This window comes from Rhodococcus sp. A14 (assembly GCF_011603105.1).
Lineage (GTDB): Bacteria > Actinomycetota > Actinomycetes > Mycobacteriales > Mycobacteriaceae > Rhodococcus_F > Rhodococcus_F opacus.
This window is the reverse complement of the sequence record NZ_JAAOQS010000082.1, coordinates 1-42589: the sequence shown is the minus strand read 5'-3', so window position 1 is coordinate 42589 and position 42589 is coordinate 1. Positions and strand designations below refer to the sequence as shown.

Here is a 42589-nt window from a genome sequence, read left to right as displayed (position 1 = left end):
CTTCGACGACACCGCCCAGACCCATGACCGACCGGAATGAGCACCGCACCCGCCTGCACTACCGGCCGCGGGCCGCGACCGAGCTCGACACCCAGCCGGACGCACCGCTGTGGCGGGCGGCGCAGGCGTTCCGCCTCGTCACGCTGGTGTACGCGATCAGCTACCAGATCGTGTCGGTGCAGTACTACACCCATCAGCGGCTGAGCTGGTTCCTCGTCGCCCTGATGGCGGTGTGGTCGGGACTCTCGGCCGTCCTGCTGTCCCACGGGAAGGTCCCGCGCTACCAGGTGGTGATCGCCGACCAGCTGATCGTCATCGCGCTGATGGCGTCGACTCGCCTTGTCGCCGATCATGATTGGTACAACCACCATCAGACGCTGCCGACGACGCTGTGGGTCACCAACGCGGTGATCTCCGCCGCCGTCTTCGGCGGGCCGTGGCTCGGGATGGCGTCCGGTGTGCTGATGGCGACGGTGAGCGCGGTGGTGCGCGACCAGGTCAACCTCGACCTGTGGCGGGACGCGACGGCGCCGGTGCTGGTGTCGGTGGGGCTGGCGCTCGGGCTCGCCACCACCACCGCGAGGCGTGCGCAGGCCCAACTGGAGCAGGCGGTGCGGTTGGCCGCCGCCACCGAGGAACGGGAACGACTCGCCCGTGAGGTGCACGACGGCGTCCTGCAGGTGCTCGCGCTCGTCCGCCGCCGCGGCAACGAGATCGGGGGACCCGCAGCCGAACTCGCGGATCTCGCCGGCGAGCAGGAGGTGGCGCTGCGCATGCTCATCTCCGAGCAGGGCGCGGGTGTGGCGTCGGATCTGGGTGGAAGCTTGATCGATCTGCGACTGTTGCTGGGCACGCGGGCGAGCACCACGGTGTCCGTGTCGACCCCGGCGGATCCGGTGACGATCGAGCGCGACCGGGCGACGGAACTCGTCGCGATCGTCGACACGGCACTGTCCAACGTCGCACTGCACGCGGGGACCGGCGCCCGGGCGTACGTGCTGCTGGAGGATCTGGGCGACGAGGTGATCGTCAGCGTCCGCGACGACGGCAGCGGAATCGCCCCGGGACGGCTGGCCGAAGCGGAGGCGGAAGGCCGCATGGGAGTATCGAAATCCATTCTGGGCCGCGTCGGCGCGCTCGGCGGCACCGCCGAACTCGACACCGAACCCGGTCACGGCACCGAATGGGAGATCCGCGTGCCGAAGGGAGACGAAACGCATGGGTGAGACGGAGACCGGCGAGCAGATCACCGTGATGGTCGTCGACGACCACCCGATGTGGCGGGACGCGGTGGCCCGCGACCTCGAAGGCGCCGGGTTCACCGTGGTCGCCACGGCCGACGGCGTCGCCGCGGCGGGACGTCGGGCCGCCGCGACCCGTCCCGGCGTCGTGCTCATGGACATGCAACTGCCCGACGGAAACGGCGCCGCGGCCACCGCCGCCGTCCTCCAGGTGTCGCCGGACAGCCGGGTGCTGGTGCTGTCGGCCTCGTCCGAGCGTGACGACGTCCTCGACGCCGTCAAGGCCGGTGCGTCCGGGTACCTCGTGAAGAGCGCGTCCGTGGAGGAGCTGCTGGACGCGGTGCGGGCCACCGCGGCCGGACAGGCGGTGTTCACACCGGGGCTTGCCGGACTCGTGCTGGGGGAGTACCGCCGGATGTCGAGTGCGCCCGCCGACGAGCAGGGTCCTGCCATCCCCCAACTCACGGAACGGGAGACCGAGGTTCTGCGGTTCGTCGCGAAAGGGCTCAGCGCCAAGCAGATCGCGACCAAGCTGTCGCTGAGTCACCGCACCGTCGAGAACCACGTCCAGGCCACGCTCCGCAAGCTGCAGCTGGCCAACCGCGTCGAGCTGACCAGGTACGCCATCGAGCAGGGCCTCGAGTAGCCGTGAGTACTTGTTAACCGCGGGCGGTTAACAAGTACTCACGGGCGCTAGCCTGGTCGGTATGGAGGCACGGGACCTACGCGTATCGGATGCGGAGCGCGAACACGTCGGCGAATTGTTGCAGCGGGCGGTGGGCCAGGGGATGCTCTCGCTCGGTGAGTTCACCGAACGGATGGACACGGCACTCGCCGCGAAGACGCGGGCAGAGCTGAACGTCGTGCTTGTGGATCTGCCGGGAATCCAGCTGATCTCCGACTTCACGCCGCCGCCGTACCCCGACCAGCCGTATGTGTCTCGACCGGCGCCGCCGGTTCCGCCGGTCGCGCACCGGTCGCCCGCGCCACCGCCGGGCGAGGTCATCCGGGGCCGGATGTCGTCGGTCAGCCGCACCGGCTCGTGGAACGTTCCCCCCGCCCTCGAGGTGAACACCCGGCTGTCGACGGTGACGCTCGACTTCACGCGGGCCGTCATGACCACGCAGGTGGTGCACGTGACGATCGACGACTATGCGAGCACGATCTCGCTGATCGTGCCGGAAGAGGCGACGGTCGACCTCAACGGCGTGGAAACGGTCGGTGGTTCCGCGACCAACAAGGTGCGGACCGGCCCGCCCATCGGCCCGCTGCACGTCGTCGTGCGAGGCAAGGTGAGGTTCGGGAACGTGACGGCCAAACACCCTTTCGGCACCTCGATTCGCCGAATGTTCGGGTAGCACGACGCAGGTCTCTCGAGTAGGCCTACTCATGTGTGGGTGCCGTCGCCGCAGGACGATTGACCCATGTCCACACCTGGTACTCCTTCGATCGACCCCCGGCTGGTCGCGCAGCTCTCCGGTGACTTCTCGGCGCTCGGGCAGCAGATGCGTCACGTGGGTGAGAACCTCGCCGTCCTGCAGGCGCAGCTCGCGAGCGTCCCGCGGCCCCAGCCGCAACCCCAACCCCAGCCGCAACCCCAGCCGGCGTCGCAGCCGATGTACCGACCCCCGGTCGCCCAGCCGCCCCCGCCGCTCGCACCGGCCGTCCCGTACCGTCCCGCTCCGCCGCCACCTCCCCGGGTGGCTCGCGAACCCTGGTGGCAGCGCGACGGGGTGATCAGCCGCGTGCTGGCCGTCGCCGGCGTCGCCGTCACCCTGATCGGTGTCGTGATGCTGCTCGTGCTGGCGGCGCAGGCCGGCTTCTTCGGTCCGGAACTGCGCGTCGTGGCGGGCGGGTTGTTCTCGGCCGGTCTCGTTTACACCGGTACCCGCGTCTTCGGACGGCCCGGCGGCCGGGTCGGCGGGATCGCGCTCGCGGCGACGGGTATTGCCGGCGCCTACCTCGACGTCGTGGCCGTGGCGGTCGTCTATCACTGGTTGCTGCCGGTGCTCGCCATGGTCGTGGCACTCGGGATTGCGGGAGCCGGTGTCGCACTGGCGGTCAGGTGGGGTTCGCAACCCCTCGCGCTGCTCGTGGTGACCGGCGCCGCCGTGCTCGCACCCGTCCTCACCGACGGCATCACGCTCACCCTCATCGGATTCCTGTTCGTCATCCAGGTCGCCAGCTTCCCCTCGCAACTCGGTCGCGACTGGCTGTACCTGGCGATCGCACGGACGTGCCCGGTGGTGATCGCGCTGCTGATCGCGATCGCGAGTTCCGGACTGTCCGACCGACCGGAGAGGTTCTGGCTGCTCGCGTCCGCCGCCCTGGTCGCCCTGTTCGGGCTCGTCTCGTCGATCATCCTGTTGCGCAGCAACTCCCGTGACGTCACTGCGACCGCGATGATCGTCACGACGGCCGTCCCGACGCTGGTGATCGGCCACCTCTTCGACCGGCTCGGGTCCACGCTGATCGCGCTGGCATTGGCCGCCGCGATGTTCGCCGCGTTCGCGTCGGCGCGGTCGTTGCCGGGACACGCACGGATCGCGCTCGCGGGCGTGGGTACCCTCGCTCTGCTCGAGGCCTGCCTCATCGGTTCGAGCGAAGACCTCGCGCCGCTCGTCCTGCTCGGGGTGGCGGCACTGTTCCTCACCATCGGCGGGCAGGCGGAGTCGCGGATCGCGTATGCCGTCGGCGCAGTGTTCACCGTCGTCGGCGGGTTCGCCTTCGTGATCACCGCGCCGCCGTTCGTCCTCGTCGACGAGTACAGCGCGCTCGACTCGCTCGGGGTGACCACGGTGCTGTCCTCGCTGGTGCTGGCGGGAACCGTGTTCCTGTTCGTCTGGTACGCGCACACGCTGAAGCTGCTGAGCGACAACACCGCCCAGCCGTGGTGGGTGCTCGCCGGGCTGGTGATCCTGTACGCCGTCACCACCGCGACGGTGTCCGCGGGAACGGCGCTCACCGGGACGTCCGCAGGATTCATCGCCGGACACTGCGCTGCGACCATCGCGTGGATGGCGGCGGCGACGGCGGCGCTGGTGTTCGGACTCGCCCGCCGCGACTACGCGCACACCGCGCTCGGCGTCGGGCTCGGACTGACCGCCGCAGCGCTGGCCAAACTGTTCCTGTTCGACCTGGCCACCCTCGACGGCCTGTTCCGCGTCCTCGCGTTCCTCGTGGTCGGTCTGCTGTTACTCCTCGCCGGCACCCGCTACGCGCGTGAGTTCGCGGAGCGGGAGGCCGGACGGGGAACGCCGAACGGCTCCGTCAGCGCCGGTTCTGCCGAGCGATGAGCTCGCTGACGCTGACGGCGTTGCCGTCGTCCGCGCGGTGCCTGCCGCTCGAGGCGTCGTCCGGATCGACGGGCGGTTCCTCGACGCTGCGGCGACGCGAGCCGTTGGTCGGGGCGCCGTTGGGTGGGGTTCCGTTCGCGGGCGAGCCGTTGCTGCGCCTGCTGCCGTTCACGGGTTCCGAAGGCTCGGCGGCACGGCGCCTCGACGGAATCGGCGGCACCGGGCGGGCAGGAGACGACTGGGGGGTCTCCTGCTCGTACGGTGCGGGCACCGAGCGCGGCGAGCGGGTCGGCAGTGACGGCGCCGACGCACTGGGTCGCGGTTCGGCGGGTGAGGAGATCGGCCGCGGTTCGGCGGCCGACGTGGACCGGAGGTCCGCGAGCCAACTCTCGATCGGACGCGACTCGGTGGCCGGACCCGGGGCGGGGGCCGCCGGACGGGGCCGCGGAGCAGGACGCGACTGCGGTGCGGGCCGCGACTGCGGTGTGGGACGCGACTGCGTCGGGGCCGGACGCGGCGGAGCAGGCTGCGGCAGCACAGTGGTCTGCGGTTCCGCGGTCGGCGTGTCCTCGATCTCCTCCGGTGCCCGAGCGGGACGGCCGGTCGCCGACCGGCGAGCCTCGTTCTGCGCCCGGCGCGCCTTCGCGTCGTCCTCGGACATCTTCGCGGCCAGCGCCCGTGCGGTGACCAACGGGATCGGCTCGGTGAGCGGTTCCGGTTTCCGGGGTGCGGGCGGCGCCGCGAGCTTGCGCTGCGGCGGGACGGCACCGATCGGGGTGAGCTCCGGGACGTCGGTGGGCATCAGCTCGTTGTCGAGGATGGGCTCACCGAGACCCGTCTTCTCCTGGATCCGCTTCATCCACGCCGGCGCCCACCAGCAGTCGTCGCCGAGGAGCTTCATCGTGGCCGGCACGAGGAACATACGGATGAGGGTCGCGTCGATGATCAGCGCGGCGATCATGCCGTAGGAGATGTACTTCATCATCACCAGTTCCGAGAACCCGAACGCGCCCGTGACGACGATGAGGATGAGCGCGGCCGCGGTGATGATGCGGCCCGTGTGCGCCGTGCCGATGCGGATCGACTCCGTCGTACTTGCCCCCTGCGCCCGCGCCTCGACCATGCGCGAGAGCAGGAACACTTCGTAGTCGGTGGACAGGCCGTAGACGATCGCGATGATCAGCACCAGCACCGGCGACATGATCGGGCCGGGGGTGAAGTTCAACCACTCCGAGCCGTGACCGTCGATGAAGATCCACGTCAGGATGCCGAGCGTGGACCCGAGGCCCAGCGCGCTCATCAACGCCGCCTTGATCGGCAGCACCAGCGAGCCGAACGTCAGGAACATCAGCAGCGTCGTCAGGACGAGGACGGAGATCACCATCGTGGGCAGGTGGTCGAGCAGCGCGGCGATACTGTCCTGCTCGATCGCCGGGGTGCCGCCCACCAGTACCTGCACGCCGTCCGGACTGTCCATGGCGCGCAGATAGTCGATGGTCGGCTTCGACTCGTTGCGGTCGACGAGGCCTGCCTTGAGGACGACCACACCGTCCTTGGCCGCGCCCTCCGGGGTGAATCGCTCGATCAGCCCCGGCGCGCCACTGGCTTCCTTGATGATCTGGCCGAGCGCCTTGTTGTCGGCGTCGGACACGACGAGCTTGACCGGTTCGGTGCGCAGATTCGGGAAGATCTCGTCGAACTGTTCCTGCGCGGCGCGGGTCGAGCTGTCCGGGGGAAGGTAGGTCTCGTTGATGCCACCGAACTTGATGCCCGTCAGCGGCACGATCAGTAGGAGCAGACCGACGACGATCGGGATGGTGACCTTGAGCGGGTTACGCATCACCCAGCGGGTGAGCCGGCCCCAGATGCTCGCCTCGATCTCCTCGGTGTTCTTGGTCTGACGGAAACGGTCGAGGCTGAGGGCGTCGATGCGCTTGCCGAGGATGCCGAGGATCGCGGGCAGGATCGTGATCGACGTCAGCGCCGCCAGGCCGACAGTCGCGATGGCGCCGTAGGCGACGGACTTCAGGAAGCCCTGCGGGAACAGCAGCAGACCGCCGAGGCTGGCGACGATCATCGTCGCCGAGAAGACCACGGTGCGGCCCGAGGTCATCACCGTGCGGCGGACGGCGGAGGGGGTGTCGTACCCCTCCGCCATCTCTTCTCGGAACCGGCTGACGATGAACAACCCGTAGTCGATGGCCAGACCCAACCCCACGAGGGAGACCACGGGCGCGACGAACGAGTTGACCTCGGTGAAGTTGGTGATCAACCGGACGACGCCGTTGGCCCCGACCACGGTCAGGCCGCCGATGATCAGCGGCAGCGCCGCCGCGACGACACCACCGAACACGAAGAACAGCAGAATGCCGACGGCCGGGATCGCGAGGATCTCCATTCGCCTGATGTCTTTGGCCATCGTGTCGTTGAGCGCACCCGACACGGGCTGGAGTCCGGCGAGTTGCACGTCGACGCCGTCGATGTAGAACTCGTCCTTGACGTCGCGGAAATTGGCCGTGACCTCGGTGTCGTTGTCGCCGACGATCGCGATGCTCTCGATCGCGTGCTGCTTGTCGGCGTCCGCGGCGGACGCCAGCTGCGGTGCGCTGCCGACCTTGAAGTAACCGCCGTTGATCTTGAGGATCTTGTCCGGGTGTTCCGCGGCCAGCCGTTCGAGGTTTTCGACGACCTTCGCCTGGAACTCGGGGTCTTCGATCGTCTTGCCCTCGGGCGCCGTATAGAGCGCCACGACGTCGCTGTTGGTGTCGCGACCGAAGGTGCCGTCAGCCAGCTTGGCCGCGGCGACCGACTCCGAGCCCGGATCGTCCCAGCCGCTCTGGCTGAGATGCTGCTCGAGGCCCAGGCCGTACGCGGCCGAACCGAGCAACAAGGCAACCATGATGCCGATGACGGTGAATCGGGCCCGGTAGACGACGCTTCCCCAGCTCGCGAACACTGATCAACTCCTACTCGGCAGCACTCTTCCGCCCGACGAGCAGGGCGGAAAGCGGTCGGAACGGCTGCAACCAGGCACCCTCGTCGGGCAGTGTGTCGAGGCTGACCCGAGGGAGTGGCTCCCGGAACACGCCGGGGATGTCCTCGAGATCGACGAAGTCCAGAAGGTCGGACGCGACCGCCCAGCTGGCGTGCTCGCGGAACCCGAGTATCTGGACCGGAATGCCGGTCGCGGCGATGTCCTCCAACGGTTCGCGAAACGCTTGACCGTCGGCGGAGGCGACCATGACACCGGCCAGCCCCTCGCCGTGACGAAGCGCGATGTGGTCGAGCATGTCGGAATCGACGTCGCTGTCCTCATCGATCTTCGGCTTGGCGAACACCGCGAAGCCCACATTACGCAAGGCTTCGACCCACGGTCTCACGACATCGGCGCTGCCAGCCGCGATGTTGGTGAAGACCGTCGCCTCGGGTTCGAGTGTGTCGGTGCCGGACGCGGACAGTTCCGCGGTCCGGGAGAGCAGCCAGCGGCCGAGCGCGTCGAATCGTGGCCGGTAGGCAGCCGTGGGCCGGCCGCCGAGGATGGCGCCGAGGCCCATGTCGAGGTTCGGGGCGTCCCAGACGAGGAGGACCCGCTTCTGGTGGCGTCCGTCACGTGCACCTGCCACGGGAGATCCTGACGACACGGCGGTGCCTGCCGGGACCGCGCCGGCTATGTCGGAGTACTGCTCGCTGACGCTCATGACCTGATCTTCCCCCAAATCAACTCGGTGATCGCACTGCCGACCTGGTGGGCCTTGTCCTCGAACTTCGTCACCGGACGCTCGTGCGTCATCGGCGATTCCCAGTCGAGGGAGGTCAGGAGGGGTTCCGCGTTGCCTGCCTCGGCGATGGCCTCGGCGTACTCGGCGTGATCTGTTGCGACATGCAACACACCGCCGGCCTTCAGCCGGCTCGCGATCAGGGCGAAAGTGGGGGACTGCAGCAGGCGCCGCTTGTGATGGCGGGCCTTCGGCCACGGGTCCGGGAAGAAGACACGGACTCCGGTGAGCGATTCCGGCTCGATCATGTTCTCCAGGACATCCATGGCGTCGCCGCGCAGGACCCGGATGTTCGGGATCTCGTCCCGTTCGATCTGTTGAAGCAACTGTGCGAGGCCGGGCCGGTAGACCTCGACGGCGATGAGGTTCACGTGGGGTTCGGCCTTCGCCATCGCCGCGGTGGCGGTACCGGTGCCCGAGCCGATCTCGAGGATCAGAGGGGCGTCGCGGCCGAACCACGACGGCGCATCCAGGCGATTGTCCGAGACGTCCGCGCCGATCTCGGGCCATTGCCGGTCCCATGACTCCTGCTGCGCAGCGGTCAGAGCGCCCCTGCGCGAGCGGAAACTGGTCACCCTCGGGTGGAGACGAGACCCCTTCGAGTCCTTCGTCTGCCCCTCCTCGGGGACGGCGGGTGCATCCTGATCAGCGTGGTTCACCGGACCATTGTCACGCATGAGGGGCGTTTCCGGCATACGGGTCTGAAGTTCACCTTGAGACTTTTTCGATAATCCGGTGCCCAGCCTGCACGGTTGCCCACGCCGATTCGGGGCGAGTCTGACAGAATCGGCGCGGGACGAAGGGGGGTGACTGCGTCATGGGCACTGCAGATGCCGGGGGCGGGGAACTGGCGGATCTCGCCGAACGAGTGGCGGCACTGGACGGGGTTGCCGGCGACCGTGTGCGCGGCGCCGTGGCCGCGTTTCGGGCGCCGATCCGGGTCCAGACCGCGGGTCGAGCGGGTGTGGGCAGGTCGACCGTGGCCTCGGCGCTGACCGCGAACGGGATCGCCGACGCCGTCGTGGAGGAAGCGGACGCCGTCGACGTGCCCGGCGCGCCCGACCCCACGCTGGATGGCGACGTCGTGGTCTACGTCCTCGTCGAGTCGGTGCGCGACGCCGACCGGGACGCCGCGCGGACGCTGGATCCGGCGCAGGCTCTGTTCGTCCTCAACAAGTCGGACACGTTGGGCGCGTCGCGCGCGGCAGCCGACGCCTGGGCGACGGCGACCGCGCGTGCCGCCGAGTGCTCGGAGGAAGGCGGCCTCCCGGCTCTGCCCCTCATCGGAACGCTCGCGATCGAAGGGCCGGCACCGGAGTCCGGGATCGACGCGGTGTCGGCCGCCGTCGCCGATCGGGTCACACGATCCCGGGCACGCCGCGCCGAGACCCTGCTGAACACACTGCGGTCGCAGGCGGCGCGCAGCCCGGCATCCCGCGACGTGCTGGAGCGGTATCTCGCCGGCGACCATGCTGTCGCGCTCGCGGCCGCCGCGGCCAGGCTTCATCTCGCCGATTGCGTCGCGGAGGCGCCAGGGTCGCCGTCCAGCGCCGCGGACGCCGCCCGGTGCGCGGACTGGTGGCGGGCGCAACTCGCCCGGCAACCGACGGCCCGCCGGCGCCGGGCGGTCGTCGACGTCCGGCGTCACTACGTTCGGGTCTGGCAGCAGCTGAGCGGCAGCCCCGGAACGTGACGACGCAACAGCTGTCGGATCTGCCCGCCGAGACCGTCGACGTGGTGACGCGATGGAACCCCGACGGCGTCGCCCGCTTGAAGTCCGGTGAAGCCTCGCAGCGCGGTGTGTTCGTGGCGGGGCCGCGGCGCTCCGGGAAGACCACGCTCGTGGGCGGGCTCCGCGCTCTCGACGCGTCCGCGCTCACATTCGTGGAGGACCCGATCGACGCCCGCGTGGTCCTGATGGTGCTCGACGCCGCGGCACCACTCGGACGGGAGGAGCTGTCCGTTCTGGACGTCGTCGCGCGACCGGCCTGTCCGGTGGTCTTCGCGCTCTCCAAGACCGATGTCCACCGGAACTGGGCAGGGGTGAGCGAACGCAACCGGGCCCTCCTCGCCCGGCATGCGGCGCGGTTCGCCGACGCAGAGATCCACCCGGTGGCGGCGGGGGGCTCCGGGGCCGAGGCGCTGCTCGCGGCACTCCTGCGTGCCGTCCGCGCCCAGGCCCCCGACCCGCGTTCCGTCACCGAGGCCGTGCTCGAGCAGACCCGGCGCATGATCGCGGCCACTGCCCGGTCCGTGCGGGAGACCGAGCCCGGCGCGGAACTGCGCGCCGAGCGGGTTCGCGCGATGACGCTGCGGGACGGCAGGCGCACCGAACGGGTCGCGCAGCTCCGCGGTCAGGTCCAGCTCGCGAAGGTCGAGTTGATGCACGAGGTGGCCGCACAGTTTCGCGCGGCCGGAACGACCGCGCGCGCCGAGATCGACCGTGCCGGCCGCGGGACGCTCGAGGGCTACCCCGACCGGCTGGCCGAAATGGTGCGCGAGCGAAGTGGTGCGGTCGATGCCGCGGTCGCCGCGCGCCTCGACGACCTGCGGTCGCGGGTCGGCGTCACCGTGTCCGCGGCCGACACCGCCGTTCCGCTGCCGGAGCCGGTTGCGCCGGACGGGCCCGAGCCGCGACACCGCGGACTCGAAGACCGGATGACGATCCTGATCGGTGCGTCCGCCGGGCTCGGTCTGGGCAGGCTGGTGGTCTCGCCGCTGTCGATGGTGCCCGCGCTGGACATCGCGACCATCCCGCTCACCCTCGCGCTGGGAGCCGTCGCGGCGTGGTGGCTGACCCGGGCGCGCGGGCACGTCGCCGAGCGTGCCCACGTGCGGCAGTGGGCCACCGAGGCGCTGGTGCACGTGCGGTCCCAGTGGGAGCAGTTCGTCCTCGCTCGGTTGCTCGCGGCCGAGGCTCAGGCGAGTGAGGCGATCATCGCCGACAGCCGGGTCTGCGCCCGGGACGTCGACGAGCGGGTCGCGCAGATCGAGGGTGAACTGCGTCGCCTCGCCGCGAGGCGCAACGGGCAGCTGTCGTCCTGTGAACGTGACCTCGGGGCCGTCGACCGGGGGCTGCAGGAGGTCCGCAGGCAGTCGGGGGAACCGAATCGCCGCATCGAACGTCTGAATACATAGGTACCTGACCGGTGTTCGCCCGCTTTCGTGTGGGATCGTGTTGAATTATCTTGATATGTCTTGATTTGTGCGGGAAACTGGTCCGAAATGTGAAGGGAGACCGCGGTGGCGACGACTGAGAGTTTTCTGGTCCCGGACGTGCCGGACGTCGATCCGAACACTTTCGGTCACGATTCCGGGGCGGTCGCGCTCACCGATCCGACCCACGACATCGACGGAGACGGCGTCCTCGACACCCAGACCTTCGACGCGGGCGACGCCGTCGTCATCGCCTCCGACCTCGACTCGGACGGCGACGCAGACCATCTGACGATGATCCACGAGGACGGCGAGTACGCGTCTTGGGAGTTTCGCCGCGACGGCGACGGCGTCGTGCACTGGCAGCAGACCGATGGTGGGACTCTCGGTAACGGCTGAACACCTCCGAAATCCGCACTGCAGACGCGGGAAAGGCCCCTGGTAGCTCTACTGAATCGTTTCTGTGACCATTCCAACCGCACCCGATTCCCCGAGATGGGACTCGCGGCGTTAACCTCTAGGGATAGGACACCCGGCGCCCGCGTCTTCCATGTGGCATGGACGGCCTGGCTGGACCCCGCCGAGAGGGGAAATCGGACCGTCTGGCACTCGCTGCGAGGTTCTCTCAGCGGACGGCAGATGGTCCGGTTCCGGCTCACCCCAGGAGAGTTTGATGACCTCAGCGACCATTCCCGGTCTGAACGGAACTGACGGCACGCCCCCCACGGAGCACAGTGAGCTGCTCGCCTGGGTTCGAGAGGTTGCCGAACTCACTCAGCCCGATCGCGTCGTCTTCGCCGACGGCTCGGACGCAGAATGGGATCGACTGACCGAGCAGCTCGTCGAGGCCGGTACGTTCACGCGACTCAACGACGAGAAGAAGCCGAATTCGTTCGTCGGCAACTCCGACCCGTCGGACGTCGCACGCGTCGAGTCCCGCACCTACATCTGCTCGCGTGAAGAGATCGACGCCGGGCCCACCAACAACTGGATGGACCCGACCGAGATGCGGTCGCTCATGACCGACCTCTACCGCGGCAGCATGCGCGGACGCACCATGTACGTGGTGCCGTTCTGCATGGGTCCCCTCGGTGCGGACGACCCGAAGCTGGGTGTCGAGATCACCGACTCCGAGTACGTCGTCGTGTCCATGCGCATCATGACGCGCATGGGTTCCGCCGCGATGGAGAAGCTCGGCACCGACAAGCCGTTCGTGAAGGCGCTGCACTCGGTCGGCGCACCTCTCGAAGAGGGTCAGGCCGACGTCCCGTGGCCGTGCAACGACACCAAGTACATCACCCACTTCCCCGAGGATCGCGAGATCTGGAGCTACGGTTCCGGCTACGGCGGAAACGCTCTGCTCGGTAAGAAGTGCTACTCGCTGCGCATCGCGTCGGCGATGGCCCACGACGAGGGCTGGCTGGCCGAGCACATGCTGATCCTCAAGCTGATCTCCCCGGAGGACAAGCCGTACTACATCGCGGCCGCGTTCCCGAGTGCCTGCGGCAAGACCAACCTCGCGATGATCCAGCCGACCATCCCCGGATGGCGCGCCGAGACCCTCGGCGACGACATCGCGTGGATGCGCTTCGGTGAGGACGGCCGCCTGTACGCCGTCAACCCGGAGTACGGCTTCTTCGGCGTCGCGCCGGGCACCAACTACGGGTCGAACCCGAATGCGATGAAGACGCTCGAGGCCGGCAACTCGCTGTACACGAACGTCGCGCAGACCGACGACGGCGACGTCTGGTGGGAGGGGCTCGAGGGCGACCCGCAGCACCTCACCGACTGGAAGGGCAACGAGTGGACGCCCGAGTCGGGCGAGAAGGCCGCGCACCCCAACTCGCGCTACTGCACCCCGATGTCGCAGTGCCCGATCCTCGCGCCGGAGTGGGACGACCCGCAGGGTGTGCCGATCTCCGCGATCCTGTTCGGTGGACGCCGTAAGACCACGGTTCCGCTGGTCAGCGAGTCCTTCGACTGGCAGCACGGCACGTTCCTCGGTGCGACGCTGTCGTCCGAGCAGACCGCTGCCGCCGAGGGTGCCGTGGGCACCGTCCGCCGCGACCCGATGGCCATGATCCCGTTCATCGGCTACAACGCCGGCGACTACCTGAACCACTGGATCAACCTCGGCAAGCACGCGGATTCCGAGAAGCTGCCGAAGATCTTCTACGTCAACTGGTTCCGTCGGGGCGACGACGGCCGCTTCCTGTGGCCCGGTTTCGGCGAGAACTCCCGCGTGCTGAAGTGGATCGTCGACCGTATCGAGCACAAGGCCGGCGCCGAGTCCACCCCGATCGGTTTCGTTCCGACCGCAGCCGATCTGGAGCTCGGCGGCCTGGACGTCGACGCCGCCGACGTCGACGAGGCGCTGAAGGTCGACGTCGACGAGTGGAAGCAGGAGCTGCCGCTCATCGAGGAATGGTTCGAGTTCCTCGGCGAGAAGGTTCCCTCCGGCATCCGTGATGAGTTCGAGGCCCTGAAGCAGCGCCTGAGCTAGTCCCCCCGGTGACCGAATGTCACAGTGGTTCAGTCCGACTGAACCACTGTGACATTCGTCGTTTCAGGGGAGGATTCTGCAGTAAACGCATACCATTCGGTTTGTAAAGCCTCGATTCTCGAAGCTCGCACCCGACGAAAGGATTGCAGATGCAGACAGGGACCAGTAGGGGCATGAAACGACTCGCCGGAGGTGCCGCACTCGCTGCCGCGGCCGCCGCCACCGTAGCCGTCACCATGCCGGCGACCGCATCCGCAGCGACGGAAGTCCAGCCTCCCACCGTGGTGACCGCGGTCGACGGAAACACCCTCGACATCACCGTCACTAACCCCAACGTCCTGAATCTGCTGGACGCCCAGTCCTGCGGTGCAGTGGCATTCGACGCCACCAAGCTGCCCGCCGTCCTCGCCGATCCCACCGTCGTCCTCGAACCGGGATTCGTCGCGTGGGCCACCAACCCGATCGAGCGCGTCGTCGCGAACGCCGCAGGCAACGCGGTCAAGACGTTCACCACACCGGAGCTTCCGGACGGCGCGTACGCGGTCATCGGCGAATGCCTGTCGCTGAGCACCGTCGCCAACCCCCAGACCACGATGCCGCAGATCGTCCTCGTCGGCGGCCCGCTGGGCGGGGTCCAGTTCGGCAGCTAGACCGCAGAAACGGCGGCGAGCCGGCGATCTCACAGGGTGATCGTCGGCTCGTCCTCTGTCGACAGGGTGAGTATCGCGCGGACGACGTGCGAGTTCCGTTCGAGCCGGGCCTCGAGGTCACGGAGGGTATGGGCGACACGGGACTCCGCGTAGTCACCGACCAGGTCGACGCTCGCCACCAGGTACGCCTGTCGTGGTCCCAGGTACTCCATGCGCAGAAACGTCACCCGGTCGACCTCGGGCAGCGCCTCGAGCGCCTCGATGCCGGCCTGGCGCAGGGCGGGGGATGCCTCCTCGCCGATCAGGAATCGCCGGTTGCGGTCGATCAGAATCAGCGCGATGACGCCGAGCAGGATCCCGACCAGGATGGAGCCAATTGCGTCGGGGATCGCCGATCCCGTGATCTGGTGCAGCAGAACGCCCACGAACGCGATGACCAAACCGATGAGCGCCGCGGCGTCCTCCGCGAACACGGCCCGGGTGGTCGGGTCGGACGTGCGGAGTGCGTGGGCCAGGACGTCGCGGTCGATGGCGATGGCCTCGGCGCGCAACTGTCGGTACGCCTGCTGGAAGGAGATGGACTCGAGCACGAACGAGACACCGAGCACGACGTATGCGACGGCGAAGTTCGTTGCTGGCTCGGCGTGCACGAGCTCCTGGATGCCGTGCGTGACGGACACCCCCGCGCCCAGCGCGAACAACCCGAACGCCGCGAACATCGACCACACGTAGGCCTCGCGCCCGTACCCGAGCGGATGGATGCGGTCCGGCGTGCGCTTGGCCCGCGAATTGGCGATCAGGAGCAGGATCTCGTTGCCCGAGTCGGCCCACGAGTGGGCGGCCTCCGCCACCATCGACGCCGAGCCGGTGACCACCGCGGCGACGGTCTTGGCCAGTGCGATCAGAATGTTCGCGCCGAACGCGAGGACGACGGTGAGTGCACTCTCACCATCGGCGTCGTGGGTGGTGTCCGGAGTCGATGCGGTCACCCGATCACGCTAACGCCTGTGCGCCTTTCTGGTAGCTGCAGCAACCAGAAAGGCGCACGGGCGCGGAGCGCCTATCCGCTGTAACCGGGCGGCATGAGGACGGACTTGGTCTCACAGAACGCTTCGAGCCCCTCCGGTCCGTTCTCGCGACCGATGCCGGAGGCCTTGTAGCCGCCGAACGGTGAGCCGGGGTCGAACGCGTACCAGTTGATGGCGTAGGTGCCGGTGCGGATCTGCTTCGCTACGGCGAGACCGTGATCGATGTCGGTGGTGTACACCGAGCCGGCGAGTCCGTAGTCGGAGTCGTTGGCGATCTTGATCGCCTCGTCCTCGGAGTCGTAGGGAATCACGGACAGGACGGGTCCGAAGATCTCCTCGCGGGCGATCGTCATCGAGTTGTCGACGTCCGCGAAGATGGTCGGCTCCACGTACCAGCCCTTGTCGAGGCCTTCCGGACGGCCGCCGCCGAGTACCACGCGGGCGCCCTGTTCCTTGCCCTTGGCGATGTAGCCCTCGACGCGGTCGCGCTGCTTCTCGGAGATCAGCGGACCGAGTTGCGCGGCCGGATCGGAGGGATCGCCGACAGTCATGAATCCGGCACCCGCCACGAGGGCGTCCAGAACCTCGTCGTAGCGGGAACGCGGGGCGAGGATCCGGGTCTGCGCGACGCATGCCTGCCCGGTGTTCATGAGCCCGGACATCACCAGCATCGGCATCGTGGATGCGAGGTCGGCGTCCTCGAGGATGATGGCCGCCGACTTGCCGCCCAGCTCGAGGGAGCAGCGCTTGAGGTTCTGTGCGGCGATGGCGCCGATCTTGCGGCCGACGGGACTGCTGCCGGTGAACGTGATCTTGTCGATCCCGGGATGCGACACCAGGTATTCGCCGGTCTCGGCGCCACCGGGCAGGACGGAGATGACACCCTCGGGGACACCCGCCTCGGCGAAGATTTCGGCGAGAAGGTGTGTGGAGAGCGGAGATTCGGGTGCGGGCTTGAGCAGGACGGTGCAGCCGGCGAGCAGCGCCGGGGACAGCTTGTTGACGGCGAGGAACAGTGGCACGTTCCAGGCGAGGACCGCGGCCACCACGCCGACCGGCTCCCGCAGCACCTTCGTCTGTCCGAACACGCCGGTGCGGGTCTGCTCCCACTCGAACTCGTTCGCGAGGCCGGCATAGAAGTTCAGGGTCGCGAGCGACGGCGTCTGCTGCATCATCCCGACCATCGCGGGTGGCTGGCCCATCTCGGACGAGATCAGTGCGTTGAGGGTGTCGCCGCGTTCCTCGATGAGTTTCGCCGCCTTCGCGAGGATCTCCCCGCGCTCGGCGGGAGTGGTCTGCGGCCACGGACCTTCGTCGAATGCCCGCCGGGCAGTGGCGACGGCGTCGTCGATGTCGGCCGGCGACGCGACGGGACAGCTGCCGACGCGTTCCTCGGTTGCCGGGGAGAACACTTCGAGCACCTGATCGGTGGCCGGGGCCACCCACTTGCCGCCGATGTAGAGCTTGTCGTAGTCGGTCATGAGTCCATTCCTCGTGTCGTTCCCCCGGTCAGGAGGCGGTGTCGGTGAAACTGTCGAATCCGTACCGTGCGTGTGGGCCGATCGCCGCGACCTCGAACAGCCCGGTCCCGACGACGGTCTCGCCGCCGTCCTCTAGCCGGAAGCGGGTGAGATTGTCGACGGGGCAGAACATCCGGAGTCCCGGTTCGATCTCGGACGCTCGTTTGCGCAGTCCCTGCACCATGAGTTCGCCCTGCCACATGCCGTGACGCCAATCGGCTTCGAGGCCGTACCCCGTGCCGATACCGATGTAATTGGGAACCAGCAGGTCGCAGGTGACGGTGACGACCTCGCCGGTCGGGCGGTGGAAACTCAGCGACGCCGACGTGACGTCCCGTGTCCCCGGTTCGAACTTCAGCTCGTGTTCGGGTCGGCCCAGCCATTCGGGTTCGCGGTCGGCGTCCGGCCAGATGCGGACGGCTTCCTCGACGATGCGCCTGCCGAGTTCGTCCTCCTGCAGGACGACGGAGACGGAGTAGTCCTCGAACTGCATCACCGAGTAGATCCAGAAGAAGTTCTGGATCCCGTCGACCGCGCGCCGTCCGGGCGGCTCGGACTCGCCGACGGGGCGCACCCCCCACGACCGGTCGCGGTTGCCGCGCCAGGTGTCGGGGGTGACGGGGCGGCTCTGCCCGTCGATCGTGAGTTCGCCTGCCCAGGTGCCGGTCTGGACGAATCGGCTCGTATCGAAGGTGACGCGCTCGAGTTGCCTGCGGAAGTGGCGGGGCTCCAGCGTCGCGGGGATCGCGCCGTCGAAGGTGAGGTCGAAGGAGAGGTCGTAGTCGCCGGGCTCGAGCACGACGCGCAAGCGTTGCAGACCCTCGAGGACCTCGACGCGGAACGGTCCGACGGTGCTGTCGGAGCGGTCGTGTCCCAGGGCCGCGGACCCGCGGACGACGATGTGGTCGTCGCCGCGGCGGAGCACCGCGAAGGCGTCCGTCACGCCGAGGTTGGGGTACTGGCCGAGACCGATGATGAGGAAGAGGTCGGACTCGGCCGAGGGGTAGCAGTTGAAGTAGTAGCGGTCGTAGAAGTTGCGGTCGGACGTGGCGACGCGCCGGATGGGTTCGGCCACCTGATGGATGGGGTAGTCGTCCATCGGGGACAGCGGATTTCCCGCGTAGTCGGCGGTCATCGGATCTTCTCCCAGTACGTGCCGTCGAGCATCGCCTCCAGCGACGCGCGGTGCATGATCATGTCGTCCGGATCCTCCGGAGCGACGGCCTGTCCGAAGTGGATGGCGCGCTCCTGGATCCGCAGCATGATGGTGGCCTGCCGCAGTGCCGCGTAGGCGGTGTAGTACTCGAGATCGCGGGGCGTGTGACCCGTCAATTCCTCGTACAGCGCGGCGAGGTCGTCGAGTCGCAGGAAGTCGGGCATCCCGTCCAGTCCGGCGGCCGCGGCGATGTCCTCGAAGAACCGGTGCAGGTACGTCATCCAGCCCAGGTCGAGTTCGCGGGGTCCGAGTGCGGCCATCTCCCAGTCGAGTACGGCCACGGGCCGGAAGTCCTCGAACATCATGTTGCCGATGCGGGCGTCGCCCCAGCAGAAGACGGCGGGGGAGGGGTCGTCCGGGAGGTTCTCCTCCATCCACGCGAAGCCGCGTTCGATCAGCGGGGACCGGGGACCGGACAGCGTCGTCCACTCGTAGTAGTCGCGTTGCTGCCGGATGTGCGCGGCGAGCGCCTCGGTGACGGTGGGACCCGAGCCGGGCAGTTGCAGGAACGCGAACCGCTCCCACGGCCGGTCGATGTCATGCAGCAGCGCAAGCACATTCACCGCACTGTGCTGCAACAGCGCGCGCTGCTCCTCGGTCGCCTCCGTCACCCACGACCCGAAGTTGTAGGGCATCACGTCCGGCGGGACCTGCCCGGAGACGCGGGCCATGACGAAGAACGGGGCGCCCAGCGGACCGGGATCGGATTCGGACCAGTAGACGACCGGGACCGGGACGGCGGAGTGCTCCCGGACCTGCGCCATCACCTGGAACTGCCCGTCGAGGTCGTACTCCGGGAAGACAGGCATCGTCGTGTCGGCCGGCGCGACCCGCGCGACCAGTGGGTGAACCTCGCCGGACCAGGTGGCGTCGAACAGGATGGTCTCGCTCGACATGCCGTTGGCGTCGGGGAGGTGGACGTGCGTGACCTCGGGTGCGGCGTCGGCGGGCAATTGGGCGGCGAGCCAACGTTGCAGCGCGTCTCGCAGTACTTCCGGATCGCGACGGGAGTCAGTGGGCCGGGCGACTTCGGACGAGTGATCGGAGTCGTCGGCGGATCGGGCGGTGCTCGTGCTCACGGTCACCTCCTCTCCTGAACGTGGTGTGACCCTGAACACTAGAACACGTTACAGAATTTCGGAACAGGTGAGGAGATCCCGCTGCGTCAGCCCTCGTCGACGGCCAGCACTCCCGCCCCGACGAGGGTTCCGGAGGCGCCGAGTTCCGCCGGGACCACCCGCAGATTCGCGACGAAGGACAACCGGGCGTGGCGGGCGGCGGCCCTGCGCATCGGGTCCCACAGCGGCGGTCCCGCCTGCGCGAATCCGCCACCGATCACCGCGAGATCGACGTCGAGGAGGGCTGCGGCGGACGCGATGGCCTGCCCGAGTGCGGTCCCGGCGCGGTCGAGGGCGGCCACGGCGACGTCGTCCCCGTCCGCGGCGGCCCTCGCCAATTCGACGCCCGTCGTCCCGCGCCATCCCCGGGAGCGGGCCCAGCGCACGGACGACGGTCCGCTCGCCACCGTCTCCAGGCACCCGGTCCCGCCGCACGTGCACGGCTCGGTTCCGCCGGGGACCACCAGGTGACCGATGTGTCCCGCGTTGCCGGTTCGGCCGGTGGCGATGCGGCCGCCGAGGACCACTCCGCCGCCGATGCCGGTGGATACGACCAGGCTCAGCAGGTCGGGGACACCGCGCCCGGCACCGTGGTGATGCTCACCGAGAGCGGCGGCGGCGCCGTCCATCGCCAGCCTCGCGGGGACGCCGGGAAAAAGTTCCTGCACCAAGCCGACCAGGCCGAAGCCGCCCGACCACTCGTCGATGTTGATGGGTGACGCGGTGCCGGCGACCGTGTCGACCGGTCCCGCGCACGCGATACCGACCGACGTGATCGTTGCCGCTCCCGCGACCTCCCGCAGCAGGGCGGCGCACGCGTCGGCGACGCCGGTCGCCGGCGTCGGGGTGGTGGCCGGATGCGGCACGGTGCCGTCCGCGTCGACGATGCCGGCGGCCATCTTGGTGCCGCCGATGTCGACAGCCAGCGCGACCACGGTCAGTGCTTCCGCATCACGAGAACGAGGTTGCTCACCAGGAACTCCCGCAGTCCGGGGATTCGCACCATCCACCACGCCCAGCGCGGGTGGTAGCGGGGGAACGCCGCGAGGAAGTCCGCGTCCGGGGCGCGGCGGGCCCACCGAAGCCCGTCGGCCGCACCCACTTTGAACAGGGAGACGCCGTACCGGTTCTTGGGTTCGCGGCCGTTCTTGCGCAGGTAGCGGCGGGCGGCGTACTCACCGCCCAGTGCATGCCACGGCCCGGTCTCGTGGCCGCCGAACGGGCCCCACCACAACGTGTAGGACAGCACGATCAGGCCGCCGGGTTTCGTCACCCGGACCATCTCGTCCGCCATTGCCCACGGTTCGCTGACGTGCTCGGCGACATTGGAGGAGAAGCAGATGTCCACCGACGACGTCCGGAACGGCAGCGCCAACCCCGACCCGCGGACCGCGCCGCCCACGGCGAGACCCGCGGCATGCATCTCCGACGGATCCGGCTCCACCGGGACGTACCGGGCGCCGGCCTGCTGGAACACGTCCGCGAAGTAACCGGGGCCGCCGCCGACGTCCAGGACCGTCGTCCCGGTGAGGTCCGATTCGGTGAGACCGCCGTACAGGTCGCCGATCAGTTCGACGGAGTCGCGGGCGAGGGCGCCGTAGAACAGGTCGGGTGCGGTCTGTTCGTGCCGGAAGTCGCTGAGCAGGCCGAACGACCGCTTCAGGGTTGCCCGTCGACCGAATCGCCGGGTCACGGGAGGCGTCGTCACGAGACTGAACCTTAGCGAGTGCCGCCGCCGGGGCCGCAATCCGTTCGCGGTGGCTGCAACATCCGGTGGAACGCGACCGATAGGGTGTTCGGGGACTACAGCGCGGAACGTCCCGCCCCGAGACCACATGTACCGCACCGACCACAGGAGTATATGAACGTGCGAGAGGTTCTGCTGCTCTGCTGGCGCGACACCGGTCACCCTCAGGGTGGCGGCAGTGAGCGGTACCTCGAGGAGGTCGGCGCCCAGCTCGCGGCGCGGGGAATCAAGGTCACCCTCCGCACCGCCGGTTACCGCGGCGCCGCCAAGAAGGAGACCGTCGACGGCATCGAGATCAGCCGGGCGGGCGGACGGTACAGCGTCTACCCCCGCGCCCTCGCCGCGATCGCCGCGGGCCGGCTCGGGTTCGGACCGCTACGAGGGATCCGGCCCGACGCCGTCATCGACACCCAGAACGGCATCCCGTTCTTCTCCCGCGTCGTCGCCGGTGCACCCGTGACGCTGCTCGTGCATCACTGCCACCGCGAGCAGTGGCCCGTGGCGGGCCGATTGATGGGCAAGATCGGCTGGTGGGTGGAATCCCGGTTGTCGCCGCGCACCCATCGGGACGACCAGTACCTCACCGTGTCGCTGCCGTCCGCCGACGAACTCGTCGAACTCGGCGTCGAGCGCGAACGGATCGCGGTGGTGCGCAACGGCGCCGACGACATCCCTCTCGGCGTGGACGTCGGCGGCGCCGACACCCGGACCGCGCATCCCAGCGTGTGCGTCCTGTCCCGGCTGGTGCCGCACAAGCAGATCGAGGACGCCCTCGAAGCGATCGCGGCGCTGCGCCCCACGATCGCCGACGTGCACCTCGACGTCATCGGTGGCGGCTGGTGGGAGCAGAATCTCCGCGACCACGCACACGAACTGGGCATCGGCGACGCCGTCACGTTCCACGGGCACGTCGACGAAACCCGCAAGCACCAGTTGCTGTCGCAGTCCTGGGTGCACGTCATGCCGTCCCGCAAGGAGGGCTGGGGTCTGGCCGTCATCGAGGCCGCCCAGCACGGGGTCCCGACCGTCGGCTACCGCAGCTCCAAGGGGCTGACGGATTCGATCGTCGACGGCGTGACCGGTGTCCTGGTCGGCAGCGCGGAAGCGGCGACGGCCGACGTCGGCGAACTGACCGCGGCCGTCAACACCCTCCTGCTCGACCCCGAGACACGCATGGTGCTCGGTGAGAAGGCGCGGGTCCGCGCGGGTGAGTTCTCCTGGAAGCACACCGGGAACGGCGTCCACGAGGTGCTGGCGGGCACGGCCGCGGGCCTGCGGACGTCAGGGCTGGTGTCGCCGGCGCTGGCGCGTCCGGGCCTCGAGCACGCCCGCGCCGAGTAGACCGCCGGCCAGCAGCAGCGCCCACAGCACGTGGGCCGCGACCACCGTCGCGCGCGCCCGGTCGGACGCCTCGTGCCGCGCTACGTCGCCGCCGACGCGGTACAGCTCCAGATGCTCGTCCGAGAACTGTCGTTCCAGACCGGCCAGGGTGGTCGCAGATTCGCCGCGCGGTCCGGGCGTGTCGCGCTCGACCAGGACCCACCGGACGCCCAGCGACGCCAGATCGGCGGCCGAACCGCCGGTGAGCAGCACCCGTTCCACCTGTTGCGCCCGGGACCCCTCGCCCTCCACCGTGCCCCCGGCCACCACCAGCTCGCCCGTCTGCAGGACGTCCTCCGGCAGCATTCTCGGGGCGGGGTCCAGAACGGGAGCGGCACCGCTGTAGGAGAACTTGCGGAACATGCCGGTGGGCAGCACGGCGACGTCTCCGCTGTGCGCGTCGCCCTCCACCTCGGCGGCTACCTGCTGCCACGACGGCGGATAGTGGACCGGGCGCAGCGCGCCCCCGACGCCCCACGCGAGGTCGGGGAGGGCGAGCAGCACGACCAGGACGGCCGAGACGGACCACGTGCCGGGGCGTCGCAGCACCGCGGCCGCGGCGGCGAGCGCATACAGCGGCGCCGCGAGCGCCACCCATTTCTGCGCGTCCCGGAGCAACCCCGCGCCGGGGACGTTCTGCACCATCCAACGGCCGACGTCGAGTCCCCACGCGGTCGCGCCGAGTGCGGGCAGCAGCACCGCCACCAGTGCGAGTGCGGTCAGTGCGGCCACCACGGGATGCCGTCGCCGCCGCCACAGCGCCGGGAGTCCGCACAGCACGACGCCGAGCAGCAGGACCGTTCCGACGAGGGCGAACAGTGTGGTCCGGGTATCCGGGACGGCGGTCTCGTTCCACACGCCGCCGAGGCCGGCGAGACTGCCGAGCGTCGCCAGCCCCGGTTCGGCGCGCGCCGCGAACGCCGCGACCCCGGCGGGATCGGAGCCGTCCCCGCCGCCTCCGGCCAGGGCCGTGGCCACCAGCCACGGCGCGCTCGCGGCGACGAACAGGCCCAGCGCGCCGGTTACCCGGAGCCACGCGGCCGATCGTCCGCCGGGCAGTGCGAGGACGGCCACCGCCGTCACCGCGGCGAGCAACACCCCGGTGGGGGTCAGCCCGGCCGCCGCGAGGCAGGCCGCGAGGGCGAACCACCCCCGGCCGTGACCCCGTCGAATCGCGACCGCTGCGCACACCGCCCACGGCAGCGCCGCGTACCCCGTCAGCAGGCTCCAGTGCCCCTGCAGCAGTCGCTCGGCGACGTACGGATTCCACACCGTCACCGTCGCGGCCACGAGCCGCGGTCCGAGCCCCGCCGTCGGCAGCACGGTGCGGACCATCCGGGCCGCGCCCCAGCCGGCCGCCCACAGCGCGAGCAACAGGATGGCCTTCACCACCAGGCCGCCGTCGACGACGACGCTCAGCGTCGCAAGCAGAGCGTCCTGCGGCACGGCCCGCGCGGCGGCATCCGTGAGACCGAGCGCCGAATCCGTCAGATACGAGCGGGGAGTGCTGACCGCGTCCCGCAACAGCAGATAGCCCGGCCCGAGCAGCGGCCCGAGGATCAGCAACGCCAGAAGGAGGCTGTAACCCGGCACGACGAACGGTGCTCGGCGCCGGGCGGTCATGGGCCGTCACGATACGTGGTGCATCGACCCGGCTCGCACGGCACGTAGTGCATCATGGGGCGCATGCCACGCCAGACCCTCACCAGCTCGGCGGTCGCCGGGGTGACGATGGTGACGGCGGGCTCGATGATCGCGAACATCGCGTCCTACCTGCTGCATCTGCCGGCGAGCCGCTGGCTCGGACCGGCGGGCTACGGGGAGTTCGCGAGTCTGCTGGCGGCCCAGCTCGTCCTCGCCGTCCCCGCTCTCGCACTGCAGACCGTCGTCGCCCGCGAGGTGGTCCGGGGTAAGGGAGCCCACGCGGTGCGGCTGCTGGGATACCGCTGCGCGGTGATCGTCGCGGTCGCGGCGATGCTGCTCGCCCCCCTCGTGTCGTGGGCGCTCGACACCGGCATGCTCGCCACGTTCTCGGCGCTCGTCACGGCGCCCGTCCTCGTCCTGCTCGCCACCGAGCAGGGACTGCTGCAGGGCTCGGCGCGGTTCGGTCCGCTCAGCGTCGTCCTCGCGGCAGCGGGTGTCGCGAAGGTCGTTCCGGCGGTCGTGGTGCTGGCCGTCGGCGCCGGGCCGGGGCTCGCGCTCGCCGCCAGTGCGGTGGGCACCGGACTGGTAGCGCTGTGCGCGCGACTGTTCGCCGATTCGGGGATCACCGGGGAGTCGAGCACCCGGATCGGCGTCGCGGCCGTGCTGAAGGCGTCGCAGGTGCAGTTGGCGCTGATCGCGTTGTCGTCGATGGACCTCGTGATCGCCCGGATCGTGCTCAGCAACGACGACGCCGGCCTGTACGCACTGGGCGCCGTCGCGACCAAGGCCGCATTCTGGCTGCCGCAGGCCGTCGGGGTGGTGCTCTACCCGCGGATGGCGAATCCCGCGCACTCCGCGCAGGCGATCCGGTCGGCGCTCGCCGTCCTCGTCGGACTCGGTGCGGTACTCGTCGCGGGCGTCGCGGTGGCCGCCCCCCTCGTCCCGCTCCTCGTCGGCGACGCGTACCAGCCCGTCCAGTCGCTGCTGTGGCTGTTCGCGCTCCACGGTGCCTGCCTGGCCGTCCTGCAGGGCGCCTTGCTGTCCGCCATCGCGGGGGAGCGGACGCACCTCGCCGTGATCGCCTGGATCGGTCTTGCCATCGAGATGACCGGCATGCTGACCCTCGCGTCCACGATCGGGCAGTTCATCGCCGTCGCCGTGACGGTCGCGTCGAGCACGGCACTGGTCGCCGGCGTTCTCGCCGTGCGCAGCGCGCGGCGCGATGCCCCGCGCCCGATGTGACATCCGTTCAACCCGACGAGCCGCCTGTGACATCGGGCGACACCGCACAGCCGCCCCCGGGAACGACGAAGGGGACCTCGGTGCACTACCGAGGTCCCCTTCGCGACCGGACTACGTGGCGTCCGGCTGTACTGCTCTATCGCTCGTCGTACCGGCGCGGATCTTGCACGGGAATCTCTTCCGTCTTGTCCGTGGTCCAGTCGTGCTGCTCGGTGGGAGCCTCCGACTTGTCCAGGTCGACGTGGCGGCCACCGTCGCTCGGCGGATAGTCGTCGCCGGCGGTGTGCGCGGGCTGCCTGCCCTTGCCGCCGCGCAGACCCAGGACGATTCCTGCGATCAGGGCGATGACACCGAGGATGCCGGCGATGATCGGAATGGTCCGGCCGATCAGGCTGAGCTGGTCAATGCCGTCCCGGGCCTGTTCGGCCTGGCTCTCGATGGTCTCTTCGTCGAACGGCAGGGTTGCCTTCAACACGTCGACCTCAGGCTTGTCCTTGTTCCGGGCGTAGTACTGGTGAACCTGCTCCTGACCCTTGATGGCCACACCGGTCTGGGGCTCGATCCACACGTCGCGCACGTTGGTGTACCAGCGCGTCATGGTGACGGGCAGAGCGCCGCCGGGAACACCCCAGGTGTCGGCGGGAAGAGTCAACTTGTTGGTGGGGAGGTTGGCGACCTTCGAGAGATCGACGGGTTCGATGGTCTGGTTGTAGTGGTAGACCTTCAGACCGTTGATCTCCGTCTCCTCGACGAAGTTGATGTCGTTAGTGGTGCGTGCGGTCACGTCGAAGAACGGGTAGGCCTTCTTCTCCGAGTTGAACGGGAACCGGTACTGAAGTCCGTCACGCGGAACTTCCTCGGCTGGCTGGTTCGCTTGTGTCTGGATCGTGCCCACCGGATCGTTGGTCGGCATAGCCGTCTTGCGGTCGACGGTGACGCGGTCCACGAACGCGGTGAGCAATCCGGTGTCGCCCTGCTTGTCGGTGCGCCGGAGCGTCTGACCATTCTGGATGGTGACCACGTCGGCGTCCGCAGGATCCTCGGACGTGACGAAGCGCTGCGACACCAACGGAACATTCGTGTTGACTTCGGCCTTGCCTGCGAGAAGTGCCTGCGAGTTGAGAACACTGCCGTTTGCCTTGGCAATCGTGGTCGCCTCGAGATCCAAAGGCGTCTTTGCCAACTTGCTCATCCCATAGGTCGGAATGAGGATTGCGACGGCCAAGAGGAAGGCACCGAGGCCCACCAGAATGCAAGCAAGTATCCGGCTCGGCCCTGAGCGCTCCGCCATGCTTTCTCTCCTAACCCAACTCTGTCGATTGAGATTCCCCCACCGGCAGCACGGCTGCACGGATCGCATGGAGCCCACATCGACACCACGTGAGGCAAAACACTAACAGTCTCGAACGCGCATTTGCCCCATCGGATAGTAAACGCATCGGCCGTTCGCCATCGAAGTGACTCGGACGGAGTTTTCCGTCACAGCCCCGGGACCAGGCACACTGTTGGTGATGAGCACCTCGGCCACCACGCGCACGACCGCAACCCCGCGCAGCTTCATTCCCGCACTCGAGGGAATGCGCGGTCTCGCGGCGCTGGGTGTGCTCGTGACGCACGTCGCGTTCCAGACCGGTGCCACGCACGTGCCCGTCCTCGGCCGCATCTGGGGACGATTCGATCTGGCGGTGGCGGTCTTCTTCGCGCTGTCCGGATTCTTGTTGTGGCGCAGCCATGCCGGCGCGGCGCGAGGGATGGGCCCCGCCCAGGGAATCGTCCGGTACTGGATCTCGCGGGCAACGCGCATCCTGCCCGCGTACTGGGTCGCCGTGGCGGTGGTGTTGACGTTCCTGCCCACCGCGAACGCGAGTTACCGCACGTGGTGGGCGAATCTCGGACTCGTGCAGGTGTTCGTGCCCCTCACGCTCACCGACGGTCTGACCCAGATGTGGAGTCTGTCGGTGGAGGTGGCCTTCTACCTGGTGCTTCCGTTGCTGGCGTTCGCGCTGGTCGGGCTGCGGGGTCCGGCTGCGCGGCTGCGTGTTCCGGCGATTCTCGCGCTGATCGCGGTGAGCCTGACGTGGGCGTTCGTGCCGGTGTCGACGCCGGGCGGCATCCATCACGACAACTGGCTGCCGGGGTACCTGCCCTGGTTCGGAGCGGGGATGTTGCTGGCCGAACTTGCGGTGAGTCCGCCCGGACGAATGCACCGCTGGGCACATCATCGCGTCCGGATGTTTCTCGTCGCCGCTGTGGCATTCGCCCTCACCGCGACCGACCTCGCCGGCCCGGAGGGGCTGGTGCGTCCCGAACCGTGGCAGTACGCCGTCAAGATGGCGCTCGGCGCCGTCATCAGCTTCGCGCTGATGGCCCCGCTGGTGCTGTCCGACACATCCAGCCACCGCTACCTCGCGAGTCCGCTCGCTCTCGCCGTGGGCCGCTGGTCGTACGGCATCTTCATCTGGCACCTCGCGGTGCTGTCGATCGTCTTTCCGGTGTTCGGGCTCGTTCCGTTCACCGGCCACTTCGTCTACATCCTGTTCCTGACGACCGTGATGAGCGTCGCGGTCGCGTCGGCCAGCTACGCGTTGGTGGAGGAACCGGCTCGCCGCGCCGTCAAACGCTGGGAGGCGCGCGTCAGGAGCGCCGACCGTCCGAGCGGCAGCACCGCCAGCCCGGTGGCGACGAGCGCCAGCAGTAGCGGGAACTGAACGAGGAACGAGTGCCCCACGTACCCGCCGGGCGCCCGCCACGGGCCGGTGGAGAGCATCGCCATGCCGAGCATCGTCGACGCTCCGGCGACCCCCACCAGCACGCGCGCCGTGGTGGCGGTTCCGCGTAGCCGGACGAGGGTCACGGCCAGCAGCGTCACCACGACCGTCGTCATCGCGCCGACGGGACCACCGATCACGGTGGCGGCAGCGAGGATTCCCAGCCACCCGACCGTCGCGCTGCCCCAGGTCCGGGGTGCCGGGCCGGAATCGCGCTGACGTGCGCGACGCGGCCACAGCGCGGCGGCGATCAGCGGAATCAGCAGCAGCAGACCGCCGAAGATCCCGAGGCGGTACCAGTGGTCGGTGGGGAAGTCGAGGGTCACCGTCCCCTCGGTTCCCGCGGGCAGGATCCACCCCTGCTGCCAGCCGTCCACGACGATCGGTGTCAGTTCGCTGCCGTCCGGTGCGGTGGCCACCCAGCCGACGTTGGTGCTCTCGGGGACGACGACGACGCGCTCGGCGTCCGAGCGCGGCACCGTGAGTTCCCGATGGTTCTCCGTCCACGCGGTGGTCGACACCTGCTCGGTCGGAACGGCCTGGGCCTGCGGTCCGGCGTCGAGGCGGAGACTGTCGACGAAGAACGCCGACCCGGGGTCGACGGTCACGTCCTGGGATCCGGCTCCCAGCGGAACGGGGCCGGCCGTGTCACAGAGGGTCGCGGGAACCGGGTCACCGGAGAGCAATTGCCCGACAGTTGCCGTGACGCTCGTTCGAACCGGCTGCCCGCCGACCGTCACGACCGGCCCCTCCTCGCAGGGAACCGCCACCGGGCGGGCGCCGGCATCGTCGGCCGGACCCGAACCGGGCAGCAGGACGCCGTCCTCGCCCAGCACCCCGACCTCGGCGAGTCCGGCCGGCTGCAGCTGCGCGAAACCCAGCGCGTTCTGATCGAGGGTGCTCTTCCAGGACACGAGGCTGAGCACGATCCGGTCGGTCACCCGGGGTTCGACCGTGACGGTCCCGTCGTCCTCGTCCACGTCGCGCACCTGCGGTCCGTTCCCGAGGTCGACGGCGACCCGGTCGGGGGCGGCGGGCACGGCACCCAGGCTGGGGGTCAGTTGCAGGCCGGTGACCAGCGTCGGTTCGGGAAGGTCGATCGTGAGAGTCGGTTTCGCGCCCTTGCCGCTGGTGGTGTCCTGTTTCGCCGACCAGCTGGTGCGCGGATCGTTGTCGGTGGCGGCGAACGCCGACCCACGAAGGTCGGTGATGTTGCTGGTGCCGTGGGCGGACGGTGAATCCCGCTGGGTGAGAAGCTCTTCCAGCGGTGCCCCGTGCCGCGCCCGCAGCATCAGTTGCGGTGTGACCGCGGTGGGTTCGGGCACCGACAACGTTCTCTCGAACGTGCCGACCTCCTCGGGCGGCAGGACGACGGCGTTGCTGCACCGCACGCGGTCCGGGGAATCGGCGCACGAGTTGCGGCCGGGGAGTTCCTGGCTGAGATCCCAACCCGAGACGGACGCGCCGTCGGGGGTGAGAGGCAACACGGTCCGGTACCGGATCGGCACGGTGACCGGGGCGTCACGCTGGGAGAAGTCCTCGACCGACACCTCGCTGATGCCGAACTGCGTTCCCGCGGAACCGTTCTCGGTGCGGGTCGCGGTGATCCGCACCCACGGGGTGATGCCGCCGGGGACGGACACGGCGATCGGTTTGCCCGGGGCGTCCACCTTCACGGCCGTGCTGCCGTTGGGGGTCGATACCTCCATCCAGCGGACGGGGGCGCCGATCGCGGCCGGGCTGGTCGTGATGTGCAGCAGCGAACTGGTGAGCGGGGTGTCGAAGTCGATCTGGAGCCACTGGCCCAGCGCCCGCTCGATGCCGTTGCTGAACCAGCCCGTCGCCGGGTCGCCGTCGACGGTCGCGGCGGCGCTGCTGGCGGGGGAGGCGCCGCCGAGTTGCGTGGCGTCGGACGCGGCACTCGACACACTCAGCGTCGCGCCCTCCCACTGCCCCTCCACCAGCGGGGTATCCGCCACCGGATAGTCGGGAACGAGATTGAACGTGCGGCGCGCGTCGTCCGGCGTGCGCAGTGCCGAACTGTGGTTGTCGACCTGGCCGTAGTCGGTTTCGCGGTTCCGGGGCGTGTCCGTGACGGTGACGTCGTCGACCGGCAGTCCGGCGCGCTTCGCGTCCGCGGTCAGTAGTACCGGTCCGGCTCCGGGCAGGGCGCCGTTCTCCCGCAGGCGTTGCAGCGATTCCGGACCGCCCTGCACCCGGGGGACGCCGTCGAGGTTCGCGGTGTACGGCCCGCTCGTCGTCGGCGAACCGTCCGGCATCGACACCTCGAAGATCTCGATCGCCGGGTATCGGGGCCGCAGGTCGCTGTCGATCACCAGGCCTTCGACGTCGCCGGGGCCGATGTCCTCACCGAATTCCGCGACCTGGGTGAATCCGGGCGAGCCGGTGACGGCCTGGTGCGCGAGCAGCGGGCGCGTCGACCGCGACGTCTCGGGGTCGAGGTCGTTGCGGAGGACGAGGTAGTGGATGCCCTGGCCGAGCAGGGTCTGCGCCATGCCGTCCGAGGGGCGGCCGTCCGTGATCAGCCGCTGGATCGAGTCCATCGCGCGGATGGTGCCGGGCGGGGTGAGCGGGACGGCGTCGCGGGACGCCCACGGCGTGGACGCCAGCGCCTGCATCGGCTCGTCGCGGGTGAGACCCCAGAGTTGACTGCCGAACGGTGCACCGGGCACCACGAGAGCCCGCTCCGCATCGGAACCGTCGGGGCTCGTGCCCCCGGCGTTGTCCTCCAGCCACGAGGCGGCCTGCTGCCAGTAGCCGGGGACCTCGGAATACGTGCCCCGCGGTGCGAGCTTGCCCGTCCACGCCAGCGACGTCGCCAGAGTGAGGGCGACCAGCACCAGGCTCGTCACCGCGACCATCGGTTCGCGCTCGGGGTGCGCGAACGCGCTGCGCCACCGGGCCACCGGCACGGACCCGGGCAGCGGCACCTTCGCCAGCAGGTGCGCCAGCCCGAGCACGAGGGGCAGTCGGACGAGCGGCTCGAGTTTGTGCACGTTCCGGAGGGGCGCCCCGGTGGAGTCGAGGAACAGTCGCACCTGCTCGGCGAACGGGGAGCCCAGTTCGCCGATGTACCCGGCCGCGAGTCCGGCGACACCGACGAACAGGATCAGGGTGAGGCGACCGCGGGCCGGCATCGACCGCATGCACAGTCCGGCGAGACCCGCGGCGGCGATCAGACCGGTCGCCGCGACCGCGGCGGGCTGGGTGACGAGGACCGCGCCGGCGATCCGCTCGGGGGAGACGAACGGCGTCCAGCTGTCGGTGCCGCGGAGAATCTCGGCGAGGGACGTCCACTGCGTGGTCACCCCGGACGACTCGATGTAGTCGAGGAACGGCGGGCTCACCTTGCCGAGCAACAGCAGCGGCACGATCCACCACAACGTGGCCAGTGCCAGGAACGGGAACCACCACGCGGTGAACACCCACCACCGACGGTTGGGCCGGTGCGAGATCCACCACAGAGCTGCGACGAGGCACGCGGCCACGGTCGCGACGGCGTTCACCGCGCCCATCAACGCGACGGCGAGCGCCGACTGGGCCGCCAACCGTGCAGGTGAGTGCCATCGCGTGTCCCGGGACGCTTTGTCACTCACATGGGAGAGGGCGACGACCACGGGCAGAAGGACCCACGGCGCCAGCATCATCGGCAGGGTTTCCGACGAGATCGAACCGAGGGTGGTGAGGACACGGGGGGAGAACGCGAACGCGACACCGGCGATGATCCGGGACGAGCGGCTGCCGACACCGAGTGCTTCGGCAAGACGGACGATGCCCCAGAATCCGGCGACGAGCAGCAGGGCCCACCAGACCCGCTGGGTGATCCACGGCGGGACGCTCAGGACGTCGCCGAGCGCGAAGAACGCGCCGTGCGGAAAGAAGTAACCGTAGGCCTGGTTCTGCACCTGGCCCATGGGGGCCTGGCTGCTCCACTGATGCGCGGCCCGTTCCAGGAATCCGATCGGATTCTGGGACAGGTCGTACTTGGTGTCAGCGGCGAGCCGGCCGGGGGTTTGGAGAAATGCGAGAAGAAACGCTACGACAGAGGCGCCGAACAGCCACCGCCGTGACAGAGGCTCCGCCGAGGGCGCCATGGACGACATGGCCGCCGACTCGGGGGAAGTGCGGGAACTTGTTGAGCCGGCGCTCTCAGCGGCTGCCGTACTCAACCTGGTTCAGGAGCGAGGAATCCGCGTTGCCGCTGCGGTCGATCTCGGGACGCGTGTTGTCCTGTGCGGCTGCAGTGATGCCGAGCGTCGCCACGGTGCCGAGAGCGACACCGACCACGGCGCTGACCACACCGGGCACAAGGAACTTCCCCATCAGACATCTCCCACCGTCGTGCCATCGACGCACACGGCTACTCCCGCGTACGAATTGCTCGGGTCAAGGTATCACCCGTGGGCCGCCGAACTGCTGATTGGTGCTCGTGGGCCACCGTTTCTGCAGTTCACGGGCTCTGCTGCACTCCGAGCGCCCGAAGCAGCGTGCGCAGTTTGGTGGTCGTCTCGTCGAGTTCGGACTCCGGGTCGGACTCGGCCACGATGCCCCCGCCCGCCGTCGCCAGTGCCTCGAGTCCGTCCGCGGCGATCTCGGCGCACCTGATGGCCACCACCCAGTCGCCGTCGCCGTCGCCGCCGCACCACCCGACGGCGCCGCCGTAGAACCGCCGATCCTCCTCGACGTCCCGGATGGTCGCGAGAGCGAGGTCGGTGGGGGTGCCGCACACCGCGGGGGTCGGGTGCAGCGCGGTGGCCAAGCTCAACGCGCTGGTCGACGGGTCGCGCAGCACGCCTTCGATGGGGGTCGCGAGATGCCACACCTCGTGCGTGCTCGTCAGTACCGGGGAGTCCGGGATGGTCAGCTCGGTGCAGAGCGGCGCCAGGACCTCCCTGATCCAGGCCGTGACGAACGCGTGCTCGGCCAAGTTCTTCGTGGACTCCAGGAGTCCGCGACCTTCCTTCTCGTCGGCCTCCGGATCGGTGCGCCGCGGCGCGGTTCCGGCGAGGGGACGGCAGGTGACGCGTCGCCCGCGCCGGCTGAGCAGCACCTCGGGGCTGGCGCCGACGAGACTGCGTCCGCGGAAGCTCTCGCCGGCCGCGGAGAGGTCGACGGCGAACCCGTTGGCGGTGGGATTCTGGTGAATCATTCTCGCGGCCAACGCTTCTGCGGAGATGGGGGTGTCTGCGCGGAGGGTGACGCTGCGTGCGGCCACCACCTTGCCGAGGGTGCCCTCGCGCAGGCGGTCGACGAGTGATCGCACCCGGGCCACGTGCTCGGCGGGGTCGGGGACCTCCCGCGTGAGGTGTACGGAGGGAAGGTCGGGAACGGTGCCGGGGCGCCACGGGCCGTCCGTGAACTCCCACGATTCCGGGGCGGTCAGCGCGGCGGGACGTTCGGGATCGAACGGCAGCGCTCCGACGATCAGCTCGGTGTCACCGTTCGCGAGGGCCGCGACAGCGGCTGCCGCGGTGTCGTGCCCGTGCCGCGCACCGGACGTGCGCAGCGTCCGGTCGGCGCGGGAGAGAAGGAAGCCGTCCATGGTCACCCGACAGTAGTCGGGCGGCCGGACTACTTCCCGGGAGGCACGATCAGCACCGGGCGGTGGCTGTGGCGCAACACGTGGTCGGCGACGCTGCTCTGCAGCAACGACCGCAGACCGGTGGTGCCGCGGGTGCCGGTGACGATGATGTCGACCGCGAGTTCGTCGGACGTCTCGACGATGGCCGTCCAGATCGTGCTGGTGCACTCGATGCAGCGGCCCTCGGTGGCGAGCCCGGCGGCCTCGGCGAGTTGGACGCCCTCTTCGTTGGTCACCTTGGCGTCGGAGAACGCGACGTCCTCGGTCTCCTCGTCGGGCACCCACTCGGGTTGCATCACACCGGACAGGCCCGACATACGCGCGGCCTGGCGGACCATCGGCTCCCACACCGTCACCAGCACAGCGCGATTGGAGGCGAGGAAGCGACCTGCGCACTCCACGGCACGCTTGGCGTTGTCGGATCCGTCGTAGGCGATCAACATCAAACCACCGGGCACTACGACCTCCTGAGTACGGGCTTCCTCTGTGTCCAGATTACCAAGACGGGCGGCAGCGGTCGCCGATTCGGGGCCTACCAGGGGGGTGCCGGTGGCGAATTGGGCTACCGTCGAACCCATGCGGATCAAGTATGCACTCGCGCTCGCTGCCTGTACCGGCCTCGTCGCCGGATGTTCGTCGGGTGGTGGCGAGACGGTCGCGGAATCGTCGTCGGCGACAGCGACGCCGTCGCCGTCCTCCGTCGAGCCGGCGTCGCACACCGGCACCGCAGCGCCCGCCGCCGCACCGGCGTCGTGCGAGACGGAGTTCCTGCAGTCGTTGCCGTTGCGGCGCAAGCTTGCTCAGCTGCTGAACGTGGGAGTGACCGGCACCGCGGATGCGGCTCAGGTGGTCCGGGACGAGCAGATCGGCGGGATCTTCGTCGGGAGCTGGACCGACGAGGCCATGCTCGCGAACCGTGAGATTCCCCAGGTGGCGTCGGCGTCGTCGCTGCCCCTGATGGTGACGATCGACGAGGAGGGTGGACGCGTGTCGCGCGTCGAGAACCTGCTCGGAGCCGATCCGTCCGCCCGGCAGACCGCAGCCACGATGACGGAGGAGCAGACGTACCAGATGGCGCTCGAGCGCGGTCGCGGACTGAAGGACCTCGGTGTCACCGTGAACTTCGCCCCCGACGTGGACGTGAGCAGCCAGCCCGACGACAGCGTCATCGGCGACCGCTCCTACTCCGACGATCCCGCCGTGGTCACCCGCTACGCCGACGCGTACGCGCGCGGGATGCGGGACGCGGGAATCCTGCCCGTCATCAAGCACTTCCCCGGCCACGGATCGGCGTCCGGCGACTCGCACACCGGGGCCGTCACCACCCCGCCGCTCGAGCAGTTGCAGACGAAGGACCTCGTCCCGTTCCGGAACCTGGTGTCCACGGGTGTCGGCGTCATGCTCGGCCACCTCGAGGTGCCGGGTCTGACCGCCCCCGGGGTCCCTGCCAGCATCAGTCCCGACGCCGTGGCGCTGCTGCGCGGCGGCACCGGATACGGCGCGCCGCCGTTCACCGGCCCGATCTTCACCGACGACCTCAGCGGCATGCAGGCGATCACCGACCGCTACGACATCACGGTCGCCGTCGAGACCGCGCTGGAATCCGGTGTCGACGTCGCCCTGTGGCTCACCACCGACGACGTCCCGCGGGTCCTCGATCACCTCGAAAGCGTTGTGGCCTCGGGCAAGCTGCCGCAGCAGCGTGTCGACGAGGCGGTCCTGACCGTGGCGCGCGCCAAGGGCGTGCTGGCCTGCTAGTGCCCCGGTCCGCGACAGGGTGCTGGTATTCTTCTCGTCCGCCGGTCGGGCCCGCTTTATTACCGTAGAGTAAGATAGCGGGTTCGACGATGATGGAGGACGAATGGCCGGCGGCACCAAGCGACTGCCGCGCGCAGTGCGCGAGCAGCAGATGCTCGACGCTGCTGTCGACGTCTTCTCCGACAGAGGTTTTCACGAAACGTCCATGGACGCGATCGCGTCCAAGGCGGAAATTTCGAAGCCGATGCTGTACCTGTACTACGGCTCGAAGGACGAACTGTTCGCGGCATGCATCCAGCGGGAGGGTCTGCGCTTCGTCGAGGCACTCGCTCCGGCGGGCGATCCGGGGCTGAGCCCGCGCGAACAGCTGCGCCGGGCCCTCGAAGGGTTTCTCGGGTTCGTGGGCAAGCACCGCAAGTCGTGGATGGTGCTGTATCGCCAGGCGATGGGGCAGCAGGCGTTCGTGGGGTCGGTGCAATCGAGCCGCGACCGGCTGATCGAGCTGACCGCGCACCTGCTCGAGTCCAGCACCAAGGATCCCGAGCCGGGGCAGGATTTCGAACTGATCGCCATCGCCCTGGTCGGTGCGGGCGAGGCCGTGGCCGACCGCGTCGCCGGCGGCGAGATCGAGGTCGACGCCGCCGCAGACCTGCTGGAATCCCTGGCGTGGCGCGGCCTCGCGGGTAAGAAGAAGCCGGAGTGAATGTACCTTTCGACGCCTTGGCGGCGTCGAAAGGTACATTCGCCCGGGCAGCAGCTACCGCAGCGTCGCGGTGAGGTGCGGGTATCCCTTCTTCGGGTGCTTGATCGACAGATCCCAGCCGTCGCCGGTCTGATCGGCGTACACGTTCAGCGTGGACGGCAGCAGGATCGGCTTGCCGAAGCGCACGCTGTACGTGACGGCGTCCGGGATCCGGCCCTCCACCGACCCGAGGACGGCGGCCGCACTCCACATGCCGTGCGCGATGGTCTTCGGGAATCCGAAAGCCTTGGCGCCCAACGTCGACACGTGAATCGGGTTCCGGTCACCGGACACCGCGGCGTATTTGCCGATCGTCTTCTGATCGACCCGCAGCGTCCGCAGCGGACGCGGCGGCTCCTCCTCGGCCTTCGGCTCGGGGCCGGGCTGACCGGACAGCGACGTCTTCTGCTGACGCAGGAACGTCGACGTCTGCTTCCACACCAGTTCGCGTCCGACCCGGATCTCGCTGATCACGTCGATCAGGAGTCCCTTGCGGTGCTCACGCAGATTCTCCGCGTGCACCGACACGTCCAGGGGCTCGATCACCGAGATGGGACGGAACTGTTCGATGACGTTCTCCGCGTGCACGGAACCGATGGCGGGGAAGGGGAAGCCTTCGGACACCATCAGCTTCATCACGACCGGGAACACCAGCGTGAACGGGTACGTGAGCGGCAGGTGGTCGCCGAAACGCAGGCCGGTCACCCGGTCGTACGCCGCCAGGTTGTCGGGGTCCACGCGGACGCCGTTCAGGACCAGCGTCGTGTCCGGGGCACTGTGCCCGCTCGCGCCGATGACCGGCAGTGCACTGCGCACGGCCCGGGCGTAGATGTCGAGCGTGCCCGGCTTCTCCGTGAGTTGCACGACCTTGCCGGACATCAGGCGCCCAGCAGGCTCTGGCCGCAGACGCGGACGATCTGTCCGGTGACGGCGTTGGACGCGGGGCTCGCGAAGTAGGCGACGGTCTCGGCGACGTCGACGGTCTCGCCGCCCTGCAGCAGGGAGCTCATGCGACGTCCGGCCTCGCGGGTGGCGAACGGAATCGCCGCGGTCATCGCCGTCTCGATGAAGCCCGGTGCGACGGCGTTGATCGTGATCTTCTTCGTCGCGAGCACCGGCGCCGAGGCCTGCACGAGGCCGATCACACCGGCCTTGGAGGTGCCGTAGTTGGTCTGGCCCCGGTTGCCCGCGATGCCGGCGATGGAGGAGACGTCGATGACGCGGCCGCCTTCCTTCAGTGCACCCTTGGCGACGAGGACGTCGGTGATGCGCTGCGGCGCAAGAAGGTTGACGCCAATCACCATGTTCCAGCGACCTTCGTCCATGTTGGCGAGGGTCTTGTCGCGGGTGATGCCGGCGTTGTGGACGATGATGTCCGCGCCGCCGTGCCGTTCGAGGACGAACTCGGCGAGCTTGTCTGCCGCGTCGTCCGCGGTCACGTCCAGCGCGAGGGAGGTGCCGCCGACCTTGTTGGCGGTCTCCGACAGTGCCTCACCGGCGGCCGGGATGTCGGCGCAGATGACGTGCGCGCCGTCGCGGGAGAGGACCTCGGCGATGGTCGCGCCGATGCCGCGGGCCGCACCGGTGACGATGGCGACCTTCCCGTCGAGCGGCTTGTCCCAGTCGGCGGGTGCGACGGAATCCTCGGCGCCGACCCGGATGACCTGGCCGCTGACGAACGCGGACTTGGCCGACAGCAGGAAACGCAGCGTGGATTCGAGACCCGACAGTCCTGCGGAAGCCTTCGGCGAGACGTAGACGAGCTGAGCCGTGGCGCCGCGCTTGACCTCCTTGCCGACGCTGCGGGTGAAGCCCTCGAGCGCGCGCTGGGCGATGTGCTCGTCGACGCTGGACGTCTCCTCGGGGGTGGTGCCGATGACGACGACGCGCGCGGACGGCGCGAGGTTGCGGACGACCGGCTGGAAGAATTCGAAAAGCTGCTCGAGGTCGGTGACCGAACCGATGCCTGTGGCGTCGAACACCAAAGCGCCGTACGTGTCGTCGCCCGTTCCCGCGGCGGGGTAGTCGGACAGCAGTTCGCGCAACGGTTCGACGAGGCGGCCCTTGCCGCCGATCAGGACCGGACCGGCGAGCGGCGGTTCGCCGTGCTTGTATCGCCGCAGGTTCTCCGGTCGCGGCAGTCCCGCTTTCGCGGCGATGAACGCGCCGGGTGCGGATGAGAGGAACTGGGAATAGAGGTCGGGAGCTCCCTTGCTGGCTGCCACGGTCCTACCTTCTGTCGTCGTTTGGCGGTCAGTCACCGAGCACCGAGTGAAGTGCGGTGTCGACAAGTAACTTACTCCTGAGTAAGAATAGTAGCCAACAGGTAATCGCACCAGATCCTTGGAGACGTCAGTGACCAGCAAAGCTCGCACCAATTCGAACTCCGCAGCGGCGCCGAAGCCAGGCGGAAAGCAGCAGCGTCCCGTCGCGATCGTCGGCGGAAACCGCATCCCGTTCGCCCGCTCCGACCGGAAGTACGCGCAGGCGTCCAACCAGGACATGTTCACCGCCACCCTCGACGGTCTCGTGAGCCGCTTCAACCTCCAGGGCGAGAAGCTGGGCCTCGTCGCAGGCGGCGCCGTGCTCAAGCACAGCCGCGACTTCAACCTGATGCGCGAATGCGTCCTCGGCAGCGCCCTCAGCCCGTACACGCCGGCCTTCGACCTGCAGCAGGCCTGCGGCACCGGACTGCAGTCGATCGTCGCCGTCGGTGACGCGATCGCGGCCGGCCGCATCGATGCGGGTGTCGGCGGCGGCGTCGACACCACGTCGGACGCGCCGATCGGCGTCAACGACGAACTCCGCGAGTTCCTGCTGTCCCTGAACCGCGCGAAGAGCACCGGCGACCGCATCAAGCTCCTCGGCAACGTCCGCCCGTCCATGCTCGGCATCGAGATCCCCCGCAACGGCGAACCCCGCACCGGGCTGTCCATGGGCGAGCACGCCGCCATCACGGCCAAGGAATTCGGCGTCCGCCGCGAGGACCAGGACGCACTCGCCGCCGCCAGCCACCAGAACATGGCCGCCGCCTACGACCGCGGATTCTTCGACGACCTGGTGACGCCGTTCCTCGGGCTCACCCGCGATGACAACCTGCGGCCCGACTCCAGCGCCGAGAAGCTGGCCAAGCTGAAGCCGGTCTTCGGGGTGAAGGCGGGCGACGCCACGATGACGGCGGGTAACTCCACCCCGCTCACCGACGGCGCGTCAGCGGTTCTGCTGTCCACCGACGAATGGGCCGCCGAGCGCAAGCTTCCGGTGCTCGCGCATCTCGTCGACTCCGAGACCGCGGCCGTCGACTACATCCACGGCAAGGACGGGCTCCTGATGGCGCCGACGTACGCCATCCCGCGCCTGCTGGCCCGCAACGGCCTCACCCTGCAGGATTTCGACTACTACGAGATCCACGAGGCGTTCGCGTCCGTCGTGCTGGCGACGCTGCAGGCGTTCGAATCGGACGAGTACTGCAAGGAACGCCTGGGCCTCGACGGCGCACTGGGGTCCATCGACCGCAGCAAGCTGAACGTCAACGGGTCCTCGCTGGCGGCGGGGCACCCGTTCGCCGCGACCGGCGGACGCATCGTCGCCTCGCTCGCCAAGATGCTGGCGGAGAAGGGCTCGGGCCGCGGCCTGATCTCGATTTGCGCCGCCGGCGGCCAGGGTGTGACGGCAATCATAGAGGCGTGATCCGACTGGCCTTTCCGGTAGCTGGGAGACCGGAAAGGCCAGCGTGCGCGCAGTGCGAGCGGGGATCCGGCAACGAGGGGTGGCCGGATCCCCGAATTCTTTTCCAACAGGTGTAACGCTGGAGATTAGCTGGCGATATCCCTGTCAGCCCCGTGTTGCTGCCTGACCCCCGACCTGGCAGCAGCGCGGGGCTCTTGCATTTCCGGCGGCCGGTACGCTGACGTGGGGGTCTCGACCGGGCCTCGCTCGGATCGGATCGCGCTTGAAATGCAACGAGCACCGACGGCAAGCTGAGGCCCGCACGAAGGACAACTCGGTGAGAGGGCCACGGTGAACGACGAAGACGGCGACAAGGGGAGCACGGCACCCGAACGGTCGACGCCGGACCCTTCCGCGACGCCCGAGAGTGTCGAACCCGAGAATGTGGCCGACCCGCCCGCTCCGGAACCGGACGAGATCTCGGAACCCGAAAACGCTCCGGCTCCCGAGGACGCTCCGGCTCCCGAGGATTCGGCGGAACAGCCGAGTGCCGACGACGCCCCGACGACGCAGCTGAACCTCGGTGACCTGGGGGAACGCTCCGAGGAGCAGGCTCCCGACGCGCCGTTGTGGGTGGAGCCGCCGGCGAACGAGGACGTCACTCAGGTGATCCCCGCGATTCCGCCGGGTCCCGTTCCCGGGCCGACGCCGGCGTACACCACACCGGCCGACGATCCGACCGTGGTGGCGCCCACCGCCGCGGCGCAGGTCCCACCGCAGCCGGCACCGGAACCTTCCGCGCCCGCCGAGCCCTCCGCAGAACCGACCACCCCGGCCCGCGCGCCCTGGGTGAAGATCGCAGCAGTCACCGGCGGTGTGATCGCCCTGATCGGCATCGCGTACGCCGCGGACCTCGCGGTGTCCTCCGGGAAGGTCCCGCGCGGGGTGACCGTGGCAGGCGTCGACGTGGGCGGTTCGTCCCGCGAGGAGGCCGAGGCCATTCTGCAGGCGCAGGTGGGCCCGCGCGCCGACCAACCGCTGACGGTGACGGCCGGCGACGTGTCGACGCAACTCGTTCCGTCCGCCGCCGGGCTCGGGGTCGACTGGGAGGCCACCCTCGACCGGGCCGATTCGCAGCCGCTCAACCCGTTCACGAGGCTCACGTCGTTCTTCACCACCGACGAGATCGGTGTGGTGTCGACCCGCGACGAGGCCGCGCTGGCGTCCGCCGTCGACGGCCTCCGCAGTGAGACCGATCGCGCGTCCCGCGAGGGGACCGTCGTGTTCGAGGGGCCGACCCCGGTTCCGGTCGACCCGTCGACCGGGCAGAACCTGAACGGCGAGGGCGCCGAGGCGGCGTTGACCGAGGAATGGGCGTTCGGCCGGACGGTGGACCTGCCCGTCGACGTCGTGCCCGTGACGGTGACGAAGGAAGGCGTCCAGAGGGCGCTCGACGAGGTGGCGGCGCCCGCTGCCTCCGCCGATCTGGTGGTAACCGGACGCGACGGCAAGGTCGCGACCGCGGCGCGTCAGCAGATCGGTGCCATCGTCGGCTTCGAACCGGACGGCAACGGCGGGCTGAAGCCCACCTACAACATCGAGGCTGCCACGGGCATCCTGGCCCCGCAGCTGGTCTCGACGGAGATCGCACCGAAGGACGCGACGATCACGCTCGACGGCGGATCACCCACCGTCGTCCCCGCGGTCGTCGGCGACCTGGTGCAGTGGCCCAAGACGCTGGAGACACTGCCCGAGTTGTTGCGCGGCAACGGTTCTCACACCACCGCCGCGGTGTACGGACCCGTCCCGCCCGCCCTCACCACGGAGGCCGCGCAGGCGCTCGGCGTGAAGGAAGTGATTGGCGAGTTCACGACCGGCGGCTTCTCTGCCGCGTCGGGTACCAACATCCGGCTCGCCGCCAGTGAGATCAACGGGGCGCTGATCAAGCCGGGCGACACGTTCTCCCTCAACGGGTACACGGGCCCGCGCGGCACGGCTCAGGGCTATGTGGAGTCGGGCATCATCAACAACGGTCGCCCGGACACCGCCGTCGGTGGCGGTGTGAGCCAGGTGGCGACGACGCTCTACAACGCCGCATATTTCGCGGGCATGGAGGACGTCGCGCACACCGAGCACTCGTACTACATCTCGCGTTACCCCGAGGCGCGCGAGGCCACCGTCTTCGAAGGCGCCATCGACCTGCAGTTCCGGAACACCGGCAAGACGGGTGTGATGATCCAGGCCATCGGCGGCGCCTCGGATCTGACCATCCGGTTCTGGGGAACCAAGTCGGTCGACGTCGAGTCGATCACCGGCAACCGGACCAAGCCGACGGAGCCCGACACGGTCACCCTGCCCGCCGGCGATCACTGCATCGCCTCCAGCGGCGCACCGGGATTCACCGCCAGCGACACCCGGGTGATCTCCGACCACGCCACCGGCCAGGAAATCTCCCGGAACACCAGGACCGTCCGGTACGACCCCGTCCCGATCGTCAAGTGCGAGGCACCCGCCCCCGCACCCAAACCCGACG

General features: G+C 69.3%; 32 protein-coding genes and 1 pseudogene. 16 read left to right on the top strand and 17 right to left on the bottom strand.

Translation table 11 applies throughout. The annotated features are described in order from the left end of the window. Positions 1-23: 23 nt before the first annotated feature. The 4 genes from G9373_RS32180 (at position 24) to G9373_RS32165 (ending at position 4537) form a co-directional block, all read left to right on the top strand. Positions 24-1226: a DUF5931 domain-containing protein gene (locus G9373_RS32180; RefSeq protein WP_167118835.1), complete on the top strand. Its 1203-nt coding sequence runs from the start codon at positions 24-26 to the stop codon at positions 1224-1226. Then, positions 1219-1887, top strand: coding sequence for a response regulator transcription factor (locus G9373_RS32175; RefSeq protein WP_054248598.1), 669 nt, complete (start codon positions 1219-1221; stop codon positions 1885-1887). Before G9373_RS32180 ends, G9373_RS32175 begins: the two co-directional genes overlap by 8 nt. 61 nt (positions 1888-1948) lie before the next feature. After that, on the top strand, positions 1949-2599 hold the full coding sequence (locus G9373_RS32170) for a DUF1707 domain-containing protein (RefSeq protein WP_005574336.1): 651 nt from the start codon (positions 1949-1951) through the stop codon (positions 2597-2599). A 66-nt stretch (positions 2600-2665) separates the two neighbouring features. Then, positions 2666-4537 (top strand): DUF2339 domain-containing protein, encoded by a 1872-nt coding sequence (locus G9373_RS32165; RefSeq protein WP_167118830.1) that lies wholly within the window; start codon positions 2666-2668, stop codon positions 4535-4537. On the opposite strand, the gene G9373_RS32160 is transcribed toward G9373_RS32165, so the two are convergent. Genes G9373_RS32160 through trmB form a run of 3 tightly spaced genes read right to left on the bottom strand, consistent with a single transcriptional unit; the run spans position 4512 to position 9008 of the window. Next, on the bottom strand, positions 4512-7493 hold the full coding sequence (locus G9373_RS32160; protein ID WP_167118825.1) for an MMPL family transporter: 2982 nt from the start codon (positions 7491-7493) through the stop codon (positions 4512-4514). The two genes, G9373_RS32165 and G9373_RS32160, sit on opposite strands and share 26 nt — an antisense overlap. Positions 7494-7503: 10 nt before the next feature. After that, positions 7504-8235, bottom strand: a complete 732-nt coding sequence (locus tag G9373_RS32155) for an NYN domain-containing protein (RefSeq protein ID WP_005258582.1) — start codon at positions 8233-8235, stop codon at positions 7504-7506. Continuing rightward, the gene (gene trmB / locus G9373_RS32150; RefSeq protein ID WP_169692807.1) at positions 8232-9008 is read right to left on the bottom strand and encodes a tRNA (guanosine(46)-N7)-methyltransferase TrmB; all 777 of its coding nucleotides are present in this window, start codon (positions 9006-9008) and stop codon (positions 8232-8234) included. The genes G9373_RS32155 and trmB overlap by 4 nt, the downstream gene beginning before the upstream one ends. 122 nt (positions 9009-9130) lie before the next feature. On the opposite strand from trmB, the gene G9373_RS32145 reads away from it, so the two are divergent. From G9373_RS32145 to G9373_RS32125, 5 genes are all read left to right on the top strand, one after another. Beyond that, positions 9131-10006, top strand: coding sequence for a hypothetical protein (locus G9373_RS32145; RefSeq protein ID WP_167118819.1), 876 nt, complete (start codon positions 9131-9133; stop codon positions 10004-10006). Next, the gene (locus G9373_RS32140) at positions 10003-11451 is read left to right on the top strand and encodes a hypothetical protein (protein WP_005573541.1); all 1449 of its coding nucleotides are present in this window, start codon (positions 10003-10005) and stop codon (positions 11449-11451) included. Before G9373_RS32145 ends, G9373_RS32140 begins: the two co-directional genes overlap by 4 nt. A gap of 105 nt (positions 11452-11556) precedes the next feature. Beyond that, entirely contained in the window at positions 11557-11868 is a 312-nt protein-coding gene (locus G9373_RS32135; RefSeq protein ID WP_005258577.1) for a DUF6802 family protein, read from the top strand. A 274-nt stretch (positions 11869-12142) separates the two neighbouring features. Beyond that, on the top strand, positions 12143-13972 hold the full coding sequence (locus G9373_RS32130) for a phosphoenolpyruvate carboxykinase (GTP) (RefSeq protein ID WP_005573539.1): 1830 nt from the start codon (positions 12143-12145) through the stop codon (positions 13970-13972). A 149-nt stretch (positions 13973-14121) separates the two neighbouring features. Further along, the gene (locus G9373_RS32125) at positions 14122-14622 is read left to right on the top strand and encodes a hypothetical protein (protein ID WP_037204339.1); all 501 of its coding nucleotides are present in this window, start codon (positions 14122-14124) and stop codon (positions 14620-14622) included. Between the two features lie 29 nt (positions 14623-14651). Here the strand turns inward: G9373_RS32125 and G9373_RS32120 are convergent, their stop codons facing one another. The 6 genes from G9373_RS32120 to G9373_RS32095 all read right to left on the bottom strand — a co-directional run bounded on the left by G9373_RS32120 (position 14652) and on the right by G9373_RS32095 (position 21197). Further along, complete coding sequence (locus tag G9373_RS32120) at positions 14652-15611, bottom strand: cation diffusion facilitator family transporter (RefSeq protein WP_167118814.1); 960 nt, start codon at positions 15609-15611, stop codon at positions 14652-14654. Positions 15612-15682: 71 nt separating this feature from the next. Continuing rightward, positions 15683-17131, bottom strand: a complete 1449-nt coding sequence (locus tag G9373_RS32115; RefSeq protein WP_005573537.1) for an aldehyde dehydrogenase — start codon at positions 17129-17131, stop codon at positions 15683-15685. 28 nt (positions 17132-17159) lie between these two features. Continuing rightward, positions 17160-18305 (bottom strand): hypothetical protein, encoded by a 1146-nt coding sequence (locus G9373_RS32110; protein ID WP_054248604.1) that lies wholly within the window; start codon positions 18303-18305, stop codon positions 17160-17162. Further along, positions 18302-19471: a phosphotransferase family protein gene (locus G9373_RS32105; RefSeq protein ID WP_054248605.1), complete on the bottom strand. Its 1170-nt coding sequence runs from the start codon at positions 19469-19471 to the stop codon at positions 18302-18304. The genes G9373_RS32110 and G9373_RS32105 overlap by 4 nt, the downstream gene beginning before the upstream one ends. Positions 19472-19551: 80 nt before the next feature. Further along, a complete protein-coding gene (locus G9373_RS32100; RefSeq protein WP_054248606.1) occupies positions 19552-20439 on the bottom strand; it encodes an ROK family protein in 888 nt (295 codons plus the stop codon). A gap of 2 nt (positions 20440-20441) precedes the next feature. Next, entirely contained in the window at positions 20442-21197 is a 756-nt protein-coding gene (locus G9373_RS32095) for a class I SAM-dependent methyltransferase (protein ID WP_005566981.1), read from the bottom strand. A 174-nt stretch (positions 21198-21371) separates the two neighbouring features. Here G9373_RS32095 and G9373_RS32090 point away from each other — a divergent pair, with 174 nt between their 5' ends. After that, a complete protein-coding gene (locus tag G9373_RS32090; protein WP_043789983.1) occupies positions 21372-22592 on the top strand; it encodes a glycosyltransferase family 4 protein in 1221 nt (406 codons plus the stop codon). Here G9373_RS32090 and G9373_RS32085 read toward each other — a convergent pair. Then, the gene (locus G9373_RS32085; protein WP_133986194.1) at positions 22533-24254 is read right to left on the bottom strand and encodes a hypothetical protein; all 1722 of its coding nucleotides are present in this window, start codon (positions 24252-24254) and stop codon (positions 22533-22535) included. The two genes, G9373_RS32090 and G9373_RS32085, sit on opposite strands and share 60 nt — an antisense overlap. 63 nt (positions 24255-24317) lie before the next feature. Here G9373_RS32085 and G9373_RS32080 point away from each other — a divergent pair, with 63 nt between their 5' ends. After that, a complete protein-coding gene (locus G9373_RS32080; protein ID WP_054248367.1) occupies positions 24318-25517 on the top strand; it encodes a polysaccharide biosynthesis protein in 1200 nt (399 codons plus the stop codon). Between the two features lie 136 nt (positions 25518-25653). Here the strand turns inward: G9373_RS32080 and G9373_RS32075 are convergent, their stop codons facing one another. Continuing rightward, a complete protein-coding gene (locus G9373_RS32075; RefSeq protein WP_167118807.1) occupies positions 25654-26808 on the bottom strand; it encodes a porin PorA family protein in 1155 nt (384 codons plus the stop codon). Positions 26809-27028: 220 nt separating this feature from the next. Here G9373_RS32075 and G9373_RS32070 point away from each other — a divergent pair. After that, positions 27029-28072 (top strand): annotated as a pseudogene (locus tag G9373_RS32070) (acyltransferase); the annotation flags it as partial. 23 nt (positions 28073-28095) lie between these two features. Here G9373_RS32070 and G9373_RS32065 read toward each other — a convergent pair. The 4 genes from G9373_RS32065 to G9373_RS32050 form a co-directional block, all read right to left on the bottom strand. Beyond that, entirely contained in the window at positions 28096-32409 is a 4314-nt protein-coding gene (locus tag G9373_RS32065) for an alpha-(1->3)-arabinofuranosyltransferase (RefSeq protein ID WP_167118800.1), read from the bottom strand. A 46-nt stretch (positions 32410-32455) separates the two neighbouring features. Then, the gene (locus G9373_RS32060; protein WP_005258546.1) at positions 32456-32629 is read right to left on the bottom strand and encodes a DUF2613 domain-containing protein; all 174 of its coding nucleotides are present in this window, start codon (positions 32627-32629) and stop codon (positions 32456-32458) included. A gap of 127 nt (positions 32630-32756) precedes the next feature. Next, the gene (locus tag G9373_RS32055; protein ID WP_037204330.1) at positions 32757-33848 is read right to left on the bottom strand and encodes an isochorismate synthase; all 1092 of its coding nucleotides are present in this window, start codon (positions 33846-33848) and stop codon (positions 32757-32759) included. A gap of 29 nt (positions 33849-33877) precedes the next feature. Next, positions 33878-34345, bottom strand: coding sequence for a universal stress protein (locus G9373_RS32050; protein WP_005243718.1), 468 nt, complete (start codon positions 34343-34345; stop codon positions 33878-33880). Between the two features lie 118 nt (positions 34346-34463). Here G9373_RS32050 and G9373_RS32045 point away from each other — a divergent pair, with 118 nt between their 5' ends. After that, a complete protein-coding gene (locus tag G9373_RS32045; protein ID WP_005575010.1) occupies positions 34464-35645 on the top strand; it encodes a glycoside hydrolase family 3 N-terminal domain-containing protein in 1182 nt (393 codons plus the stop codon). Positions 35646-35748: 103 nt separating this feature from the next. Continuing rightward, entirely contained in the window at positions 35749-36348 is a 600-nt protein-coding gene (locus G9373_RS32040) for a TetR/AcrR family transcriptional regulator (RefSeq protein ID WP_005258535.1), read from the top strand. Between the two features lie 54 nt (positions 36349-36402). Here the strand turns inward: G9373_RS32040 and G9373_RS32035 are convergent, their stop codons facing one another. Together G9373_RS32035 and G9373_RS32030 are read right to left on the bottom strand one after the other, a co-directional pair. Further along, a complete protein-coding gene (locus G9373_RS32035) occupies positions 36403-37266 on the bottom strand; it encodes a MaoC/PaaZ C-terminal domain-containing protein (protein WP_005258534.1) in 864 nt (287 codons plus the stop codon). Further along, positions 37266-38612 (bottom strand): 3-oxoacyl-ACP reductase, encoded by a 1347-nt coding sequence (locus G9373_RS32030; protein ID WP_005258533.1) that lies wholly within the window; start codon positions 38610-38612, stop codon positions 37266-37268. Before G9373_RS32030 ends, G9373_RS32035 begins: the two co-directional genes overlap by 1 nt. A gap of 130 nt (positions 38613-38742) precedes the next feature. Between G9373_RS32030 and G9373_RS32025 the strand changes: the two genes are divergently transcribed. Continuing rightward, the gene (locus G9373_RS32025; RefSeq protein WP_005575008.1) at positions 38743-40077 is read left to right on the top strand and encodes an acetyl-CoA C-acetyltransferase; all 1335 of its coding nucleotides are present in this window, start codon (positions 38743-38745) and stop codon (positions 40075-40077) included. 330 nt (positions 40078-40407) lie between these two features. Next, on the top strand, positions 40408-42589 hold a 2182-nt coding region (locus G9373_RS32020), incomplete at its 3' end, for a VanW family protein (protein WP_167118797.1).

Bases quoted from the DNA above. Each gene is read 5' to 3' on its own strand.
- G9373_RS32180 (WP_167118835.1), top strand. From the start codon at position 24: ATGACCGACCGGAATGAGCACCGCACCCGCCTGCACTACCGGCCGCGG.
- G9373_RS32175 (WP_054248598.1), top strand. From the start codon at position 1,219: ATGGGTGAGACGGAGACCGGCGAGCAGATCACCGTGATGGTCGTCGAC.
- G9373_RS32170 (WP_005574336.1), top strand. From the start codon at position 1,949: ATGGAGGCACGGGACCTACGCGTATCGGATGCGGAGCGCGAACACGTC.
- G9373_RS32165 (WP_167118830.1), top strand. From the start codon at position 2,666: ATGTCCACACCTGGTACTCCTTCGATCGACCCCCGGCTGGTCGCGCAG.
- G9373_RS32155 (WP_005258582.1), bottom strand. From the start codon at position 8,235: ATGAGCGTCAGCGAGCAGTACTCCGACATAGCCGGCGCGGTCCCGGCA.
- trmB (WP_169692807.1), bottom strand. From the start codon at position 9,008: ATGCCGGAAACGCCCCTCATGCGTGACAATGGTCCGGTGAACCACGCT.
- G9373_RS32145 (WP_167118819.1), top strand. From the start codon at position 9,131: ATGGGCACTGCAGATGCCGGGGGCGGGGAACTGGCGGATCTCGCCGAA.
- G9373_RS32130 (WP_005573539.1), top strand. From the start codon at position 12,143: ATGACCTCAGCGACCATTCCCGGTCTGAACGGAACTGACGGCACGCCC.
- G9373_RS32125 (WP_037204339.1), top strand. From the start codon at position 14,122: ATGCAGACAGGGACCAGTAGGGGCATGAAACGACTCGCCGGAGGTGCC.
- G9373_RS32115 (WP_005573537.1), bottom strand. From the start codon at position 17,131: ATGACCGACTACGACAAGCTCTACATCGGCGGCAAGTGGGTGGCCCCG.
- G9373_RS32110 (WP_054248604.1), bottom strand. From the start codon at position 18,305: ATGACCGCCGACTACGCGGGAAATCCGCTGTCCCCGATGGACGACTAC.
- G9373_RS32085 (WP_133986194.1), bottom strand. From the start codon at position 24,254: ATGACCGCCCGGCGCCGAGCACCGTTCGTCGTGCCGGGTTACAGCCTC.
- G9373_RS32080 (WP_054248367.1), top strand. From the start codon at position 24,318: ATGCCACGCCAGACCCTCACCAGCTCGGCGGTCGCCGGGGTGACGATG.
- G9373_RS32075 (WP_167118807.1), bottom strand. From the start codon at position 26,808: ATGGCGGAGCGCTCAGGGCCGAGCCGGATACTTGCTTGCATTCTGGTG.
- G9373_RS32065 (WP_167118800.1), bottom strand. From the start codon at position 32,409: ATGTCGTCCATGGCGCCCTCGGCGGAGCCTCTGTCACGGCGGTGGCTG.
- G9373_RS32060 (WP_005258546.1), bottom strand. From the start codon at position 32,629: ATGGGGAAGTTCCTTGTGCCCGGTGTGGTCAGCGCCGTGGTCGGTGTC.
- G9373_RS32055 (WP_037204330.1), bottom strand. From the start codon at position 33,848: ATGGACGGCTTCCTTCTCTCCCGCGCCGACCGGACGCTGCGCACGTCC.
- G9373_RS32045 (WP_005575010.1), top strand. From the start codon at position 34,464: ATGCGGATCAAGTATGCACTCGCGCTCGCTGCCTGTACCGGCCTCGTC.
- G9373_RS32040 (WP_005258535.1), top strand. From the start codon at position 35,749: ATGGCCGGCGGCACCAAGCGACTGCCGCGCGCAGTGCGCGAGCAGCAG.
- G9373_RS32035 (WP_005258534.1), bottom strand. From the start codon at position 37,266: ATGTCCGGCAAGGTCGTGCAACTCACGGAGAAGCCGGGCACGCTCGAC.